51 protein-coding genes, 1 tRNA gene and 1 pseudogene (1 of these 53 only partly in view) are annotated in these 56,673 nt (G+C 72.1%); 28 read left to right on the plus strand and 25 right to left on the minus strand.

What is annotated here, in order from left to right; genetic code table 11:
- Positions 1-91: 91 nt before the first annotated feature.
- Positions 92-445, minus strand: coding sequence for an SsgA family sporulation/cell division regulator (locus tag ACIQAC_RS37730; protein ID WP_402199605.1), 354 nt, complete (start codon positions 443-445; stop codon positions 92-94).
- Positions 446-617: 172 nt separating this feature from the next.
- On the opposite strand from ACIQAC_RS37730, the gene ACIQAC_RS37735 reads away from it, so the two are divergent.
- From ACIQAC_RS37735 to ACIQAC_RS37750, 4 genes are all read left to right on the plus strand, one after another.
- Positions 618-1,673, plus strand: coding sequence for an energy-coupling factor ABC transporter permease (locus tag ACIQAC_RS37735; protein ID WP_402199608.1), 1,056 nt, complete (start codon positions 618-620; stop codon positions 1,671-1,673).
- Positions 1,674-1,680: 7 nt separating this feature from the next.
- Positions 1,681-2,442 carry a cobalt ECF transporter T component CbiQ gene (cbiQ, locus tag ACIQAC_RS37740; protein WP_402199610.1) on the plus strand — a complete coding sequence of 254 codons (762 nt, stop codon included), beginning with the start codon at positions 1,681-1,683 and terminating at the stop codon, positions 2,440-2,442.
- Positions 2,430-3,188, plus strand: a complete 759-nt coding sequence (locus ACIQAC_RS37745) for an energy-coupling factor ABC transporter ATP-binding protein (RefSeq protein ID WP_402199613.1) — start codon at positions 2,430-2,432, stop codon at positions 3,186-3,188. Before cbiQ ends, ACIQAC_RS37745 begins: the two co-directional genes overlap by 13 nt.
- Before the next feature lie 397 nt (positions 3,189-3,585).
- A complete protein-coding gene (locus ACIQAC_RS37750) occupies positions 3,586-4,755 on the plus strand; it encodes a serine hydrolase domain-containing protein (RefSeq protein WP_402199615.1) in 1,170 nt (389 codons plus the stop codon).
- A 200-nt stretch (positions 4,756-4,955) separates the two neighbouring features.
- Here the strand turns inward: ACIQAC_RS37750 and ACIQAC_RS37755 are convergent, their stop codons facing one another.
- Positions 4,956-5,894 (minus strand): ACP S-malonyltransferase, encoded by a 939-nt coding sequence (locus ACIQAC_RS37755; RefSeq protein WP_402199618.1) that lies wholly within the window; start codon positions 5,892-5,894, stop codon positions 4,956-4,958.
- A gap of 198 nt (positions 5,895-6,092) precedes the next feature.
- Between ACIQAC_RS37755 and ACIQAC_RS37760 the strand changes: the two genes are divergently transcribed.
- The 11 genes from ACIQAC_RS37760 to ACIQAC_RS37810 all read left to right on the plus strand — a co-directional run bounded on the left by ACIQAC_RS37760 (position 6,093) and on the right by ACIQAC_RS37810 (position 18,431).
- Entirely contained in the window at positions 6,093-7,730 is a 1,638-nt protein-coding gene (locus ACIQAC_RS37760) for an acyl-CoA carboxylase subunit beta (protein WP_402199621.1), read from the plus strand.
- Positions 7,727-7,975: an acyl-CoA carboxylase epsilon subunit gene (locus ACIQAC_RS37765; RefSeq protein ID WP_402199624.1), complete on the plus strand. Its 249-nt coding sequence runs from the start codon at positions 7,727-7,729 to the stop codon at positions 7,973-7,975. The genes ACIQAC_RS37760 and ACIQAC_RS37765 overlap by 4 nt, the downstream gene beginning before the upstream one ends.
- Positions 7,976-8,088: 113 nt before the next feature.
- Positions 8,089-9,138 carry an AfsA-related hotdog domain-containing protein gene (locus tag ACIQAC_RS37770; protein WP_402199627.1) on the plus strand — a complete coding sequence of 350 codons (1,050 nt, stop codon included), beginning with the start codon at positions 8,089-8,091 and terminating at the stop codon, positions 9,136-9,138.
- The gene (locus ACIQAC_RS37775; RefSeq protein WP_402199629.1) at positions 9,135-10,169 is read left to right on the plus strand and encodes a 3-oxoacyl-ACP synthase; all 1,035 of its coding nucleotides are present in this window, start codon (positions 9,135-9,137) and stop codon (positions 10,167-10,169) included. Before ACIQAC_RS37770 ends, ACIQAC_RS37775 begins: the two co-directional genes overlap by 4 nt.
- A gap of 76 nt (positions 10,170-10,245) precedes the next feature.
- On the plus strand, positions 10,246-11,898 hold the full coding sequence (locus tag ACIQAC_RS37780; protein ID WP_402199632.1) for an FAD-dependent monooxygenase: 1,653 nt from the start codon (positions 10,246-10,248) through the stop codon (positions 11,896-11,898).
- Positions 11,895-12,908: a beta-ketoacyl-ACP synthase III gene (locus ACIQAC_RS37785; protein ID WP_402199635.1), complete on the plus strand. Its 1,014-nt coding sequence runs from the start codon at positions 11,895-11,897 to the stop codon at positions 12,906-12,908. Before ACIQAC_RS37780 ends, ACIQAC_RS37785 begins: the two co-directional genes overlap by 4 nt.
- A gap of 149 nt (positions 12,909-13,057) precedes the next feature.
- The gene (locus tag ACIQAC_RS37790) at positions 13,058-13,321 is read left to right on the plus strand and encodes an acyl carrier protein (protein ID WP_402199638.1); all 264 of its coding nucleotides are present in this window, start codon (positions 13,058-13,060) and stop codon (positions 13,319-13,321) included.
- Complete coding sequence (locus ACIQAC_RS37795; RefSeq protein ID WP_402199640.1) at positions 13,318-14,559, plus strand: beta-ketoacyl-[acyl-carrier-protein] synthase family protein; 1,242 nt, start codon at positions 13,318-13,320, stop codon at positions 14,557-14,559. The genes ACIQAC_RS37790 and ACIQAC_RS37795 overlap by 4 nt, the downstream gene beginning before the upstream one ends.
- 71 nt (positions 14,560-14,630) lie before the next feature.
- Positions 14,631-15,596 (plus strand): aldo/keto reductase, encoded by a 966-nt coding sequence (locus ACIQAC_RS37800; protein ID WP_402199643.1) that lies wholly within the window; start codon positions 14,631-14,633, stop codon positions 15,594-15,596.
- A 259-nt stretch (positions 15,597-15,855) separates the two neighbouring features.
- Positions 15,856-17,613, plus strand: coding sequence for a 3-hydroxyacyl-CoA dehydrogenase family protein (locus ACIQAC_RS37805; protein WP_402199646.1), 1,758 nt, complete (start codon positions 15,856-15,858; stop codon positions 17,611-17,613).
- Positions 17,614-17,687: 74 nt separating this feature from the next.
- Positions 17,688-18,431, plus strand: a complete 744-nt coding sequence (locus tag ACIQAC_RS37810; protein WP_402199649.1) for an HAD family hydrolase — start codon at positions 17,688-17,690, stop codon at positions 18,429-18,431.
- Here the strand turns inward: ACIQAC_RS37810 and ACIQAC_RS37815 are convergent.
- Positions 18,391-19,320, minus strand: coding sequence for a ScbA/BarX family gamma-butyrolactone biosynthesis protein (locus tag ACIQAC_RS37815; protein WP_402199651.1), 930 nt, complete (start codon positions 19,318-19,320; stop codon positions 18,391-18,393). The genes ACIQAC_RS37810 and ACIQAC_RS37815 overlap by 41 nt on opposite strands.
- A 117-nt stretch (positions 19,321-19,437) precedes the next feature.
- Between ACIQAC_RS37815 and ACIQAC_RS37820 the strand changes: the two genes are divergently transcribed.
- Together ACIQAC_RS37820 and ACIQAC_RS37825 are read left to right on the plus strand one after the other, a co-directional pair.
- Positions 19,438-20,127, plus strand: a complete 690-nt coding sequence (locus ACIQAC_RS37820; RefSeq protein WP_402199654.1) for a ScbR family autoregulator-binding transcription factor — start codon at positions 19,438-19,440, stop codon at positions 20,125-20,127.
- Positions 20,120-20,824 carry an HAD family hydrolase gene (locus tag ACIQAC_RS37825; protein ID WP_402199657.1) on the plus strand — a complete coding sequence of 235 codons (705 nt, stop codon included), beginning with the start codon at positions 20,120-20,122 and terminating at the stop codon, positions 20,822-20,824. The genes ACIQAC_RS37820 and ACIQAC_RS37825 overlap by 8 nt, the downstream gene beginning before the upstream one ends.
- A gap of 227 nt (positions 20,825-21,051) precedes the next feature.
- Here ACIQAC_RS37825 and ACIQAC_RS37830 read toward each other — a convergent pair whose 3' ends face one another.
- Complete coding sequence (locus tag ACIQAC_RS37830; protein ID WP_402199659.1) at positions 21,052-21,822, minus strand: SDR family NAD(P)-dependent oxidoreductase; 771 nt, start codon at positions 21,820-21,822, stop codon at positions 21,052-21,054.
- Positions 21,823-21,999: 177 nt separating this feature from the next.
- Between ACIQAC_RS37830 and ACIQAC_RS37835 the strand changes: the two genes are divergently transcribed.
- From ACIQAC_RS37835 to ACIQAC_RS37845, 3 genes are all read left to right on the plus strand, one after another.
- Positions 22,000-22,632 carry a TetR family transcriptional regulator gene (locus tag ACIQAC_RS37835; RefSeq protein ID WP_402199662.1) on the plus strand — a complete coding sequence of 211 codons (633 nt, stop codon included), beginning with the start codon at positions 22,000-22,002 and terminating at the stop codon, positions 22,630-22,632.
- 288 nt (positions 22,633-22,920) lie between these two features.
- Positions 22,921-24,102 carry an IS701 family transposase gene (locus ACIQAC_RS37840; protein ID WP_402199664.1) on the plus strand — a complete coding sequence of 394 codons (1,182 nt, stop codon included), beginning with the start codon at positions 22,921-22,923 and terminating at the stop codon, positions 24,100-24,102.
- 135 nt (positions 24,103-24,237) lie between these two features.
- Positions 24,238-25,044, plus strand: coding sequence for a BTAD domain-containing putative transcriptional regulator (locus tag ACIQAC_RS37845; RefSeq protein WP_402199667.1), 807 nt, complete (start codon positions 24,238-24,240; stop codon positions 25,042-25,044).
- 185 nt (positions 25,045-25,229) lie between these two features.
- On the opposite strand, the gene ACIQAC_RS37850 is transcribed toward ACIQAC_RS37845, so the two are convergent.
- Positions 25,230-26,183 carry a LysR family transcriptional regulator gene (locus ACIQAC_RS37850; protein WP_402199670.1) on the minus strand — a complete coding sequence of 318 codons (954 nt, stop codon included), beginning with the start codon at positions 26,181-26,183 and terminating at the stop codon, positions 25,230-25,232.
- Positions 26,184-26,366: 183 nt separating this feature from the next.
- Between ACIQAC_RS37850 and ACIQAC_RS37855 the strand changes: the two genes are divergently transcribed.
- A complete protein-coding gene (locus tag ACIQAC_RS37855) occupies positions 26,367-27,845 on the plus strand; it encodes an MFS transporter (protein WP_402199673.1) in 1,479 nt (492 codons plus the stop codon).
- Between the two features lie 215 nt (positions 27,846-28,060).
- Entirely contained in the window at positions 28,061-28,906 is an 846-nt protein-coding gene (locus ACIQAC_RS37860; RefSeq protein ID WP_402199675.1) for an MBL fold metallo-hydrolase, read from the plus strand.
- A gap of 60 nt (positions 28,907-28,966) precedes the next feature.
- On the opposite strand, the gene ACIQAC_RS37865 is transcribed toward ACIQAC_RS37860, so the two are convergent.
- Positions 28,967-29,812, minus strand: coding sequence for an EamA family transporter (locus tag ACIQAC_RS37865; RefSeq protein WP_402199678.1), 846 nt, complete (start codon positions 29,810-29,812; stop codon positions 28,967-28,969).
- Positions 29,809-30,306: a YbaK/EbsC family protein gene (locus tag ACIQAC_RS37870; RefSeq protein WP_402199680.1), complete on the minus strand. Its 498-nt coding sequence runs from the start codon at positions 30,304-30,306 to the stop codon at positions 29,809-29,811. The genes ACIQAC_RS37865 and ACIQAC_RS37870 overlap by 4 nt, the downstream gene beginning before the upstream one ends.
- Before the next feature lie 97 nt (positions 30,307-30,403).
- On the opposite strand from ACIQAC_RS37870, the gene ACIQAC_RS37875 reads away from it, so the two are divergent.
- On the plus strand, positions 30,404-30,907 hold the full coding sequence (locus tag ACIQAC_RS37875; protein WP_402199683.1) for a hypothetical protein: 504 nt from the start codon (positions 30,404-30,406) through the stop codon (positions 30,905-30,907).
- Between the two features lie 265 nt (positions 30,908-31,172).
- On the opposite strand, the gene ACIQAC_RS37880 is transcribed toward ACIQAC_RS37875, so the two are convergent.
- The 4 genes from ACIQAC_RS37880 to ACIQAC_RS37895 all read right to left on the minus strand — a co-directional run bounded on the left by ACIQAC_RS37880 (position 31,173) and on the right by ACIQAC_RS37895 (position 35,354).
- A complete protein-coding gene (locus ACIQAC_RS37880) occupies positions 31,173-31,715 on the minus strand; it encodes a hypothetical protein (RefSeq protein ID WP_402199686.1) in 543 nt (180 codons plus the stop codon).
- 59 nt (positions 31,716-31,774) lie between these two features.
- Entirely contained in the window at positions 31,775-32,185 is a 411-nt protein-coding gene (locus tag ACIQAC_RS37885) for a DUF6281 family protein (protein ID WP_402199688.1), read from the minus strand.
- A gap of 201 nt (positions 32,186-32,386) precedes the next feature.
- Positions 32,387-34,624, minus strand: a complete 2,238-nt coding sequence (locus ACIQAC_RS37890) for an MMPL family transporter (protein ID WP_402199691.1) — start codon at positions 34,622-34,624, stop codon at positions 32,387-32,389.
- Positions 34,625-34,751: 127 nt separating this feature from the next.
- Positions 34,752-35,354 carry a TetR/AcrR family transcriptional regulator gene (locus ACIQAC_RS37895; protein WP_402199693.1) on the minus strand — a complete coding sequence of 201 codons (603 nt, stop codon included), beginning with the start codon at positions 35,352-35,354 and terminating at the stop codon, positions 34,752-34,754.
- Between the two features lie 201 nt (positions 35,355-35,555).
- Here ACIQAC_RS37895 and ACIQAC_RS37900 point away from each other — a divergent pair, with 201 nt between their 5' ends.
- On the plus strand, positions 35,556-38,834 hold the full coding sequence (locus tag ACIQAC_RS37900) for a S41 family peptidase (protein ID WP_402199696.1): 3,279 nt from the start codon (positions 35,556-35,558) through the stop codon (positions 38,832-38,834).
- 373 nt (positions 38,835-39,207) lie between these two features.
- Here the strand turns inward: ACIQAC_RS37900 and ACIQAC_RS37905 are convergent, their stop codons facing one another.
- The 5 genes from ACIQAC_RS37905 to ACIQAC_RS37925 all read right to left on the minus strand — a co-directional run bounded on the left by ACIQAC_RS37905 (position 39,208) and on the right by ACIQAC_RS37925 (position 44,251).
- The gene (locus ACIQAC_RS37905; protein WP_402199699.1) at positions 39,208-40,422 is read right to left on the minus strand and encodes a sulfotransferase family protein; all 1,215 of its coding nucleotides are present in this window, start codon (positions 40,420-40,422) and stop codon (positions 39,208-39,210) included.
- A 93-nt stretch (positions 40,423-40,515) separates the two neighbouring features.
- Entirely contained in the window at positions 40,516-40,794 is a 279-nt protein-coding gene (locus ACIQAC_RS37910; protein ID WP_402199702.1) for a hypothetical protein, read from the minus strand.
- 99 nt (positions 40,795-40,893) lie between these two features.
- Entirely contained in the window at positions 40,894-41,784 is an 891-nt protein-coding gene (locus ACIQAC_RS37915) for an SDR family oxidoreductase (protein WP_402199704.1), read from the minus strand.
- Entirely contained in the window at positions 41,781-42,707 is a 927-nt protein-coding gene (locus ACIQAC_RS37920; protein ID WP_402199706.1) for an alpha/beta fold hydrolase, read from the minus strand. Before ACIQAC_RS37920 ends, ACIQAC_RS37915 begins: the two co-directional genes overlap by 4 nt.
- Positions 42,704-44,251 carry a flavin-containing monooxygenase gene (locus ACIQAC_RS37925; protein ID WP_402199709.1) on the minus strand — a complete coding sequence of 516 codons (1,548 nt, stop codon included), beginning with the start codon at positions 44,249-44,251 and terminating at the stop codon, positions 42,704-42,706. The genes ACIQAC_RS37920 and ACIQAC_RS37925 overlap by 4 nt, the downstream gene beginning before the upstream one ends.
- A gap of 187 nt (positions 44,252-44,438) precedes the next feature.
- On the opposite strand from ACIQAC_RS37925, the gene ACIQAC_RS37930 reads away from it, so the two are divergent.
- Positions 44,439-45,053 carry a MerR family transcriptional regulator gene (locus ACIQAC_RS37930; RefSeq protein ID WP_402199860.1) on the plus strand — a complete coding sequence of 205 codons (615 nt, stop codon included), beginning with the start codon at positions 44,439-44,441 and terminating at the stop codon, positions 45,051-45,053.
- A gap of 63 nt (positions 45,054-45,116) precedes the next feature.
- Here the strand turns inward: ACIQAC_RS37930 and ACIQAC_RS37935 are convergent, their stop codons facing one another.
- Entirely contained in the window at positions 45,117-45,917 is an 801-nt protein-coding gene (locus ACIQAC_RS37935) for an exodeoxyribonuclease III (protein ID WP_402199711.1), read from the minus strand.
- Positions 45,918-45,988: 71 nt separating this feature from the next.
- On the opposite strand from ACIQAC_RS37935, the gene ACIQAC_RS37940 reads away from it, so the two are divergent.
- Positions 45,989-46,465 carry a GNAT family N-acetyltransferase gene (locus ACIQAC_RS37940; protein ID WP_402199714.1) on the plus strand — a complete coding sequence of 159 codons (477 nt, stop codon included), beginning with the start codon at positions 45,989-45,991 and terminating at the stop codon, positions 46,463-46,465.
- A 53-nt stretch (positions 46,466-46,518) separates the two neighbouring features.
- Here ACIQAC_RS37940 and ACIQAC_RS37945 read toward each other — a convergent pair.
- From ACIQAC_RS37945 to galU, 7 genes and pseudogenes are all read right to left on the minus strand, one after another.
- A tRNA-Ala gene (locus ACIQAC_RS37945) sits at positions 46,519-46,592 on the minus strand.
- A 144-nt stretch (positions 46,593-46,736) separates the two neighbouring features.
- Positions 46,737-48,029 (minus strand): gephyrin-like molybdotransferase receptor GlpR, encoded by a 1,293-nt coding sequence (gene glpR, locus ACIQAC_RS37950; protein ID WP_402199717.1) that lies wholly within the window; start codon positions 48,027-48,029, stop codon positions 46,737-46,739.
- 364 nt (positions 48,030-48,393) lie between these two features.
- Positions 48,394-49,017, minus strand: a pseudogene (locus ACIQAC_RS37955) (GNAT family N-acetyltransferase); the annotation flags it as partial.
- Complete coding sequence (locus ACIQAC_RS37960; RefSeq protein WP_402199862.1) at positions 49,014-49,616, minus strand: molybdenum cofactor synthesis domain-containing protein; 603 nt, start codon at positions 49,614-49,616, stop codon at positions 49,014-49,016. The gene ACIQAC_RS37960 and the pseudogene ACIQAC_RS37955, both read right to left, overlap by 4 nt.
- A 14-nt stretch (positions 49,617-49,630) precedes the next feature.
- Positions 49,631-50,110 (minus strand): cyclic pyranopterin monophosphate synthase MoaC, encoded by a 480-nt coding sequence (gene moaC, locus ACIQAC_RS37965; RefSeq protein ID WP_402199719.1) that lies wholly within the window; start codon positions 50,108-50,110, stop codon positions 49,631-49,633.
- A gap of 82 nt (positions 50,111-50,192) precedes the next feature.
- A complete protein-coding gene (gene glp, locus ACIQAC_RS37970) occupies positions 50,193-51,515 on the minus strand; it encodes a gephyrin-like molybdotransferase Glp (protein WP_402199722.1) in 1,323 nt (440 codons plus the stop codon).
- Between the two features lie 4 nt (positions 51,516-51,519).
- The gene (galU, locus tag ACIQAC_RS37975; RefSeq protein WP_402199725.1) at positions 51,520-52,422 is read right to left on the minus strand and encodes a UTP--glucose-1-phosphate uridylyltransferase GalU; all 903 of its coding nucleotides are present in this window, start codon (positions 52,420-52,422) and stop codon (positions 51,520-51,522) included.
- A 132-nt stretch (positions 52,423-52,554) separates the two neighbouring features.
- Between galU and ACIQAC_RS37980 the strand changes: the two genes are divergently transcribed.
- On the plus strand, positions 52,555-53,136 hold the full coding sequence (locus ACIQAC_RS37980) for a 5-formyltetrahydrofolate cyclo-ligase (protein WP_402199728.1): 582 nt from the start codon (positions 52,555-52,557) through the stop codon (positions 53,134-53,136).
- 82 nt (positions 53,137-53,218) lie between these two features.
- Here ACIQAC_RS37980 and ACIQAC_RS37985 read toward each other — a convergent pair whose 3' ends face one another.
- Positions 53,219-56,074: a penicillin acylase family protein gene (locus tag ACIQAC_RS37985; RefSeq protein ID WP_402199731.1), complete on the minus strand. Its 2,856-nt coding sequence runs from the start codon at positions 56,072-56,074 to the stop codon at positions 53,219-53,221.
- Positions 56,075-56,316: 242 nt separating this feature from the next.
- On the opposite strand from ACIQAC_RS37985, the gene ACIQAC_RS37990 reads away from it, so the two are divergent.
- Positions 56,317-56,673: the 5' end (the start) of a potassium/proton antiporter gene (locus ACIQAC_RS37990; RefSeq protein WP_402199863.1), read on the plus strand. 1,221 nt of this gene lie beyond the right edge of the window; only the first 357 of its 1,578 coding nucleotides appear in the window; the start codon lies at positions 56,317-56,319; the stop codon falls past the right edge of the window.

A 56,673-nucleotide genomic window follows, 5' to 3' on the forward strand; every position in this document is an offset into this window, starting at 1 on the left:
CCGACCCCAAGCCCTACCTCTGGACCAAGACCGCAGACGAGATCCTTGAACGCCTCGCCTCTTATCTGAACAGAATTCCCGACTCAGAAGACTAGCGCGCCACCGGCTGCTCCGCCGCCAGATACGTGCGGCGGAGGAAGCGCATCAGGGTCTTCGCGTCGAACTGCACCACCGAGACACCCTGCGCCGAGTGGAACTCGACGACCGCCTGGACCCTTCCGCAGGGCCACACCCGGACCTCTTCCGTGCCCACGGGGGCGCGCAGCCCCTGTTCGAGCAGGGTGCGGGAGAACGTCCACTCGTGGGGGCCGGGCAGACCGATCCGCACGGATCGTGGGTCGGCCTCCGGGTCGTAGCGGAGCACCACGGGGACGACGTCGCTCGCCTCGGGAAGGTCCGTGTCGGTGACGATGTGGGCTCGTGCGTACTGTTCGACTACAGACATCGTGCGGCCCCTTACCCAGCGTGACCTGTGCGGAAGCTGTGGATCCGCTCCCACTCCAATGTCGCACACTTTCCCGGTTGCGCTCCCGGGCACCCTCCGTACACGCATACGAGACGTTCCCGATACCAGGACGCTCTTGCACAGCGTTCGCATCAAGCCACATCATCGAACCGTGCATGTACCTGACGGATTCATCGATGCCCCCACCTCCGCGGTGGCCGGAGTCGTCGCGGCGGGCGCCGTGGCGGTGAGCCTGCGCGGCGCGCGCAGGGAACTCGACGAGCGCACCGCGCCGCTCGCCGGACTCGTCGCGGCGTTCATCTTCGCCGTGCAGATGCTGAACTTCCCGGTCGCGGCCGGGACCAGCGGACATCTGCTGGGCGGGGCGCTGGCGGCGATACTCGTCGGCCCCTACACGGCCGTGCTGTGCATATCCGTCGTCCTGCTGATGCAGGGCATCCTCTTCGCCGACGGCGGTCTGACCGCGCTCGGCGTCAACATCACCGACATGGCGATCGTCGGTGTCGTCGTCGCCTACGCCGTCTTCCGCGGTCTGGTCAAGGTGCTGCCGAACGGCCGCCGTACGGTGACGGCCGCCTCCTTCGTCGCCGCGCTGATCTCGGTGCCGGCCGCCGCGCTCGCCTTCACCGCGCTGTACGCGGTCGGCGGCACCACCGACGTCTCCCTCGCCAAGGTCACCACCGCGATGGTCGGTGTGCACATCCTCATCGGCATCGGCGAGGCCGCGATCACCGCCCTCACGGTCGGCGCCGTGATCGCGGTACGGCCGGATCTCGTCTACGGCGCCCGCGATCTGCGCCGCCCGCTGAAGCTGCGGGTCGGCGGGGAACTGGTGGACGCGCCGGCCGCCGAGCCCGTGCCCGTCGCCGCCCGTACCTCGCACCGCGCGGTGTGGCTCAGCGGCCTCGCCGCCTCCCTCGTGCTGGCCGGTGTGGTCAGCTTCTACGCCTCCGCGAGCCCCGACGGCCTGGAGAAGGTCGCCCAGGACAAGGGGTTCATCGACTCCGCCGAGGAGCACACCAACGCCGACTCGCCACTCGCCGACTACGGCGTCAAGGACGTCGACAACGCCCGGCTGTCCGGCGGTCTCGCGGGCGTCATCGGCGTCACCGCCACGATCGTCGCGGGCAGCGGGATCTTCTGGGCGGTGCGCCGGCGCCGCAGCGACGACACCTCGCCGTCGTCGACCACCGTAGAGAACGTCTGACCCGCGGATGGGTGCCGGGCACGCGCACAGGCTCTACCGGCACGGGCACTCGCCCGTGCACCGGCTGCCCCCGCACACCAAGCTCGCCGCCACCTTCGGCTTCGTGATCGTCGTGGTCTCCACACCGCGCGAGGCGATGTGGGCGTTCGGGCTGTACGCGGTGCTGCTGGCGGGTGTCGCCGCCCTCGCGCGCGTGCCCGCCGGGTTCCTGCTGAAGCGGCTGCTCATCGAGGTGCCGTTCGTGGCGTTCGCGGTACTGCTGCCGTTCGTGGCGGAGGGCGAGCGCACCGAGGTGCTCGGTATGTCGCTGAGCGTCAACGGACTGTGGGGCGCCTGGAACGTGCTCGCGAAGGGCACGCTCGGCGTAGCCGCGTCCGTACTCCTCGCCTCCACGACGGAACTGCGCGAACTGCTCCTGGGCCTCCAGCGGTTGAAGCTCCCCCCGCTGCTCGTGCAGATCGCGTCCTTCATGATCCGCTACGGCGATGTCATCACGGACGAGATGCGGCGGATGCGGATCGCGCGGGAGTCGCGCGGCTTCGAGGCGCGTGGTGTGCGCCAGTGGGGCGTCCTCGCCAAGTCGGCGGGCGCGTTGTTCATCCGCTCCTACGAGCGCGGCGAGCGCGTCCATCTGGCCATGATCAGCCGGGGGTACGCCGGTGCCATGCCGGTGATCGACGAGGTGACCGCGTCCCGGGCGCAGTGGTCGTACGCGCTGACCCTCCCGTTCGCCGCGCTGGTGGTCTGTCTGCTGGGATGGGTGCTGTGACGGAAGCTTCTCTGGAGGTCTCGGGCCTCGCGTTCGCCTATCCAGACGGACACCAGGCCCTGTTCGGCGTGGACTTCCGTGTGCTGCGCGGCGAGCGCGTGGCACTGCTCGGGCCGAACGGCGCCGGCAAGACCACGCTCGTCCTGCACCTCAACGGCATCCTCGACGGTGGCGCCGGCACGGTGACCGTGGCCGGGCTGCCGGTCGGGCGCAAGCACATGGCCGAGATCCGGCGCAAGGTCGGCATCGTCTTCCAGGACCCGGACGACCAGCTCTTTATGCCGACCGTGCGGGAGGACGTCGCGTTCGGGCCGGCGGCGGCCGGGATCAAGGGCGCGGAGCTGGAGGCCCGGGTGGACCGGGCGCTCGGGCAGGTGGGTATGGCGGAGTTCAGGGACCGGCCGCCGCACCATCTCTCGTTCGGCCAGCGCCGCCGGGTGGCGGTCGCCACGGTGCTGGCGATGGAGCCGGAGATTCTTGTCCTGGACGAGCCGTCCTCCAACCTCGATCCCGCGTCGCGGCGTGAACTGGCCGACATTCTGCGGTCGTTGGACGTCACCGTGCTGATGGTCACGCACGATCTGCCGTACGCCCTGGAGCTGTGTCCGCGGGCGCTGATCCTCAGCGAGGGGGTGATCGCGGCGGACGGGCCGACGGGCGACCTCCTCGCGGACGACACCCTGATGCGGGCCCATCGCCTTGAACTCCCCTTCGGCTTCGACCCCCGCGCGGTCGGAAGCGCGTGAGCCTGCGGGCACGTCGTGCCCCTTGGGGGTGACGGCCGTCGGGCGGGCGCGGCACCGTCGTGCCCCTTCGCGCAGTTCCCCGCGCCCCTGAGGTGGGCACTCCGACCCCGGCCGAGCTGGCACCGCACCCGGACGACGGCCGGTCGTTCCAGGGGCGCGAGGAACCGCGCGAAAGGGCCCCACCAGGCCGCACCCGAACGACGACCGGTCGTACCAGGGGCGCGGGGAACTGCGCGAACGGGCCCCACCGGGCCGCACCCGGACGACGGCCGGTCGTTTCAGGGGCGCGGGGAACTGTGCGAAGGGGTCCCACCGGGCCGCACCCGGAGTGGAATCCCGGGGAAGTTCGCGGTGTTACCGCCAGTGCAGAGGCCCACCACCGAAACGGAGTGCTGTCGTGGACATACAGGGCACGGTCGCCCACGGCTTCGAACCGGTCCAAAACGCGTTCGCGAAGAACTTCGAGACCCTCGGCGACCGCGGCGCGGCCGTCACCGTCTACCGCGACGGACACCGCGTAGTAGACCTCTGGGCCGGCACACGGGACGTAGACGGCACCGAGCCCTGGGACCACGGCACAGCCCAGATCGTGCGCTCGGCCACCAAGGGCGTCGCCGCCGCCGTACTCCTCCTGCTGCACCAGCGCGGCGAGCTGGACCTGGACGCACCGGTCGGCGAGTGGTGGCCGGAGTACAAGGCCGCCGGCAAGGAACGCACCACCGTCTGGCACCTGCTCGCGCACCGCGCCGGCGTACCCGCCCTCGACCGGCCGCTCACGCCCGAGCAGGCCGCCGACCTCGCGTTCGCCGCGCGGGCCGTGGCGGCGCAGGCGCCGGTGTGGGAGCCGGGCACGGACCACGGCTACCACGCGCAGACGTACAGCTGGCTGACGGCGGAGCTCGTGCGCCGGGTCACCGGACGGTCCGTCGGCGAGTGGATCGCCACCGAGATCGCCGGTCCCGTGAACGCCGACTTCTGGCTCGGGCTGCCGCCCGCCGAGGCCGCGCGCGTGGGGCGGGTCGGCCGGATCGACCCGCCGGAGTCCGGCGCCGGGGGGCTGCGGGCCCGGCCGAAGCGTGCCGTGTCCGAGGCCTACGCCGATCCCGGGTCGCTCACCCGGCGTGCCTTCGGCGCGATCACGCCGGCGCCGGACGAGAACGACGCCGGGTACCGTGCCGCCGTCCTTCCCGCCTCCAACGGGATCGCCACCGCGGACGGGCTGGCGCGGGTGTACGCGTCGCTGATCGGGGAGGTGGACGGTGGGGTGCGGCTGTTCACGCCGGAGACGGTGGAGCTGGCTCGGGGGGAGCGGTCGGCGGGGGCGGATCGGGTGCTGGTGATCGGTACGCGGTTCGGGCTCGGTTACATGCTGGACGGGAGTGCGTCGCCGTTGCTCTCGCGTGCGTCGTTCGGGCATCCGGGGCGTGGCGGTGCGCTGGGCTTCGCCGATCCCGAGTCGGGGGTCGCCTTCGGCTATGTCACGAACGGTTTCCGAAAGAGCGTGACGGCGGACCCGCGGGCGCAGGCCCTTGTCAGGGCGGTACGGACGTCCATCGCCGCCGCCTGAAATCGCCGTACCACCCGCGCAGTTCCCCGCGCCCCTGGAGGCAACGGCCGCCGGTCGGGTGCGGCAGCGTCGTGGCCGCTCGCGCAGTTCCCCGCGCCCCTAAAAGCCTCCCGACGACCCCGCGTAGCCGCGTAGCTGCGGGCAATCGTGTTGGCGCGGTGGCACCCCGTTGGTGCCGGGCCGCGCCAATGCCCCCGGGGCTAGTGCGGGGCCGGTACTCGGGATGTTGACGGGACCGTGGGGAGGGTGCGTTTGGTGAGGGCTGTGAGGGTCGTGCCGGGGCCCAGGTCCAGGAAGGCCGTGGCGTCGAGGTCCTCGTGCAGGACATGCAGGGTGTCCACCCAGCGGACCCGGCCAACCAGTTGGCGGGCGCAGAGCTCACGCCAGCGACTGCCGCCGTAGTGGACGGCGGCGTCGACGTTCGCGACGACCGGCAGCGCGCCCGCCCGGAAGTCCACCAGTTCAAGCGCCCGCCGCAACGCCGCACCGGCCGCCTCCATGTACGGCGTGTGGCAGGCCGCGCCGACCGGCAAGACGCTGTAGCGCAGACCGGCGTCCGCCACCCGCACCCCGGCAGACTCCACTGCCGACCGGCTCCCCGCGATCACCGTCTGCCGCGGGCTGTTGTGGTTGGCCACCCACAGGTCGGCGCCCTCCGCGCGAGCGGACTCCACCAGCTCCGCGACCTGGTCGATCCCGCCGCCCATGACGGCGGCCATCGCCCCGGGCCGCTGCCGCGCCACCGCGGCCATCGCCCGGCCCCGCTCGCCGACCAGCCAGCCACCGTCGGCGACCGACAACACCCCGGCGGCCACCAGCGCCGAGTACTCGCCGAGGCTGTGTCCGGCGACGGCGACCACATGGGTCTCCGGGTCGAGCCGGCGGAACTCCGACCAGGCCAGCAGGGACGCGGTGAACACCGAGATCTGCGCGTGGTCGGTGCGCGACAGGGTCTCCTGGTCGGCGGAGAGCAGCAGTTCGGCGACGTCGAAGCCGGACGCCCGGGACACGGACTCGACGAGTTCCCAGGACGGGGTGTCCCGCCACGGCTCGCCCATGCCGGGCCGCTGCACCCCCTGACCGGGGAACAGAGCGGCGTACCGCGACTCGGCGGTGGACCCGTGAACCTGCGCAACCATGATCTTCCCTCTCGGTGTGTCCGATGACGGCCGGGAATATCGTCCGGGGGGTCCGCTCAAGTCCCGGATCGGTTTTCACTCAAGCCGCGCAAAAGGAATCGGCGGCTTTTTCCCGCCTTGAGTCAGGCATTGTCCGGCACCCCGAATCCTGCTGATGGGCGGCCCGTTCGAGAGGACGTCCGGATGGGAGGACCAGGCATGACCACCGTGGTCGAGAAACCGGAGAAGGAGAGAACACCGGCGGAGAGTCCGGTGCCGTTCGCCGAGCCGGAGCCCGCGCGTCCCGACACCGTGCACGCCCGCGTCGAGGAGCTGCGCCGGCTGCGGGCCGAGGTCCGGTCGGGGCCCGGCGTGCGGGCCACCGAGGCGCAGCACGCGAAGGGCAAGCTCACCGCCCGCGAACGCGTCGAACTCCTCCTCGACGAGGGGTCGTTCACCGAACTGGAGCCGCTGCGCCGGCACCGCGCGACCGGCTTCGGCCTGGAGCAGCGCCGCCCGCACACGGACGGTGTGATCACCGGCTGGGGCACGGTCGACGGCCGCCAGGTCTTCGTCTACGCGCACGACTTCCGCATCTTCGGCGGCGCGCTCGGCGAGTCCCACGCGGCGAAGATCCACAAGCTGATGGATCTGGCGGAGGCGTCCGGCGCTCCGCTGGTCAGTCTGTGCGACGGGGCGGGCGCCCGCATCCAGGAGGGGGTGACCGCGCTCGCCGGGTACGGCGGCATCTTCAGCCGCAACGCCCGCTCCTCGGGGGTCATCCCGCAGATCAGCGTGATCCTCGGCCCGTGCGCGGGCGGCGCCGCCTACTCCCCCGCCCTGACCGACTTCACCTTCATGGTGCGGGGCGTGGCACAGATGTTCATCACCGGCCCGGACGTCGTGCAGGCGGTCACCGGCGAGCGGGTGAGCATGGACGAGCTCGGCGGCGCCGACGTGCACGCGTCGGTGTCGGGGGTCGCGGCGTTCGCGTACGACGACGAGGCGGGGTGCCTGGAGGACGTACGGCATCTGCTGTCGTACCTGCCCTCCAACAACCGGCAGGCGCCGCCCGCGGTGGCCGCCGACGATCCGGCGGACCGGCGTACCGACCGGCTGTCCGACCTGGTCCCGGCGGACCCGGCGCGCGGCTACGACGTACGGGAGGTCATCGAGGAGATCGTCGACGACGGCGAGTACTTCGAGGTGCAGCCGACCTGGGCGGCCAACGTGGTGTGCGCGCTGACCCGGATCGACGGGCACGTGGTGGGTGTGGTCGCCAACCAGCCGATCGCGAGCGCCGGGGTGCTCGACATCAGGGCGAGCGAGAAGGCGGCGCGGTTCGTGTCGCTGTGCGACGCCTTCAACATCCCGCTGGTCACCATGCTGGACGTGCCGGGGTTCCTGCCCGGCGTCGAGCAGGAGCACGGCGGCATCATCCGGCACGGCGCCAAGCTGCTGTACGCCTACTGCAACGCCACCGTCCCGCGGATCCAGCTGATCCTGCGCAAGGCGTACGGCGGTGCCTACATCGTCATGGACTCCCGCTCGGTCGGGGCGGACCTGTCGTTCGCCTGGCCCACCAACGAGGTCGCGGTGATGGGCGCGGAGGGCGCCGCCAACGTCATCTTCCGGCGCCGGATCGCCGCCGCGGACGATCCGCCGGCGATGCGGGCGCGGATGGTCAAGGAGTACAAGGCCGAGCTGATGCACCCGTACTACGCGGCGGAACGCGGTCTGGTGGACGACGTGATCGAGCCGGGTGAGACCCGTGCCGTGCTGGCCCGTTCGCTCGCCATGCTGCGCACCAAGCACCGGGCGCTGCCGCAGCGCAAGCACGGGATCACCCCGCTGTGAGCGGGCCCGGGAACACCGCCCCGCTCCCGGCCGACGTGCTGCGCGAGGCCGCCTTCCGTGTGGTGCGCGGCGAGCCCAGCCCCGACGAACTGGCCGCGCTGGTCGCCGTACTGACGGCCGTACGGGCGCGCGCGGCGGCGGCCGGGCCTGCCGCCGAGCCGGCCGTGCCCCGGGCGACCTGGGACCGCGCCCAGAACGGCTATCACGGTCCGCTCGCGTGGACCGGCCGGCCGCCCGCTCCTTGAGTTCGCTTTTAGCCGGCGATTGGCGACCCGCCTCGACAATGAAAGTACGTGAAATCACGTGAGGGGAAAGGGAATTCCGCTCCGTCTCACGCCGTATCAGGAGGACGAAAGAGATGACCCGCGCCGAACAGAAGTCCTGCCTTCCGGGCGCCGCGAACCTTGAATTCATGCGCACCGTGGACCGTTCTCTCCTGCACCGCTGGGCGCTGTCCGAGGTGTTTCTCACGGACGCCCGCAAGACCGGTGAGGAGGAGTATCTCGCCGCCGCCCAACTCCCCCCGCTGCACGCCTACTACACCGGCCACACCTCGCGGCTCGGCAGCCCCGACCCGATGCTGCTCCTGGAGTGCTGCCGGCAGGCGGAGACCTACGGCGGCCACGAGTACGCCGGGGTCTCGCGCAGCAGCAAGTTCCTGCTGCGGTCCTGGTCGATGGAGCTGCCCGGCCTGCTCACGATCCCGCGGCAGGAGCGCCCCGGCGAGCTGCGGATCTCCGTGCGCACCACCAACCGCCGCGGCACCCCGGGCGACGTACGCCGGCTGACGTTCGGCATCGACATGAAGCTCGCCCAGCGCTGCCTCGGCTTCGTCCGCATGGACGTCGGCTACATCCCGTCCGAGGTCTACGAGACGGTCCGCCTCCAGGGCCGCGGCCGGCCGCTGGTGCCGTTCCAGGACCTGAAGCGCGAGACGGCCTACGTCGATCCGCACCTGGTCGGCCGCAGCGACCCGGCCAACGTGGTGCTCGCCTCCGCGACCGTGGGCAGCGACAACGCCTCCGCGACCGTGCGGGTCCCGCTGGACAACCGCAGCATGTTCGACCACGGCCAGGACCACGTGCCCGGCATGGTCCTCATGGAGGCCGCCCGCCAGCTCTGCCTGCTCGGCGTCTCCGACCTGTGGGGCGCCTCGGTCAGCCGCAGCACGGTCGCCGGCTTCGAGTTCTCCTTCACCCGGTACGCCGAGCTGGACGCCCCGGTGTCGGTCCACATCCGCAAGACCGAGCCGTACACGCACGAGGACAACCTCAGTCTGATGCTGCCGGACCTGCGGACCTTCCACATCGACTTCGAGCAGGACGGTGACGTCATCGCCTCCGGCCAGATGCACACCACGACCGCGTCGACCGGCGTTCCGCTGCTCGACGGCGAGGAGTGCGCGTGAACACCGCCGAGATCTGGCTCGCGCCCGCCGAGTGGCTGCCGCCGACCGCCGAGAAGACGGCGGACGCGCTGGCCGCCGGCCGGGTGACCGCCAACGAGGCGGACGCGATGGGCTACGAGCAACTGCCCGTCTCCGCCGGCCTGTCGGCCCCGCAGATGGCGGTGCGCGCGGCACGCGGCGCCCTGTCCCTGGCCGGTGTCGCCGCCCGTGACCTCTCCGCCGTCCTGCACGCCTGGACCTACTACCAGGGCCACGACTTCTGGTCCCCCGCGCACTTCGTGGCCGCCGAGACCGGCGCCCGCGAGGCCGTCCCGACCGGGATCCAGCAGATGTGCAACGGCGCCGGGGCCGCCCTGCGTCTCGCCGCGCACCAGCTCGCCGCGGACCCCGGCGGCGCCCCCGTCCTCGTGACCACCGCCGACCGCTTCGCACCGCCGGGCTTCGACCGGTGGGGCGGTGACTACGGCGTCTGGTACGGCGACGGCGCCACCGCGGCCGTCGTCGGCGCCGGCCCCGTCCCGGAGGGCGCGCTGGCCCTGCGCGCCCTGCACACCCGGGCGGTGCCCGAGCTGGAGAGCGCCCACCGTGACGTGGGGGTCTTCCACGACGTACCGCACGAGGGCGGCGCCGCCGTGCAGGTCCGGCGCACCAAGAAGGCGTACTTCACCGACCACGGCAAGGCGCCCTTCCTGGACCGGCTGCGGCGGGAGACCTCGGCCGTACTGGCCGCGGCGCTGGACGAGGCGGGCTTCGGGCCGGTCGGGCCGCGGCTGAGCGCGGTCCTGCTGCCGCGGCTCGGCCGGGCCACCGCGCGGGACGTGTACGGGCCCGCCGTCGCCGAGGTCACGGACGCGCCGCAGGTCGACCTGGGCGAGCGCACCGGCCATCTGGGCGCCGGCGACCTGCTGTCCAACCTGACCGCGCTGGCCGCCGGGTCCGGGCCGCACCGGCTCGAACGCGGGCAGTACGCCGCGGTGCTGAGCGCCGGCGCCGGATTCACCTGGACCGCGGTCGTCGTCCAGCGGACCTGAACCGCCCCGCCTCTCCCGACCCCCACCTCGTCCCGTTCTCACCTCGTCCCGTTCTCACCCCTTGAAAGGCACTGTCATGACGATTCCTCCGCGCGAGGGCCCCGGTGAGCGGCGTCCCGTCCTCGTCGTGGGCGCCGGTCCCGTGGGGCTCGTGCTGGCCACCGAACTGCTCGCGCAGGGCGTCCCGGTCCGGCTCGTCGACCACGCGGCCGCCGGCCCCGTCCAGCACTCCCGGGCCAGCGTCGTCTGGCCGCGCAGCCTCGAACTCCTCGGCCGTATCGGCGTCTCCGAGCCGCTGATCGAGCTGGGCAACCGGCTGGACTCGGTGGAGTACTACTCCGACAAGCGGCCGCTCGGCGCCATCGAGATGAGCCGGCTCACCGACACCCCCTATCCCTTCGGTGTGGTCGTCCCGCAGGACACCACCGAGGAGGTGATCCGCACCCGGCTGGCCGCGTACGGCGGCGAGATCGAGTTCGGCTCGCTCACCGGGCTCGACACCTCGGGCCCCCGGCCGGTCGCCGAGCTGACGCGGGCCGACGGCACCACCGAGACCGTCGAGGCCGACTGGGTGGTCGGCGCGGACGGCGCGCACAGCGCGGTGCGCCGCTTCGCCGGGATCGAGTTCCTCGGCTCCGGCAACGACGTGCTCTTCGCGATCGGCGACGGACCGGTGGCCGGCGACATGGACCCGCACGCACTGGTCTACGGCTACTCCCGCTCGGGTGCGCTCGGCATCGCGCCGTTCGGCGGCGGCCAGTTCCGGCTCGCCATCAGCGTGCCGGACTGGCAGGGGGAGCAGGGGCCGCCGCCGGAGCTGTTCCAGAAGTTCGTCGACGAGCGTTCCCCGCGGCCCGGGATGGTCGGGGAGCTGGCCTGGTCGACCATCTTCCGCGCCCGGCGCCGGGTGGCCGAGACCATGCGCGCGGGCCGGGTCTTCCTCGCGGGCGACGCCGCCCATGTGTTCAGCGCGGCCGGCGCGCAGGGCATGAACACCGGCATCCAGGACGCGGTCAACCTCGCCTGGAAGCTGGCCGGAGTGGTGAACGGCGTTTTCGAGCCGGGCATCCTCGACACCTACGACACCGACCGCCACCTCGCCGCCGAACGCATCGTGCTGACCACGGCGAAGCAGACCAGCTGGGGCCTGTTCAAGCGGCGCCACGAACTCGCCCTGCGCGACGGCGCCGTACGCCTCGCCCACCGGACCGGCGTGCTCCAGCGCTTCGGCGCCCCGCTGATGGCCCAGCACGACGTCAGCTACCGGCCCGCCGAGACGCTGCGCGACACCCTGCCCGGACTGACCCGCAGGGTCCGCGTCGGCGACCGGCTCCCCCTCTTCGCCGCGCACGGCACACCCCAGCCGGGCGCCGAACGCTGGCCCTCGATCGACCCGGCCCGGCTGACGCTGCTGCTGTGGGCGGGCGAACGGCAGGACGCCGGGTGGGTCACCGCCCGCGACGCGGTGACCGCCGCCGCGCCCGCCGGGGTGCCGGTACGGGACATCTCCGCCTGGCCCGGCTTCACCCCGCTGCTGGGCACGGCGCCCAAGGCGGTGCTGGTCCGCCCGGACGGCCATGTCGCGGCCCTCGTCGCGCCCGAACCGGCCGGTGTGCGTACGGCGTTGCGGCGGGCGGGCAGCACGTTCCGCGCGGGGCGCGCCCGGCTCACGGCCGTCGTCTCCTCGCACGAGGACGCGCCGCACACCACCGAGGAGCTGGTCTCATGAGCCGCGCCGCGGTCCTGTGCGGCCTGGGCGGCGCGCTGCCCACGACGGCCGTCTCCAACGAGGAGCTGGCCGGACAGCTCGACACCTCCGACCAGTGGATCCGGACCCGTACCGGAATCCGGTCCCGGCATGTCGTCGCGCCCGGCGAGGCCACCTCCGATCTCGCGGTGGCGGCCGGTGCGGACGCCCTCGCCTCGGCCCGGCGTACGGCCCCGGTGGCCGACGTGGACCTGGTCGTGCTGGCGACCAGCACCCCCGACCGGCCCTGCCCGGCGACCGCGCCGGACGTCGCCCACCGGCTGGGGCTCGGCCCGGTGCCCGCCTTCGACGTGGCCGCCGTGTGCACGGGGTTCGTGTACGCCCTGGCCACCGCGTCCTCGATGATCACCGCGGGGGTCTCGGAGCGGGCCCTGGTGATCGGCGCGGACACCTTCTCCACGATCCTCGACCCGGTCGACCGCACCACCCGGGCCATCTTCGGCGACGGAGCCGGAGCCGTGGTGCTGCGGGCCGGCGAGGCGGACGAGCCGGGTGCGCTGCTCGGTTTCGACCTGGGCAGCGACGGCTCGGGCGCCGACCTGATCACCGTACGGGCCGGCGGCTCCCGGCAGCGCTCCACGGGCGGACCGGCGGACGCCGGGGACCACTTCTTCACCATGGACGGCCGCCCGGTGTTCACCCAGGCCGTGCTGAACATGAGCCGCTCCTCGCAGGAGCTGATGGAGCGGGTCGGGTGGACGCCGGCCGATCTCGACAAGGTCGTGGCGCACCAGGCCAACATCCGCATCCTGCACGCCGTGGGTGAGCAACTCGGCCTGGAGGAGAAGCAGATCGTGGCCAACCTCGACCGGGTCGGCAACACGGTGGCCGCCTCGATCCCGCTCGCCCTGCGGGACGCCGCCGCCGACGGCGAGCTGCTGCCGGGCCACCGGGTCGTCCTCACCGGCTTCGGCGGCGGCCTCACCTGGGGCTCGGCGGCGCTGGTCTGGCCGGACCTGGCCGCCGGGTGACCGCCCCCGCCGCCCTCACCGGCCCCACTGACCTCACCGAACCCACTGACCTCACCGAACCCGCCGTTCAACGCGGCACGGCGACCACGAAGAACAACAACAAAAGCAACACCAATCCGACAAGCAGGATCCTCGAAAGGAACCCCATCATGAGCGCTCCCGTCATCGCGGCCCAGGAGTCCATCAAGCACCGCGTCTCCGCCCTGATCAGCGAGAAGTTCGGCCTCGACGAGGCGGAACTGCTGTCCGGCGTCACCTTCGACGAGCTGGAGATCGACTCCCTCATCCTCGTCGAGCTGAGCCTGATCCTGCGCAAGGAGATGGGCATCGTCCTGGTCGAGGGCGAGCTCAAGTCGTCCTTCACCCTCGACGAGGCCGTCTCCGTGATCCGCGCGAAGGCGGACCAGGCATGAGCGGCGTCGCCCGGGGCCGCGGCGTCGCGGTCACCGGCATGGGCCTCGTCACCCCGGCCGGCATAGGTGTGGAGGAGAACTGGCGGCGCGTCCTGTCGGGTGTGTCCGCCGCGGCCACCGACCCGGAGCTCAAGGGCGAGAAGGTCGACATCTCGTGCCGGGTCCCCGGCTTCGACCCGACGGCCGAACTGGGCCGGCGTACGGCCTGGCGGCTCGACCGCTTCACCCAGCTCGCCGTGGTGAGTGCCCGGCAGGCGGTCGCCGACTCCGGTCTGGACACCGGGTCCTGGGACTGCACCCGGGTCGGTGTGGTCATCGGCAACTCCCTGGGCGGCGCGGCCACCCTGGAGAAGCAGCTGCGCACCTACTCCGAGGGCACCCCCGAGGACGTGTCGGCGCTGATGATCCCCATGAGCATGGTCAACATGGTCGCCGGTTACGTCGCCATGGACCTGCGTATCCACGGACCCAGTCTGGTCACGGCGACCGCGTGCGCGTCGGGGGCGTCCGCGATCGGTACGGCCCGCGAATGGCTGCTGTCCGGGCTGTGCGACGTGGTCCTGGCCGGCGGCACCGAGTCGGCGATCAGCCCCGGCACACTCAACGGCCTGTCCCGGATGGGCGCGTTGTCGGGCCGGGTCGACGATCCGGCGGCGGCGTCGCGTCCGTTCGCGGCGGACCGGGACGGCTTCGTGGCCGGCGAGGGCGCGGCGATCCTCGTACTGGAACGCTGCGAGGACGCCACCGCCCGCGGGGTCCGGCGCTACGCGGACATCGCCGGGTTCTCCGCCACGTCCGACGCGCACCACGCCACCGCCCCGCATCCGCAGGGCGAGGGCCTGGCCCGTGCCCTGCACGCCGCGATGGCGGACGCGGGGGTGCTGCCCGGCGAGGTCGAGCACGTCAACGCGCACGGCACCTCCACGCCGATGAACGACCTCACGGAGGCCCGCGCCCTGCACTCGGTGCTCGGCGACAGCGCGGCGATCACCTCCACGAAGGGCGTCACGGGACACACCCTGGCCGCGGCGGGGGCGGTCGAGGCGGCGTACACGGCACTCGCCCTCTACCACGGGGCCGTGCCGCCCACCGCCAACGTCGAGTCCCTCGACCCGTCGATCGACGTCGACATCGACGTCGTCACGGGGGCGGCCCGGCAGCGGCGGATGAGCGTCGCGGCGAGTACGTCCCTGGGGTTCGGGGGGCACAACGCGGCGCTGGTCCTCACGGCGGCGTGACGGGGAGGGGGTGGGGTGTGACGCCCACCCCCTCTTTCCGCTCAAGGCATCGACTTCTGAAGGGAGTTCACATGACTGCGCGTCGTCTCGGTCCGACCGGGCCGGCCGTTCACCCCGTTGGCCTCGGGTGCATGGGAATGAGCTGGGGGTACGCCGAGTCCCAGCGCGACGACACCGTGTCGGTGGAGGTGATCCGGCGGGCCCTCGACGCCGGGCCGCTCCTGCTGGACACCGCCGACGCCTACGGCAGCGGCCACAACGAGACCCTCGTCGGCCGCGCCCTCGCCGGGCGCCGCGGTGACGCCGTCGTCGCGACCAAGACCGGCATCGTGGTGGACGACCTCGCGACCCGCACGCTGAGCCGGAACGGTTCCCCGGAGCACATCCGGCGCTCGGCGGACGCCTCACTGCGGCGACTCGGCGTCGAGGCCATCGACCTGTACTACCTCCACCGGGTCGACCCCGCCGTACCGCTGGAGGAGTCCTGGGGTGCGCTGGCCGAACTGGTGCGGGCGGGCAAGGTGCGGCGGCTCGGGCTGTCCGAGGTGACGCGGGAGCAGGCGGACGCCGCGCATCTTGTCCATCCGGTGTCCGCGGTGCAGTCCGAACTGTCGCTGTGGACGCGGGAGCCGCTCGATCCGGGGACCGGGATGGTCGGGTGGTGTGCGGAGCGGGGCGCCGCGTTCGTGCCGTTCGCTCCGCTGGGGCGGGGGTTTCTGACCGGGCGGTACGAGGGGCCCGGGGACTTCGAGGCCGGGGACTTCCGGGCCGCCAACCCGCGGTTCAGGGGGGAGGCGTTCACGGCGAACCTGCGGATTGTGCGGGCGGTGGAGGAGGTGGCGGTGCGGCACGGGGTGACTGCGGCGCAGGTCGCGCTGGCGTGGGTGTTGGCCCAGGGGGACCACGTGATCCCCATCCCCGGCACGAAGCAGCTCCGCTACCTGCGGGACAACCTGTCCGCGCCGGACCTGACCCTGACCCCGGCCGACCTGACCACCCTCTCCACGATCCCGCCGGCAACGGGCAACCGCTACTGACCTCCGGTCGCCGTCCGGGTGCGGGCCGGTGGGGGCTGATCGCGCAGTTCCCCGCGCCCCTCAAAGCCAAAACCCGCACAGCCGCGGGCAATCGTGCCGCAGGGCGGCACGGGTGGGCGCGGCGGCACCCCGTCGCGCCGGGCTGCGCGAACGCCCCGCAGGGCCACCCCCACCAGCCGCAACTCGCCGCGCCGCGGGCTGCGCGACGCCCCCGGTCGACAGGACAACACCGGCATCCTCGACAACGTAGGAGTACAGCATGTCCGAACCGCACGCCCCGCAGGGAACCGTCGCCGTCGTCGGCCTGGGCCGCACCGGCCTCGCCCTCGCCCGCCACCTCACCACCGCGGGCCTCACCGTCATCGGCGTCGACAACGACCCCGCCGCGATCATCCGTGCCCTACAGCTCAGCCCACCCCACCGCCCCCGCACCCTCACCCGCTTCCCCACCGGCATCGCCAAGGCCGACCTGGTCATCGAGGCCGTCCCGGAACCCCCCTCCCTCAAACGCCTCGCCCTCGCCGAGATCCGCCGGCACCGCCGCCCCGGCACCCCCGTCCTCACCACCGCCCTGACCACCCCCCTCCCCGATCTGGAGGACGCCGCCGGCCCCGACCTCCTCGCCCTGCGCCTCCTCACCACGGACACCCTCGACGCGGTGGAGCTGGCCCGCGCCCCCGGCGCCGCGGACACCGCCGCCAAGCGTGCGGAAGAGATCCTCTCGACCGCCGGCATCACCGTGCACCACGTCGCCGACCGCCCCGGCTCCCTCGCCCCCGGCCTCCTCTTCGGCCTGCTCAACCGCGCCGCGTGGATGGTCCACGACGGCTACGCCACCGCCGACGCCGTCGACACCGCCGTACGGCTCGGCTGCGGCTGGAGCAAGGGACCGCTGGCCCTGCTGGACACGATCGGCCTGGACACCGCGCGGGACGTGCTCTCCCGCCTCGGCGACACGGACGCCGGCGGCCACGCGGCCCCGGCCCCGGTCTTCGACGAGTTGATCGCCCAGGGGGCCCTCGGCCGCACCACCGGCCACGGCTTCCACCACTACGACGGTGACGGCGAGCCGCGCCGTCAGGTACTGCCGACCGCCCCGCCCGGCTGCCGGGTCGCCGTCGTCGGCTCCGGCACCATGGCCACGGGCATCGCGGAGGCGTTTGTGCGCGGCGGCTTCCACACCACCCTGCTGGCCCGGACCGAGGAGAAGGCGGAGGAGGCCGGGGAGCGGGTGCGCTTCGCCACGCAGACCACGGCCCCGGACCAGGACCAGGACCCCGACCAGGACCCGGACGAGGCGCTCCGGCGGGCCGGGTTCACCGCCACCGCCGACCGCTCCGTACTGGCCACCGTGGACATCGTCGTCGAGGCCGTCGTCGAGGACCTGGACGTCAAGCGGGCGCTCTTCGCCGAGCTGGGCGAGGTGTGCGCGCCGAGCACGCTGCTGGCCACCTCCACCTCCAGCCTCCCGGTGGCCGCCTGCACCGAACCCGCCGGGCGCCCCGCCGACGTACTCGGTCTGCACTTCTTCAACCCGGCGCCGGTGATGAGGCTGGTGGAGCTGGTCCCGGTGGACGGCACCAGCGAGCACACCCTGGCCAGGGCCCGCGCGGTGGCCGAACGGCTCGGCAAGGAGACCGTGCAGTGCGGCGACCGGGCCGGTTTCATCGTCAACGCGCTCCTCTTCCCGTATCTGAACCAGGCGTTGGAGCTGCTCGACGCCGACGCGACGACACCCGCCGCGCTGGACGCGGCCGCGCGGAGCGTGGGCCGTCAGCCGCTCGGGCCGGTACGGCTGCTCGACACCGTCGGCACGGACGTGGCCCTCGCGGTGCAGCGCCGGCTGCACACCGACCCGCGCTGCCGGGCGCCCGAACCGGCCGCGCTGCTGGAGCGGTTGGTGGCCGCGGGCCATCTCGGCCGCAAGACACCCGGCAAGGGCACCCGCACCTATCTGACCGCCCGCGCCAAGGCGACGGCGGTCACCCCGCCGGCCCAGGTGCCGGCCACCGTCTGACTCCCCTTCTCCCTCCGATCCCCTTCTCCCCCGATCCCTTTCCCTCCCGATCCCCGCAAGGAAGGCACCTGCCCATGTCCGCTTCCCCGGGAGCCCCGAACACCCCCGTCGAGATCGCCTTCTTCGACGTCGACGAGACGCTGATCACCGTCAAGAGCATGTTCCGGTTCCTCGACTTCCACTACCGCGAGCGCGGTCTGCCGCCGTCCGCCTACCAGGAGGCCGCGGGCACCCTGCGGCGCCGGTCGGCGGAGGGCGTCTCGCGCCTGGTGACCAACCGCGAGTACTACCGGCTGTACGCCGGCCGCCCGCGCGGCGAGCTGTTCGCGCACGGCCGGGACTGGTTCGACGTCGAACTCGCCGCCGGGACGCTGCTGCACGCGCCGGTGGTGTCCGCCCTGCGCCGGCATCAGGCGCAGGGCGCGCGGATCGTGCTGGTGTCGGGCTCGTTCCGGCCATGTCTGGAGCCGGTCGCGGAGCTGCTCGGCGCCGACGAGATCCTGTGCAGCGAGCCGGAGTACGTGGCCGGTCACTGCACGGGCCGGGTGGCGCGCCCGGTGATCGGGGTGGAGAAGGGCCGGCTGGCGCGCACGCTGATGCGGCGGCGCGCGGTGTCCTCGGCGCGCGCCGCCGCGTATGCGGACCATGCCTCCGACCTCGAACTGCTGCGTTCCGTCGGGCACCCGTTCGCCGTGGGCGACGACATGGTGCTCGGTGCCCATGTGGCCCGGGTGGGCGGCGGCACGCTGCCGGGGGTCGGTCAGGGTGGGGCGGTCGTCAGCCGACGGGCGCCTTGGCCACCGACACCAGTGCGGTGAAGCACAGGTTGTCGTCCTGATGGGCCGTCACCAGGAGCCGGGCGCGGCCGAGTTGGTCGTCGGGCAGCAGCTGGGCGTCGACCCGGCAGGGCGAGTCCAGCTCGACGTACCGGTGGAAGATCGTCTCCATGGCCTCGGCGACGCCCGCCCGGGGGTGCCGGATGGTGCGCGCGGCCTGCTTGGCCGCTTCGAGCAGCAGGATGCCGGGCGCGTGGTCGCCGGGGTGGTCGAAGTACATCGGGTGGTGGGTGTCTATCCGCAGCAGCCAGCGGTCGCGGGCGTCGGTGGGTGAGAGCACCGCGTCGCGGAACTCCTCGCTGGCGCCGGAGACGGGCGGCGGCAGCGGGCGACTGCGGGCCAGTTCCAGCATCCGGTGCGCGTCGCCGTACGGGCCGCGCAGCCGCTGGTAGATGGCGGGCGGCTGGATGTGGAAGCGGGTGTGGGCGGTGGCCAGCTGCTCTCCGTCGCGCAGCACGGTGATGTCCAGGGACAGCCCGGAGACCCGGCCGCGGCGGCGGACCACGTCGTGGCAGCGGACGTGCAGTTCGGGCCGGCCGCCGGTGCCGCCCTCGCGCAGGGCCGGCAGGTTCAGCGCGTACCGGTACTCCTCCCAGAGCAGCCGGTGGCCGAACGGGATGTCGTAGCCGGCGTGGGCCAGCAGCGGAAACGTCTGGCGAATCGTTTCGGTGATCAGGACGGCGTCGTCCTGGCGGCTGTGGCCGGTGGCCACGACGCCACTGGTGTCCGTCCAGTCCGCGGCGACGAGGAACTCGTCCTCGCCCAGGCGCTCAAGGCCCGACAGCAGTACCTGGTCGGCGTGTTGTTTGTGGACGAGGTCCTTGGTGACCCTGGCCGGACTCGATGCCGCAGGCGTGACCATCTCGCTCATAAGTACTTCCCCCTGTGTACTAGCGCTGAAAAGCGCTGCCCCCGCGCGCTGGCGGAGCCGCGCTACAGCAAGTAACATAGAGGACGTTCTTTTTTTTGTCGAGACCGGGGCGCAGCCATGGCACCAGCGAAGCAGGAGCGCGTACTCAAGCAGGAACGCGCCATCCAGACCCGAGAGCAGCTGTTGAGGGCTGCCGCGGAGGTGTTTGACGAGTACGGCTACGCGGGCGCCGGGATCAACAAGATCCTCCAGCGTGCGGGGGTGACCGCGGGGGCTCTTTACTTCCATTTCAAGAACAAGCAGAACCTCGCGGTGGAGGTGATGAACGCCCAGCGCGACACGATCGAGCCACATGTGCCCACCACGGGCCTCCAGCGGCTGGTGGACATCACCCTCATCTGGTCCCACTCGCTCCAGGCCGACCCCGTGCTGCGCGCGGGCGTCCGGCTCACCGGTGAACAGGCGAGTTTCGGCCTCCAGGACTCCACGCCGTACGCGGTGTGGGCCCGCAGTTTCGAGGAGTGCCTGGAGGCGGCGCGCGACCAGGGCGAGCTGCGTGAGCACGTCCGGATCGACGAGCTGGCCCAGTTCGTCGTCGGCGCGTGTACCGGTATGCAGGAGTACGCGCAGGTCGTCTCCAAGCGGGCCGACCTGCCGGCGCGTACGGCGAGCATGTGGCGTCTGCTGCTGCCCGGGGTCGCCACCGAGGCGGCGCTCGACAGGATCGAGAACGGCGAGGAACGCGCCCTGTCCCTGTGGACGACCGTGAGCGCGCCCGACCAGGGAGGGGAACCCGACCATGACTGACCGCCTGCGGCGACTGCGGCTGGCCGCCGTCAACATCGACGGTGTCCTGCTCAACGACACCTTCAGCCCGCTCATCCACCAGTTCGTCACCCGCCGCGGCGGGGTCTACTCGGCCGACGTCGAACGCGGTGTCTTCTCCCAGCGCCAGGTCGACGCCGGGCTCGCCATGGCTGCGGCGGTTCCCGCGGAGCTGACCGGGGAGGAGGCGCTGGCGGCGTACTTCGCGGAGCGTGCGGAGTATCTGGCCGATCATCCCGTGGAGGTCATGCCGGGGGCGCGGGCCCTGCTGGAGCGGCTGCGGGCGGCCGGGCTCGACGTGATCTGCTACGGCGGTCTGGCGAAGTCCCACTTCGACGAGCATCTGGGGGCGCTGGCGGGGCTGTTCACCGCGCCGGGGTACCTCTGCACGAACGACGTCCGTCCGGGGCTGCGGGAGATCACGGCGCACTTCGGGCTGCGGCACGGGGAGGTGCTGTTCGTCGACGACGTGGCGCGGGTGGGGGAGGCTGCGGCGGCGCTGGGGGCGCCCTTCATCGGGCACCCGAGCCACTTCGAGCACAGCCATCAGGCGCGCCTGATGCGGGAGGCGGGGGTCCGTCATATCGTCTCCGACCTGTCGGAGATAGACGCGGGGCTGTTGCACGCGCTGGACAGGGAGGCGGCGAGGTCCGCACCCCTGGCAACTGCCGCCCAGTAGTGCCCCTGCGGGTAGTCGTGCGAGTGCGGGTGAGTGGGGGCTGATCGCGCAGTTCCCCGCGCCCCTGAAAGCACAAACCCGCGTAGCCGCGGGCATGCGTGCCGCCTGGGGCGGCACGGGTGGGCGCGGCGGCACCCCGCAAGCGCCGGGTTGCGCAACGCCCCCCGCGCCGGCCCGCACCGGCGGTACCCGGCCGACGCCGGGCGGCACAGCGCACCACACCCGCGTCACACCGCCAGCGTGCCGCCCTCGACGGGGACCGTCGCGCCGGTGACGAACGACGATGCCGGGCTGCACAGCCACAACGCCGCCCGAGCCACCTCCACCGGCTCAGCGAATCGTTTCTGTATCGCGCGGGCGAAGAACGTGTCCGCCATCCCCGGCGCCCCCGCCACCACCGCCTCCATCATCTCGGTCATCGTGCTCCCGACCGCCAACGCGTTCACACGGATGTTCCGGTCCCCGTACGACGCCGCCGCCGCCTTCGTCAGCCCGATCACCGCGTGCTTCGCGGCGACGTACGGCGCCCCCACCCCCGTGGCGACCAGCCCGGCGACACTCGCCGTGTTGACGATCGTCCCGCCCCCGCAGGCCAGCATGGCCCGGATCTGGTGCCGCATCCCGTTCCACACCCCCCGCACGTTCACGTCCATCACGGCGTCGTAGTCGTCGTCCGCCATCTCGTGCAGATCGCGCCCGAGCACCGCCAGCCCGGCGTTGTTGAACGCCGCGTCCAGCCGCCCGAAGCGCTCCACCGCCGTCTCCACGACCCGCGCCATGTCCGCGCCGCGCCGCACGTCCCCGGTCACCGCGACCGCGTGCCCCCCGCCGGCCTCGATCTCCTTCACCACGGCGTCGAGCTGCTCCTGGCGCCGGGCGGTGACCACCACCCGCGCCCCGTGCTCGGCGAAGAGCCGCGCCGCCGCCGCGCCGATGCCCGACGAGGCCCCCGTGATCATGACTACCCGGCCGTCCATCTCGCACAGTTGATCGATCATGCGGGCAGCCAAGCAGCCGAACGGCGGACCGTCAGCCACTCTCGGGCACCTTTACCGGCCAACCTGCCAAGAACGTCCTCAACTGCTCGTTCTCCCGATCTCTTGGGTAATTCTTGACCTAGGCTGGATGCCGTTCGGGACGTCCCGCGGCACGCGGGAACAGCCGACGGAGAGGGTGTGCGAACTCAGGTGGCGAAGCAGGAGAGGGCGGAGCAGACCCGGCAGCGGCTCATCGAGGCGGCGGCCGCCGAGTTCGCCGAGCGGGGTTACGCCGGCACCTCCCTGCACGGGATCGTGCGATCGGCCGGGGTCACCATGGGCGCGCTGACCTTCCACTTCCGCAGCAAGTCGGCCGTGGCGGACGCCGTGCACGAGGCCGGCGTCGCCGCCACCCGTGCCCTGGTCCACGACCCGGCCCCCGCACGGGGTCTACAGGGCGTCCTGGACACCGTCCTCGCACTGGCCGACGCACTGCGCACCACACAGAGCATCCGGGCCGCGGCCCGCCTCACCCGCGAGGGCCACACAACAGGACCGGGCTGGTACGACTCCTGGGCGCCCGGACTGCGTACGGCACTGGAGCGGTCCTGGAGCGGTGAACGGCCGGACGGGCTCACCCCGTCGACCGCGGGCTCGCTCCTCTTCCACGTCCTGCTCGGTGTGGAGGCGGCCGCCGCCGCGCCGGACGCCGTGCGCACGGTCACCGGCGACGGACCGGAGAAGAGCCTCGCGCACGCGCTGACGGCGTTCGGCACACTTCTCGCCACGGCGGGCAGTGCACCGGCCGTGGCGCCGGGCACCCTGAACTGACCCACCTCCCCCTTTGCGGAAGTCCGTGTTCCGGCGCAACTCCCGTCACTGAACGCACCGTTCCGCACACCCGCCGTACGACTTCACCGGACGCGCGGGCCGCCATCACACCCCGCTCCAGGAGATTTCCGTACGGAATCCGGCCACGCCCCGGCCGATCCCGCCGCAGTTCAGACCCCCTGGACACCCTCCCGCCCTCGACTCCTCACTCCGGCCGCCCCGCCGACCACGCTAGAAACATAGAGAATGTTCTCTATACTTCTGGCGACAGGAGAGAGGAGCACGCCCATGCACGCGGCCAAGGACAACGTCTGCGTCCTCGACGCACCGGCCCCCGTCTCGCCGGGCCTCGCCTCACCGAGCCTCGCCTCACCGGACCTCGCCTCACCGGCCCAACGGCTCTTCGCCCATCTGCCCCGGGCCGACCAACGACGCTGGGCCGGCGTGTATCTGAAGGGGCTGCTGAGCGCCGAGGGCAAGAAGACGCTGCGGCGGATGGCCGCGTCGGTGACGTCGTCGCCGACGGCGGCCCAGTCGCTCCAGCAGTTCGTCAACGACAGCGCCTGGCGCTGGCGGCCGGTCCGCGCCGAACTCGCCCGCTGGGCCGGTGAGATCACCGCCCCGCACGCCTGGACGCTCGCGCCGGTCGTCATCCCCAAGCGGGGCGAACTGTCCGTCGGCGTCCACCGGCGCTTCGAGCCGGTCTCGGGACGTACCGTCAACTGCCAGCTCGCGATAGGGGCGTTCCTCTCCGGCGACCGCGGAGACCTCTCCGTGGACTGGGAGTTGTACCTGCCGAGGCGCTGGACCGAGGACGAGCGGCTGCGGCACCAGGCCCGTGTCCCCGACGGCACCCGGCACACCTCGGCCGCCGCGCTGTGTCTCGCCCTCGCCGACCGGCTGGCGCGGATCACCCCACGGATGCCGCCGGTCGTGGTCCACACCGAGGGGCATCTGGACGCCGGGACGGTCATCGAGGGGCTCACGGCACGCGGCCTGGACTGGATCGTGGCCGTGCCCGACACCTTCCCGCTCTCCCCCGACACGACGACCCTGCCCAGGTCCACGGAGACGGAACCGGCACGCAGGCTCCTGCGCCGCCACCCCACCCCGGGCCGGACCCGTTTCACCCTCACACGCGTGACCCTGCCGTCCCCCGCGGGCCCCCGCCCGGCCCTCCTGGCCGGCCCCGGAACCCCCGCCCACGACCGGCCCACCCGGACCTGGCTGACCAGCCTTCCCCCCGCCCGGCAGGGTCAGGCCCTCGCGCTCATCGGCTCCGCCGAGGACTCCCGGATCGGCGTCGCCGAGGCGGAGTCGGGGCTGTACGACTTCGCCGGCCGCTCCTATCCGGGCTGGCACCGGCACGCCACGCTGGTCTCGGTCGCCGCGGCCCACCGCGCCCTCGGCCACGAGGTCTGCCCGCCCCTCGGCGCCGACGTTCCGACGACCACCCCGGGCACCGGCTGACGACCGCCGCCCAACGGCCCGTCCTCCCCCCACACAGCACCACAGGAGACCCGCATCGAGGCGGGATTCCTCCTGATCTGTTCACCGCACACCGCCCGCTGTGCCGGACGGTGACGCCCACTTTGAGGAGGGGCTGTGGAGTTCCGTGTTCTTGGACCGATCGACGTCCGTGTGCAGGGGCGTGACGTCACCCCCAGCGCACCCAAGCAGCGGCAGGTGCTCGCCCTGCTCGTGGCGCGGGCCAACCACCGTGTGTCGGTGCCCGCGCTGCTGAACGAGGTGTGGGACGGCGAGCCGCCGCGCACCGCGACGACCGCCCTCCAGACGTACATAGGGGCGATACGCAAGGCGCTGGCCACCGCGTCCGGCACCGGCGCCCGCGAGATCGCGGACCACCGCCTGGTCACCGACGGCAATGGCTACGTACTGCGGCTGGCGGACGACGAATGGGACCGGCCGCGCTTCGAGAGCCTGGTCCTGGAGGCCCGTGGCCTGCTGGAACGGCGTGAGGCGCACACCGCGGGCGAGGTGCTCGGCAGGGCGCTGGCGATGTGGCGCGGCGCGCCCTTCTGCAACGTCCGGCACGGCAGCCGGCTGACCGCGCAGGCGCGGGTGCTGAACGAGGCGCATCTGGCGGCCTGCGAGGCGCGTATCGACGCGCTGCTGCTGTGCCGGCGCTTCCAGGAGGCGATCGGTGCGGCCGTCGCGCTGGTCGGCGACCACCCGTACCACGAGAACGTGCACGCCCAGTTGATGCGGGCGCTGTACGCCTCGGGGCGCCGGGCGGCGGCGCTGGAGGTCTACCAGTCGCTGCGCCGCCGGATGACGGACGATCTCGGCATCCCCCCGTCCCCGTCCACCACGACCCTGCACCACGTCATGCTCCAGGACAGCCCGGACCAGACCTACCTCGCAGCCGCAGGAGCCGGCACCCTCCTCTAACACCCCCTCACCAGGGACGCGAGAACCCACAACAACGGGAGAGCCACCCCCCTCAGGGCCGCGGGGAACTACGCGACACCCCACGACGACGCGAGGACCACCCCCACACACCAGCCCACCACCCCCCTCAGGGGCGCGGGGAACTGCGCGACAAGCCACGACGACGGGAAAGCCACCCCCTCGCATCAACCCGGCAGACGCCCACGGTCGTCCCCGCCCCAGAGACTCTCCACGGCCCGCGACGCCCCACCCGCATCCCGCACCACCCCCATGGCCACCCGCACAAACTCCCGCAACCGCGAAGTCTCGTGCCCGGTACGCCAGATGAACGCGTACTCGATCGGCACCGCGTCCGAGAACGGCCGGAAGACCAGCCCGGGCCGGCTGTAGTAGTGCGCCCCCGCGGCCGCCACCGGAGTCACCCCCTTCCCGGCGAGCACGAGCGACAACGCGTCCTCCCAGTGCGTGATCGCCTGCCCGTGCGGAATGGGCCGCCCCGACGGCGTCTGCCGCGGGAAGTGATGGTCCAGCCAGTGCGCCGGCGCGTTCCCGGCGACCGTGAGCAGCGTCGCCTCCGCGAGGTCCTCCACACTCACCGCGTCCCGCCGCGCGAACGGATGCGCCGACGACATCAGCAACACCCTCGGCTGCGAGACGAGCACCGGACCCAGCGTCAGATCCGGCTCCGCCACGGGCGGTTCGGTGACCTGGAGCTCCACCTCACCGGCGCGCAGCGGACCGTACGGGTCGGAGATCTGCACCTGCCGAATCTGTACGTCCACCCCCGGATGCCGGCGCCCGAACACCTCGGCGACGCTGTGCAGCAGATGCCCCGTGAACGCACCCGAGAAGCCGATGCGCAGCGCGCCCGTGATACCCCGGCCCGCCGCCATCGCCTTCGCGACGGCCTCCTCGATCCCCCGCCACGCGGGCGCAAGATCGTCCCTGAGCTGCTCCCCGATGGGCGTGAGCACCACATGCCGGCTGGTGCGCTCGAAGAGCCTGGCGCCGATCCGGCGCTCCAGCCGCGCGATGGTCTGGCTGACCCGGCTCTGCGACACCCCCACCCGCTCGGCGGTCCGGCCGAAGTGCAGTTCCTCGGCGAGGGTCAGGAAAATCTCGATCTCCTGGCGTTCCACGACCCGATCCCCCTGCCTCTCGTCTCCGCCGCTCGCGGCAGCTCACAACCGCTCACGGCCGCTCACAGCCGTGACCTTGAACGATGAGCCCGGCGAATCGATCGTTGCACAGATCGTTCTTGTTGCGCAGGGCCCCCGAAACAAGGCTGGTGCATGCCACACGGATCGTATGGAAGGACCCTCATGGCTGTCACCGAATCCTCACCGCCCGACACCACACTCACGGGTGCCGCAAGTGCACCCGCCGCCGCTCCGGTCACCGACGGGGCGGTCTTCGCCCCCCGCGAGTGGCTGGTCCTGATCACCCTGTGCTGCGCGACGTTCATGTGCGGCCTGGACTTCTCCATCGTCACGGTCGCCCTGCCGGAGATCGGCAGCGGCCTCGGCTTCTCCTCCGCCGGCACGCTCCAGTGGGTGGCCACGGCCAGCCTGCTGCCGTCGGCGAGCCTGCTGCCGCTGTTCGCCCGGGTCGCCGACCTGATCGGCCGCAAGCGGCTGTTCACGATCGGCGTCGCCGTCTTCACCCTGTTCTCCGTCGGCGCCGCCTTCGCGAACAGCCCCGGTGTGCTGATCGCCACCCGGATCGGCCAGGGCACGGCCGCCGCGATGATCGCCCCGTCCGCCATCGCCCTGATGACCGGCTACTTCGCCGAGGGCCCCAAGCGCGCCCGCGCGCTCGGTCTGAACGGTGCCGTCATGTCGCTGGGCTTTGTGCTCGGCGCGCTCGGCGGCGGTGTCATCACCAGCGGCTTCAGCTGGCGCTGGACGATGGTCGCGCTGTGCGTGATGGGTGTCGTGGCGCTGGCCGGGGCGCTGGCCCTGCCGTCGATCCGCGAGTCCGGTGCCGCGAAGCGGATGGACATCCCGGGCGCGATCCTGGCCACGCTGGGCCTGTTCGGCCTGGTCTACGGCATCTCCACCGGCGGCGACGAGGGCTGGACCCGTCCGGCCTCGCTCGGCCCGATCGTCGGCGGTGTGCTGCTCCTGGTCGCGTTCCTGCTGGTCGAGCGGCGTCACCCGGAGCCGCTGGTGCCGCTGTCGGTGCTGAACCGTCCGACCGTGAAGTGGTCGGGGCTGTTCGGTGTCATCACGTTCGGCATGTGCGCCGGTACGACCGTGCTGCTGAGCCTGTACATGCAGGACGTGCTCGGTTTCACCGCCCTTCAGGCCGGTCTGAGCTACCTCGGTGAGGGCGCGGCCGCGATGCTCGGTGGTCTGTACGTGGCGAAGCTGCTGACCCGCTTCGGCGGTGTGCGGGTGCTGACGGCGGGCCTGCTGATCCAGGGCGTCGGTACGGTCGCGATGTTCACCCTGCCGGTGAGCGTCAACCTCACCGCGCTGCTGGTCACTTCGTCGGTGATGGGCCTCGGCCACGTCTTCAGCGTGGTCTCCTTCATCACCGTGATGACCTCGGGCGTCTCCGAGGAGGACCAGGGTGTGGTGGGCGGCCTCTCCCAGCTGCCGCAGTACGTGGCCGCGATCGGCGTCTCCGGCCTCAGCGCGATCGCCGCTGCCCGCACGAACGCCCTTGCGGGCAGCGGGGACGCGACCGTCGCGGACACCCTGGGCGGCCTGCACGCCGGCATGGTCACCGCCGGAATCGTCGCCCTGGCCGGCGGCCTCCTGGTAGGGGCAGTACTCCGCAAGCGCAACCCGGCGTAGGCGCCACCGTGGTGCCCGTCCCGTGCCGTCCCTCGTGCCGACCGCCTCTGCGGGCAGTCGTGCCGCGGGGGCGGCACGGGTGGGCGCAGCAGCATCCGTCGCGCCGGGTCGCGCAGTTCCCCCGCGCTCCTGGAGAGCCTCGCGACACACGCGCCTCAGAGACAACCGACGCAACCGTGCAGGGGCGCCACCGAAGCCGCCCGCAAGGAGAACCCGTGACGGACGACAACCGCCTGCGCAGACCCTCCGCGGTGTGCTCCCTCCACCTGGGCGACCTCAAGGTCAGCTACGTCCCCGACGGGGCCATGCTCCTCAAGCCCACCGGCCTCCTCCCCACCACCGCGGCCACGGACTGGACCACCCACGCGACCCACCTGAACGACACCCACCGCCTCGTGGCCAACACCGGCGGCCTCCTGGTCGAACACGGCCCCCGCGCCCTCCTCATCGACGCCGGCTTCGGCCCCCGCGCCGTACCGGAGGACCCCGCCCACCCGCACCGGGGCGCGATGCACGGCGGCGCGCTCCCCGGCAGCCTGGCCCTGCTGGGCCGCTCCCCGGCGGACATCGAGACGGTCGCCTTCACCCATCTGCACCCCGACCACATCGGCTGGGCCCTCGCGGACCCGCCCCTCTTCACCCGCGCGACCTACCTCGTCCCGAAGGCGGAATGGGACACCCGGGAACACACGACCGCGCCCCTGGAGCACCGCACGGAGCTCGTCCTCCCCGGCGACGAGATCTTCCCGGGAGTCCACGCGCTGGCCCTCCCCGGCCACACCGCGGGCCACACGGGCTTCGTGATCGCCTCCCGGGGCACCCGCCTCCTGGCCTTCGGCGACGCCCTGCTCTCCCCGCTCCAGGTGAGCCACCCCGAGTGGTCCGCGGTGGTGGACGAGGACCCGTACCAGTCGGAACGCCACCGCCGCCGTCTGATCACCGAACTGCTCGAACCGAACACCCTCGGCTTCGGCATCCACTTCGCGGACGTGGTCTTCGGACAGGTCCTCCGGGACGGCAGTTCCGCCGCCTGGCACCCGATCGGCGCCCGCGCCCTCTGACGCAGACAATCCCGCCCGGACAAGGGTCCGCCACTGGACCCCCGCGGGCCGACACCCCACTCACCCCGACCGCAGCATCAACCCGATCCCCACCACCAGCAGCCCCGCCGCGGCCACCCTCGGCAGCCCGAACCGCTCCTTGAAGACCACGGCCCCGATCGCCGCGCCCACGATGATCGACGACTCTCGCAGCGCGGCGATCGGCGCGAGTTCGGCCTTGGTCTGGGCCCACAGGACAAGGGCGTACGCGGCGACGGACATCGCGGCGCCGAGCAGGCCGATACGGGCGAACGGCCGCAGCAGGCCGGGGAGTTCGCCGCGCAGACGGTACAGGGCGTACGCCGGGATCACCGCGCCCTGGACCGCCATCAGCCAGGCGATGTAGGCGAGCGGGGAGCCGGATGCGCGTACGCCGATGCCGTCGACGACGGTGTACACGGCGATGGTCAGACCGGTCGCGAGGGCCGCGCCGATCGCGGGCCAGTTGGGGCGTCGCCCGCGCAGCCCCCACAGCGCGACGCCGGTCAGTCCGGCGCAGGACAGCACGATTCCGGCCGCGGCCCAGCCGTCCGGCACCTCGTGGGCGAAGACGGCGGCGATCACGGTGACGAGCAGGGGCGCGGTGCCGCGGGCGATCGGGTAGGCCTGCCCGAAGTCGCCCAGCCGGAACGACTGCATCAGCAGCGCGTAGTAGGCGATGTGGATGGCGGACGAGGCGAGGAGGTACGGCCACGCGCCCGCCGCCGGGAACCCGGTGAACGGCACGGCCGCGAGCCCGATGAGCAGCCCGCCGCCGGAGATGAGGGTGAAGCCGACGAGTTTGTCGGTGATGCGGTGGGCGATGGCGTTCCAGCCGGCGTGGGTGACCGCGGCCGTCAGGACGGCCGTCGCGACCAGCGGCGTCACGCGGTCAGCTCGCGCACGTCGACGAGCGTGGCGCCCGCGTGTGCGATCAACTCCTTCGGCTCCATGGGGAACACGGCATGCGGATCGCCCGCGGCGGCCCACACCACGTCGTGCGCGAGCAGCGACCGGTCGGCGAGCACCCGCGTCCTCGTCCGGTGCCCGAAGGGCGGTACGCCGCCGATGGCGTACCCGGTCGTCTCGCGTACGACGTCGGCCTTGGCGCGGGTGACCCGCTCGACGCCGAGTTCCTGCCGGACCCGTTCCACGTCCACGCGGGACGCGCCATCCATCAGTACCAGTACCGGTACGCCGTCCGCGGCGAAGATCAGTGACTTGCAGATCTGGCTCAGCTCGCACCCGATCGCGGCGGCGGCCTCGGCGGCGGTCCGGGTGGCGTCCGGGAAGCGGCGGATCCGGGCGTTGAGCCCACCCAGACCCAGCTCGGCGAGGGCCTCGGCGAAACGGGGGTGTGCTGCGGACTCCGAAGTGGTCATGGACGGCACGCTAGCGGTGCGTGTACGGCGCACGCGAACGGCTTTCAGGGGCCCGCCCCATCTACCCCTCACAGCACGGCTGTTGGACCATCGGCCCATGACACAGCAGCAGACCCCGGCGGTCGCCTACCTCGAAGCCCTCCGTGAGCGCCTGACGGCCGACGGCTGCGCGGTGACGTCCGACACCTGGGCCGGGCAACGGGTCCTCGTCGGCAGCCGCGCCGACCGCAAGGCCCGCTGGATGGGCACCAAGGTCAAACTGTTCGTGTACGCCGCCGCCGTGCCCGCGCTCGACGTGCCGGCGATCGGCGAGTTCAGCGTCTGGGCCATGACCCGCGCGAAGGCCGACCGGGGTGGCCTGCCCGGCGCGCGCAACGCGGCGATGGTGCTGGCCGCACTGGTCAGTGAGAACGTCGACCCCGCCGCCGCGCAGTGGGCCGCGCAGGACGCCAGGACCGTGGACACGACGGTGGTGGGCCGCCCGATCACGGTCGAGACGGGCCCGCAGTCCGTCCGTACGACCATGTACCGGGGCAGGGTCATGTGGGGCGGCATGTTCACGGGCCACGTCCTGGAGAAGGCGGCGCGGTACTTCCCGTAGGGGTAGGTCAGTTGTGCACGTGCGCGACGAATTCGCCCCAGGCGGCGACCAGGTCCCGCGACTGAACCCGGTGGAGCCGGACGCCGAGTCGGGCCGGGGTCTGGTGATCGTGGACGCGCTGGCGGACCGCTGGGGCGTGGCGCCGGGACCGTGCCCTCGGAAGACGGTGTGGGCGGAGGTGGACGTCAGCCCGCGAGGAGCGGAACCGCCGTGGCGGAATCCTCGCCGCCGGGGCCGGTGACGGGCCGGACCCCGGGCGCCGGTCTCAGTCCGAGCAGCCGGTCGGCGATCCGTCCGCCGTGGCGGAAAGAGCCACCGAGTAGCCCGCTCCGGAGCCGAACTCGGGTCCTGGCTCCGGCTCTTGGGCCTTCAGGTCCTCGGCCGTGAGGAACCGGACGTTCAGCGTCGACGTCCCCTCCCCGGTGGCGGGTGTGAAGCAGAGACCCGCCGACCGGTCGGTGCGGGACAGCTTCCAGCCGGCGGGACCCGCCACGGCCCGGTAGTGGTCGAGCAGGTCGCCCTTGTCACCCGGGAACACATAGGTCCGCTCGGCGTACAGCCACGCCTCACCGCTGTCCTGCCAGCAGCCGGCGTCCGCCTTCTCGAAGCCGTCGGGCACGGTGGCCCCGGGCGGGCGGGAGTCGAGGACGCCGTCCGACCGCAGCGCGTCGACCCGGCCCCCGGTGCCGTCGCAGCCGGACTCGTCGGCGGCGTCCAGGAGGGTCCGGCAGCCGCCGAGCGCCCCGACCGCCAGCGCGGCCGCGAGCAGAACACGGACGCAACGGCCGGTTCCCGTACGAGATATCAAGCCGGACTCCCTGAGTGACGTACGGCGAAAGGCGCAGTCACCCTACCGGCCACCCGGCATCAGGAACCACGGATCAGTTCTTTGATCTCGGGCAGCTCCGTCGCGGAATCGACGTTGACGTAGATGACGTCGTCGGCCGACCGCTCCACCGCGATGGCGACACCGGGATCCACCCCCTTGATCTCGTACGCGGTGGTCGGGGTCGGTGCCGTCTCACCGTCACTGTCGTCGCCCGGAGTGTCGTCGCACGGCGGAAGAGAGGCGGCACCGAGCCTCTCCCCGAGCGCGAACCCCTTGGCCTCCGTCCCCACGTACCTGCTGTTCCCGTACTCGACCAGGGCCGCACACGACGCGGACGCCTCTCCGCCGCCACCGTCGGGTGCCGCACAGCCGACGCACACCGTGACCCCGGCCGCCACCAGCAACGCCCACGCCGGTCGGCTCCGGACGGGCAAGAGCGTGCCTCTCATCGGCGTATCTCCTTCTGCATCGGATGCTCGGTCATATGAGCTCCGACGCCGGGCACGCCGTGTTCGTTCGAACAGCCCGCGGTCGCGCTGCCGCCGGGCACAAGGAAGCCGGTGAGGGCAGCCCCGTCCCCACGGAACCCTCACCGGCTGGTCTTGTTGTCGGACCCGGTACGCCGGACCCGGTGTGTCAGACCCGGTACGTCAGGCGCGTACCAGTTCCTTCTTCTCGTCGGGGTCGGCGTCCTTCTGGGCGTCGATGTGGGCGCGCAGCCCCTCGCCCTCGACGTCGACGTTGGGCAGGGCGCGGTCCAGCCACTTCGGCAGCCACCAGGCCTTCTTGCCGAGCAGGGCGAGTACGGCCGGGACCAGGGCCATCCGCACCACGAACGCGTCGAAGAAGACGGCGATCGCGAGGCCGAAGCCGATCATCTTGACCATCGCCTCGGAGGAGCCGATGAAGCCGGAGAAGACGGCCATCATGATGATCGCGGCGGCGGTGACGACGCGGGCACCGTGCTTGAAGCCCGTGACGACGGCCTGGCTGGGCTTCTCGCCGTGGACGAACGCCTCCCGCATCCGGGTCACGAGGAAGACCTCATAGTCCATCGCGAGACCGAAGACCACACCGACCATGAAGATCGGCATCATCGACATGACCGGTCCGGTCTCCTCGACGCCGAGGACGCCCGCGAACCAGCCCCACTGGAAGACCGCGACGACGGCGCCGAGCGCGGCGAGCACGCTGAGCAGGAAGCCGAGGGCCGCCTTGAGCGGGACGAGGATCGAGCGGAAGACGGCGATCAGGAGGAGGAAGGCCAGGCCGACCACGAGCGCCAGGTACGGGACCAGCGCGTCGTTCATCTTCTGCGAGAAGTCGATGTTCATCGCGGTGGCGCCGGTGACGTAGATGTCGGCGTCCGTGTCGGCCTTGATGCTGCCGCCCGCGTCACGGATGGAGTGGACGAGGTCCTCGGTCTGGGTGGACGAGGGCTTGGAGTCCGGGACGACGGTGATGGTGTAGGTGTCGCCGGCCTTGTTGGGCGCCGGCGGGGCCACGCTGACCACACCCGGCATGTCCTTGATCTCCTCGGAGACCAGGTTGGCCGCACCCTCCGGGTCGGCGCTGGACTTGGCGTCCGTGACGACCATCAGGGGACCGTTGAAGCCGGGGCCGAAGCCGTCGGAGAGCAGGTCGTAGGCGCGCCGCTGGGTCGTGGACGTCGGCTGCGAACCGTCGTCGGGCAGGCCCAGTTCGAGCGAGGCGACCGGTACGGCGGCGGCGCCGAGGCCGAGGACGCCGAGCAGCAGTACGGCGACGGGCCGGCGGACGACGAAGCTCGCCCAGCGGGTGCCCATGTTCGGCTTGGCCTCGGTGTCCGTACCGGCACTGTCCTGCTGCTTGCGCCGGCCCAGCAGCTTGGACTTGGCGCCCGCGGGCTGGATCCTGCGGCCCGCGTACCCGAGCAGCGCCGGGATCATGGTGAGGGCGATCAGTACGGCGATGACGACCGTGCCGGCCGCGGCGAAGCCCATCTTGGTCAGCATCGGGATGTTGACCACGGCGAGGCCGGCGAGGGCGATGACGACGGTGAGGCCCGCGAAGACCACCGCGGATCCGGCGGTGCCGACGGCCCGTCCGACGGCTTCCTCGCGTTCGCGGCCCTCGGCGAGTTCGGCCCGGTACCGGGAGACGATGAACAGCGCGTAGTCGATGCCGACCGCGAGGCCGATCATCATGGCCAGCGTGGAGGTGGTGGAGCCGAGGTCGAGGGTGTTGGCGAGGGCGGTGATGACGGAGACACCGATACCGACGCCGATGATCGCCGTCAGCAGCGGCAGTCCGGCCGCGACCAGCGAGCCCAGGGTGATGACGAGGACGACCGCGGCGATGCCGATGCCGATGATCTCCCCGGCGCCGGTCTCCGGTACGGCCTGGAGCGCGTCACCGCCGATCTCGACGGTCAGCCCGGAGTCGCGCGCGGTCTCGGCGGCGTGCTCCAGGGCCTCCTTGGAGGAGTCCTTGAGTTCCATGCCGGAGACGTCGTAGGTCACCGAGGTGTATGCGACCGAGCCGTCCTTGCTGACCGCGTTGGTCTTGAAGGGGTCGGTGACGCTCGCGACCTCGGAGCCGTCGGACAGCTCCTGGACCGTCTTGTCGACGACGGCCTTGTTGTCGGCGTCGGACATCTTCTCGCCCGCGGGGGCCTTGAAGACGACACGGCCGGTCGCTCCGTCGGCACTGGTGCCGGGGAAGCGCTCGTCCAGCAGGTCGAAGGCCTTCTGGGCCTCCGTGCCGGGTATCGAGAAGGAGGAGGAGCCCGCCGCGGGGGCGGTGGCGGCGCCGGCGCCGGCGAGTGCCAGCAGGGCCACCCAGAGGAGGGCGACAAGATGCCGTCGCCTGAAGGCGAGCCGGCCGAGTTTGTAGAGGAACGTGGCCACGAGGGCGTACTCCCGGTCAGGTCGTGGGGTCTTTCGGGGCAGGGTTGACCAACCCTGGCGGCATCGCAGGGGTGATCGGCCCGACGACGTGAGCGGTGACGTCAGGTGGGCTGTCTGAGAGGGGAGCTCAGGTGGTGGAGGTGACGCCCAGTGCGGGGAGCACCACGGCGTCCATGTACGAGATGAGGAAGTCACGCGTGGGTGGCAGATCGTCGAGCAGCGTCCGCGTGGCGAACGCGCCGATGATCATGTGCGGCATGTACTTCCGGGCCGGGTTGTCCGCGGGGATCTCGCCGCGGTCGACCGCACGCTGGAGCACCCGCTGCATCGCCGCCATCTCCGGCTCGATGAGCAGTTCCCGGAAGGCGCGCAGCAGGTCGGGATTGCTGTGCATGGCGATGGCCATACCGCGCATCAGCGCCGCGTTCTGCTCCATGGTGCAGTCGTCCTCGCGCGCCATCATGGCGTGCAGGTCGCCGCGCAGGGAGCCGGTGTCGGCACTGTGGTCGCCGCCGGGCTTGTTGTGCCGGATGGCGTGTGCCACCAGCTCGGCCTTGCCGCCCCACTGGCGGTAGAGCGTGGCCTTGCTGGAGCGGGTGCGGGTGGCCACGGCGTCCATGGTGAGGGAGTCGTAGCCGACTTCCCGGAGCAGATTGAGCACGGCCTCGTACAGCTCGGCCTCGCGCTCGGGCGTGAGGCGACTGCGACGCACCGTTGCGACCTCAGTCATGTCCCTCGCCTTCCTCTCTCTGCTCGCCTTCGAACGACACGGTTTCGTACACGAATGAATATAGCGTGAGAGCAAGCGAAACGAAACCGTTTCGTACGTGGGCTGTGTCACCTCTGTCGGGCCTGGATAAAGAAATGGCAAACCCGGTGGGGCTCACATGTACGAGTTGCCCGGGTCCATCCCCCGGAAAAACATGGGGAGGTGAGCTATCTGCGCATGCCCCATCTCCACGGCGACCTGCTGTGCTTCGTGGCCGAGGACGACCTCTGGCTGGCCCCCCTCACCGCGGCGGGCGACGGCGGGGGCCGCGCCTGGCGCCTCACCGTCGACCGCACGAAGACCGCCCACCCCCGCTTCTCCCCCGACGGCGGCCATCTCGCGTACACGAGCTGGCGCAGCCTGGTGCCCGAGATCCACCGGGTGCCGGTGGCCGGCGGCGAGGCGCGGCAGCTGACGTACTGGGGCAGCGCCGACACCCGGGTCTGCGGCTGGACCCCGGACGGCGAGATCCTCGCCGTCGCCTCGCACGGCGAGCCCTTCTCCTACTTCACCTGGGCCTACAAGGTCCGCCCCGACGGCGACCCGGGCCGCAAGCTCCCCTGGGGCCCGGTCTCCGACATCCAGGTCGCCGACCTCGCCGGCGAACGGCAGTCCCTGCTCCTGACCGGCACCCCGCCGCACGAACCCGCCGCCTGGAAGCGCTACCGGGGCGGCGCCACCGGCCGCCTCTGGCTGCACGGCCGCCGGCTCCTGGAGCATGTCGACGGTCATCTCTCCTCCCCGCTCTTCGTCGGCGACCGGATCGCGTTCCTCTCCGACCACGAGGGCGTCGGCAACCTCTACTCCTGCGCCCACGACGGCTCCGGGCTGCGCCGCCACACCGACCACGACGCCTTCTACGCCCGCAACGCGTCGAGCGACGGCACACGGGTGGTGTACCAGTGCGCGGGCGACCTGTGGCTCGTGGACGATCTCTCCGCCGACTCCGTGCCGCGCCGCCTCGACGTACGGCTCGGCGGGCCGCGCGCGGGCCGGCGGCCCTACCAGGTGCCCGCCGCGCAGCACGTGGACGGTCTCTCCGTCGACGAGACCGGCCGGGCCGGCGCGGTCGTGGTACGCGGCAGCCTGTACTGGCTGACCCACCGCGACGGACCCGCCCGCACCATCACCGACACCCCGGGCGTCCGCGTCCGGCTCCCCGAGATGCTCGGCTCGGGCGGCCAGGTCGCCTACGTCACCGACGCCGAGGGCGCGGACGCCGTCGAGATCGCCTACCTGCCGCGCGCGAGCGGCGACCGCCCACCCCGGCGGCTCGCCGCGGGCGATCTGGGCCGGGTCCTGGAGCTGGTCTCCGACCCGCAGGGCGAACGCCTCGCCCTCGCCTCGCACAACGGCCGGCTGCTGCTGATCGACGCGAGCGAGGGCTCCAACGGCGAGGTGACCGAGCTGATCCACTCGCTCAACGGGCCGGTCCGGGACCTCGCCTTCTCACCGGACGGATCATGGCTGACCTGGTCGCACCCGGGCATCGGCCGCTCGCTGCGGCAGATCAAACTGGCCCGGATCAAGGACCGGCTCGTCGTCGACGTCACCAACGGCCGCTTCGAGGACGAGAACCCGGTCTTCACCCGCGACGGCCGCTATCTGGCGTTCCTGTCCTGGCGCGGCTTCGACCCGGTCTACGACGTGCACACCGGCGACCTCTCCTTCCCGCTCGGCTGCCGCCCCTACCTCGTCCCGCTCTCCTCGGCGACCCCGTCCCCCTTCGCCCTGTCGCCGGACGGCCGCCCGGCGGCGGGCGGCCTGGACCCGGTGGAGGACGACGAACCGACGGACGGCGAGGGTACGGGGACGGGCGCGGGCACCGGTCCGGTGACCGTGGAGACGGAGGGCCTGGAGAGCCGGGTGACCCCGTTCCCGGTGGCGGCCTCCAAGTACTCGGCGCTGTACCCGGTCGCGGGCGGCGGGCTGGTCTGGCTGCGCTGGCCGATCTCCGGCGCGCTCGGCGAGACCTTCGCCAACCCGGACGACACATCGGGCCGGCCCACCCTGGAGTACTTCCACATCACCAAGGCGAAGAAGTCCGAACTCGTCCAGCATCTCGACTGGTTCGCGGTCAGCGGCGACGGCTCGCGGCTCGTCGTGGTCGACGAGGACGAGCTGCGGGCGATCCCCTCGACGGAGGTGGGCGACTCCGACTCCACCACCTGGATCGACCTGCGCCGCATCCTGCACGAGGTGGACCCCGGCGCCGAGTGGCGCCAGTCCTACGCCGAGGCCGGCCGGCTGACCCGCGACTACTTCTGGGACCCCGGGATGTGCGGCATCGACTGGGACGCGATCCTCGACCAGTACCGCCCGCTCGTCGACCGGGTCGCCTCCCCCGACGAGTTCGCCGACCTCCTGCGTGAGGTCCTCGGCGAACTGGGCACCTCCCACGCCTACGTCAGCGCCGCCCGCCGCAACGAGGGCCCGCCCCACTACCAGCGCCGCCAGGGCCTGCTCGGCGCCAACTTCGTCTGCCGGGACGGCGCCTGGGTCGTCAGGCGGATCCTGCCCGGCGAGTCCTCCGACTCCAAGGCCCGCTCCCCGCTCGCCGGCACCGGCATCCGCGAGGGCGCCGTACTGACCCATGTCGACGGCCGCCCGGTGGACCCGCTCACCGGCCCCTACCCGCTGCTGGCGGGCGCAGGCGGTACGACGGTGGAGCTGACCTTCACCCCGGCGGAGGGCGAGGCCGGCCGCTCCCGCCGGGTCGCCGTCGTCCCGCTCCTCGACGAACGCCCCCTGCGCTACCAGGACTGGGTGGCCAAACGCCGGGAGGTGGTACGGGAGTTGAGCGGCGGGCGCTGCGGCTATCTGCACATCCCCGACATGGGCGGCTCGGGCTGGGCCCAGTTCAACCGCGACCTGCGCAGGGAGGTGTCCCGCCCGGCCCTCCTCGTCGACGTACGCGGCAACGCGGGCGGCAACATCAGCGAACTCGTCGTCGAGAAGCTGACCCGCACGATCCTGGGCTGGGACCTGACCCGCGACGCCCAGCCGGTGTCCTACGCCTCCAACGCCCCCCGGGGCCCGGTGGTGGCGCTCGCCGACGAGGCCACGTCCTCCGACGGCGACATGATCACGGCCGCCTTCAAACTCCTCAACCTGGGGCCGGTGGTCGGCCAGCGCACCTGGGGCGGGGTGGTCGGCATGACCGGCCGCCACCGCCTGGGCGACGGCACGGTCATCACGGTGCCGATGAACGCGGCCTGGTTCGACGCGTACGGCTGGAGCGTCGAGAACCGGGGTGTCGTCCCGGACCTGGAGGTCCTGCGCACCCCGCTGGACTGGGCGGAGGGCCGCCACGCCCAGCTGGACGACGCGGTACGGGTGGCGCTGGAGCTGCTGAAGTCGGCGCCGGCGGCGACCCCGCCGGACTACAGCGAGGTCCCCGACCGGTCGAGACCGAAACTGCCGGCGCGGAAGAGGGAGTAGCGGTGTACGCGGCCGACGCCTCCCAGTATCTCCCGGTGCCGGGCGCCGGATACCGGCCGGGCGCCGGGCGCCGGATGCCGGATGCCGCGTGCCGGATGCCCGATGCCCGATGCCGGGCGCCGCGTGCCGGGCGCCGGGTGGCGGGCGCCGGGCGCCGGGTGCCGGATGCCGGATGCCGCGTGGCGGGCGCCGGACGCCGGGCGCCGGGCGCCGGATGCCGGGCGCCGCGTGCCGGATGCCCGATGCCCGATGCCGGGCGCCGCGTGCCGGGCGCCGGGTGGCGGGCGCCGGGCGCCGCGTGCCGCGTGCCGGGTGCCGGTTGCCGGTTGCCGGTTGCCGGTTGCCGGGTGCCGGGATGATTCGGCGGTGGGCGCTACGGCCGGTCGACCTCGGCGCGCAAGGTGTTGTAGTCGGCGAACACCGACTCGACGTGCTCGCGCGTCAGCCCGTACCGGGCCAGGTCGTAGGTGTGGCGGACGCTGCCGCGCGGACGCGCGACGACGCCGGGCAGCCGGGCCGCCTCCGCGTCGGTCCAGTCCGCGCCGATCGCCTCGTACAGCTTGGGGGCGCCGGTCTCCGGGGCGGTGCCGAGCCACGAGTAGGGCACGTCCACGATCGCGTCCGCGGGCATCGCGGCCCGCGCGCGCAGCGCCCGCGTCATGCTCTCGCCGAGCAGCCGCAGCCAGTCCTCGCCGATGGCGTGCGGATCGCGCGGGCTGACACTGACGGCCATGCCGGTCTCCACGAGGCTACAGAACGAGGCGACGGCGGTGACCGGGTCGCGGTGCGTCCACACCAGGGTGGCGTCGGGGAACACCGCGCGCAGGGCGTCCAGTTGGCCGAGGTGCATGGGCGACTTCAGCATCCAGCGGCGGCGGGGCCGGCCGTACTGGAGGAGCTGGAAGATCTGCTTGAGATAGCGGTAGTCGGGGCCGAAGTCGTGCGCGAGATGCCAGTCGCGGTACGCGGGGATCCGGGCCTGCGACAGCGGCTGGGTCGCGTGCGGCAGCGCCCAGGTGTCCTCCTCCGGGCCCTCCGCGAGGACGGGGTGGATGTCCCGGAAACGCGGGATCAGGAGGTTGACGATGCGCTCGGTGGCGCGCGCGGCCATCAGCGCCCTGCGCCGCTCGCCCGGTGTCGGTTCCGGGCCGGGGGCCATCAGCTCCCACATGCGCGGACATCGGTGCCGCTCCGAGAGCGCCAGCACGGCGTGGGTGAGGGTGGTGGCCGTACGGGGCAGTCCGACGACGAACACCGGCCGCTCGACGGGCTCGTCGGCGATCTCCGGTATCTCGGCGAACAGCCGCCGCACCCGGGCCCGGTTGGCGAGATGCCGCTTCACATGCCCCTGGGCCTGCTGCCAGCCGAACGGTGTCAGCGCGGGCTCCGCGGCCCACTCCCGCAGCAGGAACCGGAACCCGTCGAGGAACTCCTCGTCCCCGCCGCCGACTTCACCCCCCGCGGTGCGGGCCACCATGCGGTCGAAGACCCGGTCCGGATCCCGCCGCGAACCGAACGCGGGCCGCGCGGCGGCATTGGCGAGCACCCGGGCCAACGGCGGCCGGGGTTCGGCGAGTTGAGAAGACACGGCGGACGACCCTTCTGAGGTACGGGAACGACGGCGTGGGGCGCCCCGAGTCCCGGGGCACCCCACGCCATCCAACCTCAGCCGGTCCGACGTCTAGACGTCGTGGTCCCGGTCGAGCCGCTCGTCCTGCTCCGGGCGGCCACGCTCGGGCATCGGGTGCCCCTCGTGGCGCCGCCCGCGCTCCTCCCGCACGGGGTCACCCTCACGCCGCCCCCGCTCCTCCCGCATGGGATCGCCCTCAGGACGCCCGCGCTCGGGCCGGCCCTCACGCTCGGCACCGCGTTCCTCGGGCGACCGGCCCTTGGCCTCGTCCATCCTGTTCTTCGCCTGCTGCTGGATCTGCTCGGCCCGGTCCTGGAACTTGTCCTTCATGCCCATGTGGTTTCACTCCCGTAGTGGGTGGGTGAGGGATGTGGCCCCGAGGGGGGGCCTCCACCAGGCAAACACGAGCGGACAGGGCACGCATTTTGATCAGTGACGTTCGGTAGCCACCGCCCTGGCCACCTCGTCCGCGGTCCCGCCGGCCCCCACCAGCCCACCGGTCATCCCCGCCGTCCGGGGCGCGAACCGCCGCATCTCCCGCTGGCCGACGGCCCCGATCACCCCCGGCAGACACCCCCGTACCCCCTGCATCCCGCGCAGCCACCACTGCGCGTACACATGGCTGCTGCGCCGCTCGATGCCGGCGACGATCCGGTCCACCGCGGGCCCCAGCGGATACGTCTTGTTGGCCGGCCACGGCAGACGCTGCCGCAACTCCCGCATCACGTCGTCCTGGTCGGCCCCCCGCACCATGTCGGTGTCCGTCCACGACAGATAGGCGACGCCCACCTTCACACCCTGGTGCCCGACTTCGGCACGCAGACAGTGGGCGTACGCCTCCACACCCGACTTGGACGCGCAGTACGCCGTCATCATCGGCGCCGGTGTCATCGCCGCGAGCGAGGCGACCTGGAGGAGGTAGCCCCGGCTCTCGGTCAGCACCGGCAGGAACGCCCGCGCGGTGACGGCCGATCCGATGAGGTTGACCTCTATGACCCGCCGCCACGCGTCCGCGTCGGAGCCGGCGAACGGCCCGCCCGCGGCGACCCCCGCGTTGGCGACGACGATGTCCACCTTCCCGAACCGCTCCTTGACCTCCGCCGCCACCTTCGCCATCGACGTGTGGTCGGTGACGTCGGCGTACCAGTGCCCGCTCTCGCCGTGCAGCCGGTCCGCGACCTCCTTGAGGACGTCCGGCTCCAGGCCGACCAGCGCCACCGTGGCACCGCGCGCCGACAGCTTGCGCGCGAGGAGTTCGCCGACGCCCCGCGCCGCCCCGGTGACGACCGCGACCTGCCCCTGAAGACTGACCCTGCTCATGCGCTCTCCTCGGCGTGTGCGGTACGGACATGGGTGGCCGCGAGTGCGCGGATCCTCGCGGTGACCAGCTGTGGTGCCTCGATCGGTGTCATGTGGCCGAGCCCCGTCAGCTCGGTGAGTCCCACGCACTGGGGCAGCGCAGCGGCCAGCCCACGCGCGTGCACCGGGGGCGTGAGCCGGTCGCCCGTGCCGACGACGACCGCCGTCGGCACCCGCAACCGCCGTACGCCGGCGTCGAGATCGATCCCGGCCAGGACGTGCGACCAGGCGACCCTGGCACGGCGCGGACTGGCGGTCACGATCCGCGCCCACGCCTCCACCATCTGCGGACTCGAACCGGCGCCCATGGTCGCGTACTTGACCACCGCGCGCGTCACGGGCGTGACCGGACCGAGCGGGGCGCGCGAGCCGAGCACCCGCCGGGTCAGCGCCGTACGCAGCCGTCCCGGCCGCATCGGCAGCACCGTCGACTCGGCCACCAGCCGCGCGCTGCCGGTACTGCACAGCAGCACGGCCGCCGTGTGCTCCCGGAACCCGGCCCGTCCGGCCGCCGCCAGCACCGTCATGCCGCCCATCGAGTGCCCGACGACCACCGCCCGCTCCCCCGGCGCGAGGGCCGTGGCCAGTACCGCCTCCAGATCGTCGGCGAGGGTCTCCGCGCTGTACCCGGGGTGGGCGGGACTGCGGCCGTGGCCGCGCTGGTCGTAGGCGACGACCCGGTGGTCGGCGGCGAGGGCGCGGATCTGCGCGGCCCAGACGGCGGTCGAGCAGGTCCAGCCGTGTACGAGGACGACCGCGGGCGCGCCTTCGGGACCGTGCAGTTCGACGTGCAGCCGGGCGCCGTCGGCGGAGACGGCGGTCAGTTCCCGCTCGGGCACGGGCGGCGCGTAGGGACCGGCGACGGTCCGGGTCAGCCGGCTCACGCGGGCACCTCCACCGGGGCGTGGGCGGGCGGGTCGGCGAGCGCGCCGGGCGCCCGCAGCACCATGTACTCGTTCATGTCCACGTGCCGTGTCGCCCGCCGGAACTCCGTCGTCGTCCCCGGCCAGACCGTCGTGTTGCTGCCCCTCGCGTCCAGGTACCAGCTCGTGCAGCCGCCGGTGTTCCACACCGTGCGCCGCATCCGCTCCTGCACCCGCCGGTTCCAGGCGCCGACGGCGCTCGGGCGGGCGTCCAGCGCGACCCGGCCGCCCAGCACGTCCAGCCGCCGCATGTAGTCGGCCAGGTAGTTCAGATGGGACTCGATCATCAGGATCATCGAGGAGTTGCCGAGGCCGGTGTTGGGCCCGATGACGGACATCCAGTTGGGGAACCCGGCCGCCGAGGCGCCGCGCAGCGCCTCCATGCCGCCCTTCCAGGCCTCGGCCAGGCTCCGCCCGTCGGCGCCGATCACCCGCTCGGCGATCGGCACGTCGGTGACATGGAACCCCGTACCGAACACGATCGCGTCGACCTCGGTCTCCGTGCCGTCCGCGGCGACGACGGTCGAGCCGCGCACCTCGCTCAGGCCACTGGCGACCACGTCCACATTGCGGCGGGCGAGCGCCGGGTAGTACTCGCTGGACAGCAGGATCCGCTTGCAGCCGATGCGGTAGTCCGGGGTGAGCTTGGCGCGCAGCGCCGGGTCCTTGATGGCGCGGCCCATGTTCCGCAGGGCGAACCGCTCGACGAAGCCCAGCTCCTCGGGGCGCTTGGTGAACGCCTGGACCTGCAACTCCCGGATCCCCCACAGCACTCCGCGCCGGACCTGTCCGGTGAGGGGCAGCGTGCGGTGCAGCCAGCGTTCGGGACCGCTGATCGGCCGGTCGGTGCGTGGCAGCACCCACGGCGGCGTCCGCTGGAACAGCACCAGCTTCGCCACCTCGGGCTGGATCGCCGGCACGATCTGGATCGCGGAGGCGCCCGTGCCGACCATGGCGACGCGCTTGCCGCGCAGGTCGTAGTCGTGGTCCCAGCGCGCGGAGTGGAAGACCTTGCCGGGGAAGGAGTCGAGCCCCGGGATGTCGGGCACCTTGGGGTCGGACAGCGGGCCGGTGGCGGAGACGACGACATCGGCGGTGAGGGTGCCGGTGCTGGTCTCGACGACCCAGCGCAGGCCGTCCCCGTCCCAGCTCATCCTTGTCACCTCGGTGTTGAACCGCAGGTGCGGCCGGAGCCGGAACACGTCGGCGACCCGCTCCAGATAGGCGCGGATGTGCTCCTGCCCGGAGAAGGTGCGCGGCCAGTCGGGGTGGGGCGCGAAGGAGAAGGAGTAGAGGTGGGAGGGCACGTCACAGGCGCACCCCGGATAACTGTTGTCGCGCCAGGTGCCGCCGACGCTGCCGGCCCGTTCCAGGACCACGAAGTCGGTGATCCCCTCGCGGCGCAGCCGTACGGCCGCCCCGAGCCCGCCGAAGCCGGACCCGATCACGGCGACCCGCACATGCTCGCGACGCCCGTGTTCCTGGTGCTGGGTGCGCTTGGCCATCCCGTCGCCTCCACACATCGCCGTCGACTCTGCCAGTGAACACTGGCGCAATTGGGAGAGTAGAGGAGAGCCGTACTGACCGGTAGGGGTCCGGGCGAGGAAAGTTACCGACGGTACGACTTAGGGTGCGGAGGTGACTGAGAACGGTGCGGACGTGCGCGAGGACGCGGAGAAGCCCGAGTACCGCATGGCGGAGCTGGCCCGGCTGGCCGGCATCACGGTGCGCACCCTGCGCTTCTACCGCGAACGCAAGCTGATCCCGCCGCCCCGCCGCGAGGGCCGTATCGCCTGGTACGACGACCACCACCTGGCCCGGCTGCGGACCATCGCGGCGCTGCTGGAGCGCGGCCACACACTGAACGGCATCGCCGAACTCGCCGAGGCCTTCGACCACGGCCGTGACGTCGCCGACCTGCTGGGCGTCACCCCGACCGAGGAGACCCCGGTCCGCCTCACCCCCGAGGAACTCGCCGACGCCTTCGCCGGCCAGGCCACCCCCGAGAACCTCGCCGCCGCGCTGGACCTCGGCTACCTCGGCACCGACGGCGACGAGATCGTGCACATCAGCCGCCGGCTGCTCGACGTCTCCGCCGCGCTGGTCCGCGAGGGCATCCCGCTCTCCGAGGTGCTGGGGGCGGGCCGGCTCGTCCGCGAGCACGCCGACGCGCTGGCGGACCTCTTCATCACGCTGATCCTGCGCCACTCCCCGGAGGAGGACCTCACCCGGCTGCGCCCCCTGGCGAAGAGCGTGGTGGAGGCGGAACTCTCCCTGGCGATGGACCGCCGCCTCCAGCGCCCCTAGGGCGTGTTTCGAAAGTCCCGTCGTCCGCCCGGAGCTCGGCAGGCGGGACTTTCGAAACACGCCCTAGGCGTAGACCACGGTGACGGGCGCGTGGTCGGACCACCGCTCGCCGTGCGTCGCCGCCCGCTCCACCAGCCCCTTGACCGCGCGCTCCGCGAGCCCGGGGGTGGCGACGTGGTAGTCGATGCGCCAGCCGGTGTCGTTGTCGAAGGCCCGCCCCCGGTACGACCACCAGGAGTACGGCCCCTCCACGTCCGGATGCAGCGCCCGTACGACGTCGACGTAACCGCCGGCCGCCGCGTCGAACACGGTCGTGAGCCACTCCCGTTCTTCAGGGAGGAACCCGGAGTTCTTCGTGTTGCCGCGCCAGTTCTTCAGGTCGGCCGGCTGGTGGGCGATGTTCCAGTCGCCGCAGACCAGGACCTCGCGCCCGTCGGCGGCGGCCCGCTCGCGCAGCTCCTTGAGGTGGCTGAGGAACTCGTCCATGAACCGGACCTTCTCGTCCTGCCGCTCGGTGCCCACGTCCCCGGACGGCAGATAGAGGGAGGCGACGGTGATGCCGGGCAGATCGGCCTCGACGTACCGCCCGCTGGTGTCGAACTCGGCCGACCCGAACCCGATCCGCACCCGGTCCGGCTCACGCCGGGTGTACAGCGAGACCCCCGCGCGCCCCTTCGCCGCCGCCGGAGCGTGCACCACATGCCAGCCCTCCGGCGCACGCACGTGCTCGGGCAGCTGCCCGGCCTCCGCGCGCACCTCCTGGAGACACACCACATCGGCTTCGGTGCAGGCGAGCCACTCCACAAAGCCCTTCTTCGCGGCGGCACGCAGCCCGTTCACATTCACAGAGGTCACAGTGAGCACGGCGGCACGATACCGGCACACTGGAGGGCGACCCGTTCACCACCCGCATGAATCGATATACAGTGATCAGCATGAACATACGCCGCCTACCGTTCGACCACCCCGACGCCGTCAAGCTCAACGACGAGGTCCAGGCCGAATACCACGAGCGCTACGGCGACGGCGGCGACGCCACCGTCCTGTCCCCCACGGACTTCCGGCCGCCCGGCGGCGCCTATCTCATCGTCTACGACGAGTCGGACCGCCCGGTCGCCACCGGCGGCTGGCGCAGCCAGGACCAGAACGGCGAGGGCAACGAGGACGGCGACGCCGAGCTCAAGCGCATGTACGTGGTCCGCGACATGCGCGGCCGCGGCCTCGCCCGGCGGATCCTCACCGCCCTGGAGGACGACGCCCGCGCGGCGGGCCGGACCCGGATGGTCCTGGAGACCGGCACCGAACAGCCGGAAGCCGTCGCCCTGTACACCTCCAGCGGCTACGAGCCGTGCGGCAAGTTCGGCTACTACCGCTTCCACGAGTCGAGCCTCTGCTTCGCCAAGCGGCTGTGACAACACGAAGAATCCCGCCCGATCAACCGATCGGACGGGATTCTCGTGTGCGGTGGACCTGTGGGGATTTGAACCCCAGACCCCCTCGATGCGAACGAGGTGCGCTACCAGACTGCGCCACAGGCCCTTGCAACGAGTGAAACCTTAGCACCCCGATCGGTGTGCTTGGAAATCCGTTCCGGGCGGGGCCGTGGGGCGAGCGTCACAGGTGGGAGGGGTCGCGCCCGGCGGGGTGCCCGTCCGGCGGACCCGGCCGACATGGCGTCCGGGCCTACTCGTTGGCGGCGCGGGGCCGCTCGCCGTCCTCGTACTGGTCGAAGAGCGGGGTCCGTCCGCGCTCCCGTGCCCGTCGCGCCGAGGCGGCCCGGCGGGCGTCGCTGCGTACGTCCTCGTCCTCCCCGGAGTCGGCGTCGTCGGCCTGCTCGTCGTGGTGGCCGGCGGCGTGCGACTCGGGTTCCTGCTCCTGCGGGACGGAGCTGGACCGGGCCGAGCTCCAGGTGTCCGGGGCGCCGAGGTCGACGTCCGCGGTGGCCCGCGGCGCTACCGGCGCGGTCACATACGTCGGCAGCGGCACGGGGACCGGGTCCCAGCTGTCGCCCCTGCCGGGTCCGCGCTGGCGCTCACGCTGCTGGTCGACCCACTCCGCGTGGTCGGTCTGCTCCACCAGGGCACGGCGGTCGGCGGCGAGCGCCGAGAGGCCCGGGTCCGTCTCCGGCTCGGGTCCCTCGTCCGGATCGTCGCTGTCGAGGGTGGTGGCGGAGGCGGGCCGGCGCGGCTGGCGCCCGCGCTCCCGCAGCCGCTGCGCGGCGACCTCGGCCCGGCGTCGGTCCATCTGGAAGGCGAACCGCCGGCGCTCCTGGCTGCGCAGGTACGCGATGTAGACGCTGAGCATCACGGCGGGCACACCGGGCGCCCAGAGGAAGGCGAGCCCGCCGACGGCCGCGACGATCGCGCCGAGCGTGAAGGCGAGGAAGAGCATCATCGTCGTACGCCGTCGGCGTGCGAGCACCTTCGAGCGCTGGGCGCGCGCGGCGGCCGCCTCCGACCCCGGTGTGCGCTGGGCTCGCGCCGCCCGCTTGGCGGCGGGCGCGGCGGACCGCTCGCGCGTGGGCGCGGGCACGGAGGGGGAGTTGGGCGTGGGCGCCCGGCCGGACCGGGGTGCGTGGTCGGACCTCGGGGCGGGCGCGGGTGCGGGTACGTGGTCGGACTGGGGCGCCGGCGAGTCCGCGTGGACGCGCGCCGCTCGTGCGCTCTCGGCGCCCGGGGTCCGTACCGCCGCCCGTGCCTGGGGACGTGCCGGAGGCATGGCGAAGGCCCGGACGTCCACCGAGTTGGTGACGCTCGGGTCGGCGGCGGGCTCCCCCTCGTCGGCGGAGCGCGCCTCCAGGTCCTTGGCGTACCGGCGCTCCATGCCCGCCCGTCCGGACAGCAGCCGGATGGCGGTGCTGAAGCGTTCCGTCGGACGGGCCTCGTTCAGCTCGTCCTGCCTACGGAGCCACATCGGCACCAAGTAGGCGGCCCAGGCCCCGACAATGACTGCGTAGATGAGGCCGCTGCTGCTCACGCCTCACACGGTAGAGGGGTTTGCGTGAGGCCATCCGCCAATTGGGCCGGTGTGTCGCACGATCTGGCTGATATTTCGAACTTTTTTTGTGACCGATGCGATCAGCAGGCCACGCGGGCCGCGAATTTAATGCCCTGAGGCGATCCTGGACCGATCAATTTCGAACACTTATTCAATTTCCGGGTTACTGGGGATTCCCGGGGGTGTTCTGCCGGTCCCAGGGCGCACTCTGCTGGTTTCGCGCCGTACTCGACTGGTTCGTCGTTGCGCTCGACTGGTTCGTCGTTGCGCTCGACTGGTTCGTCGTTGCGCTCGACTGGTTCGTCGTTGCGCTCGACTGGTTCGTCGTTGTGCTCGACTGGTTCCTCGCCGCGTCCTCCGAGCGGGACCGCCGCCAGCGGGCGAGCAGGCCCTCCGGGACTTCTTCCGCGGTGAGCGCGAAGACGAGATGGTCGCGCCAGGCGCCGTCGATGTGGAGATAACGGGGCCGCAGGCCCTCCTCGCGGAATCCGAGTTTCTCCACGACCCGCCGGCTCGGTCCGTTCTCGGGGCGAATGCACACCTCGATCCGGTGCAGACCAACGGCCCGGAAACAGTGGTCGACGACCAGCGCCACCGAGGTCGGCATGACACCCCGGCCGGCCACGGACTGGTCGACCCAGTAGCCGACGTGCCCGGAACACATCGAGCCCCAGGTGATCCCGGCGACCGTCAACTGCCCGACGAGGCGCCCCTGGTACTCGATGACGAAGGGCAGCATCCGGCCCGCGTTCGCCTCGGCACGCAGGTGCCGCACCATCTGCCGGTAGGTCGGCCGGTGCGCGATCGGCCCACCCGGTGCGGGCGGCGGAATGGTCGCCTCCCAGGGCCGCAGCCAGTCGCGGTTGCGCCGGTTCACCTCGCGCCAGACCCGCTGGTCGCGCAGCTTTATCGGCCGGAGGACGATGTCGCCGTCGACCAGCACGACCGGCCAGGTTGGGCTGTTCAGCTGGCACCCCCAGGGCGTCTGGAACGATCACCGGCGTGCGCGGGACCGCCGGCCGGGGTGGGGTGACCCGCGGAGGGTCCGTGGTCGCCAGCGGGTCCCGTCGCCTGCGGATCGCCGGCCGGCCTGGTGTGGTCGCCGCCGCGGATCTGGTCCACCGCGTGCGTCAGCAGTGGTTCCAGGACGGCCAGTCCGTCCTTCACCCCGCCGGTGGAGCCGGGCAGATTGACGATCAGCGTGCCGCGGGCGACCCCGGCCAGGCCCCGCGAGAGCACGGCCGTCGGCACCTTGTCGCGGCCGAACGCGCGGATCGCCTCCGCGATCCCCGGCACCTCGATGTCGAGCACCGCGCGGGTGGCCTCCGGCGTGCGGTCCGTGGGCGAGATCCCGGTGCCGCCGGTGGTGACGACGACGTCGTAACCGGCGTCGACACCCGCGCGCAGGGCCGCCTCCACGGGGTCGCCGTCCGGCACGACCTGCGGGCCGTCCACGGCGAAGCCGAAGCGCCGAAGGCCCTCGGCGATCAGCGGGCCGCCCCGGTCCTCGTAGACACCGGCCGCGGCGCGGTTGGAGGCGGTGACGACCAGCGCGCGGTAGGCCACCGTGTCCGGGGCGTTCACGGCCGGCTCCAGTCGCCGGACTTCCCGCCCGTCTTCTCCTCCACCCGAACGTCCGTGATGACCGCTCCCTTGTCGACCGCCTTGACCATGTCGATCACGGTGAGCGCGGCGACGGAGACCGCGGTGAGGGCCTCCATCTCGACACCCGTGCGGTCCGTCGTGCGCACCGTGGCGGTGATCTCCACGGCGTCGTCCGCGACCGACAGATCCAGTTTCACACCCGAGACCGACAACGGGTGGCACAGCGGGATCAGATCCGGGGTGCGTTTGGCGCCCATGATGCCCGCGATCCGCGCGGTGGCCAGCGCGTCGCCCTTGGGCACGCCCTCCCCGCGCAGCAGCTCGACGACCCGGGGCGACACGAGGACGCGCCCGCTCGCGCGCGCGGTGCGCGCTGTCACGTCCTTCTCGGAGACGTCGACCATGCGGGCGGCGCCCGCGTCGTCGATGTGGGTCAGGCGGTCCTGCGTGCTCACGTGTGGCGCTCCCGGTCCGGGCCCGTCGCGGTGCGGCGCACGGGCCTGTTGTGCGCGACACGGTACCCCCAATCCGAGGAGGTCAGCCGAGCAGGACCACCTCGACCTCGGCACCCGGCTCGACGCTCTCGACGTCCTCAGGAACGACGATCAGCGCGTCGGCGTGCGCGAGCGCCGCGACGAGGTGCGAGCCGGCGCCGCCGACCGGTGTGACGGTCCCGTCCGCGTACCGGGCGCGCAGGAACTGCCGGCGGCCTTCGGGCGAGGTCAGCGCCTTGTCGGCGACGAGCCTCGCGCGCGTGCGCGGCCGGTGGACGTCGTCGAGCCCCATCAGCGTGCGGATCGCGGGCCGCACGAACAGCTCGAACGAGACGTACGACGACACCGGGTTGCCGGGGAGGGCAAGCAGCGGGGTGTGCTCGGGGCCGATGGAGCCGAAGCCCTGTGGCTTGCCGGGCTGCATGGCGAGCTTGCGGAACTCGATGCCGCTGCCCGCCTGGTCCTCGTCGCCGACGTACGACAGGGCTTCCTTGACGACGTCGTACGCGCCGACGCTCACACCGCCCGTGGTGACCATCAGGTCGGCGCGGACCAGCTGGTCCTCGATGGTGGTGCGCAGCGTCTCGGCGTCGTCGGCGACGGCCCCCACGCGGTAGGCGATGGCGCCGGCGTCGCGGGCCGCGGCGGTGAGGGCGAAGCTGTTGGAGTCGTAGATCTGGCCGGCGGCGAGCTGCTCGTCGGGCTGGACGAGCTCGCTGCCGGTCGACATCACGACCACGCGCGGGCGCGGCCGCACCCGTACCGTGCCGCGGCCGATCGCGGCGAGCAGCCCGATCTGCGGCGGGCCGAGGATCGTGCCGGCCTCCAGCGCGCGGTCGCCCGCCTTCACGTCGCTGCCCTTCGCGCGTACGTGCGCGCGTGCCTGCGCCGACCGGTAGACCTGCACCTGTCCGGCGGCGCCTTCGGGGGCCAGGCTGCGCGCCCGCATCCCGGTGACCGGGCCCTCGCCCAGGCCGCCGTCGGTCCACTCGACGGGGACGACTGCCTCCGCGCCGGGCGGCAGCGGGGCGCCGGTCATGATGCGGGCGGCCTGGCCGGGGCCGACCCGGACCAGGTCGGACTGGCCCGCCGCGACGTCCCCGACGACCTCCAGGGCGGCCGGGAACTCCTCGCTCGCGCCGGCGACGTCCGCGACCCGCACCGCGTACCCGTCCATCGAGCTGTTGTCGAAGGGCGGCAGGGACACCGGCACCGTGACGTCCTCGACCAGGACGCAGCCCTGCGCGTCGAGGAGCTGGAGCTCGATGGGGTCCAGCGGGCGAACGGTCGCGAGGATGTCCTCCAGGTGTTCGTCCACCGACCAGAGGTGTTCCTGCCCGGCGGTGCGGGGCGCGGCGGTGCTCAAGTGCCTACATCTCCTCGGTGACGTAACTGCGAAGCCAGGTCCGGAAGTCCGGGCCCAGGTCTTCACGTTCGCACGCGAGTCTGACAATGGCACGCAGGTAGTCGCCGCGGTCGCCGGTGTCATAGCGGCGGCCCTTGAAGACGACGCCGTGCACCGGGCCGCCGACCTTCTCGTCCTGGGAGAGCTGCTGGAGCGCGTCGGTGAGCTGGATCTCGCCGCCGCGGCCCGGCTCGGTCTTGCGCAGTATGTCGAAGATCGCCGGGTCGAGGACGTAGCGGCCGATGATGGCGTAGTTCGACGGGGCGTCGGCCGCGGCCGGCTTCTCGACCAGGTCGTGCACCTTGACGACGTCGCCGTCGTCGGTGGGGTCCACGGCGGCGCAGCCGTAGAGGTGGATCTGCTCGGGCGCGACCTCCATGAGCGCGACGACGCTGCCGCCGTACTGCTCCTGCACCTCGACCATCCGCTTGAGCAGCGGGTCCCGCGGGTCGATCAGGTCGTCGCCGAGGAGGACGGCGAAGGGCTCGTGGCCGACGTGCGGGGCGGCGCACAGGACGGCGTGGCCGAGACCCCGGGGGTCGCCCTGGCGCACGTAGTGCATGGTCGCGAGGTCGCTGGACTCCTGCACCTTGGCGAGCCGCGCGGCGTCGCCCTTCTTCTGAAGGGCGGACTCCAGCTCGTAGTTGCGGTCGAAGTGGTCCTCGAGGGGGCGCTTGTTGCGGCCCGTGATCATGAGGACGTCATCGAGGCCCGCCGACACGGCCTCCTCGACCACGTACTGGATCGCAGGCTTGTCCACAACAGGCAGCATCTCCTTGGGAGTGGCCTTGGTGGCCGGCAGGAACCGGGTGCCGAGACCTGCTGCGGGAATGACAGCCTTGCTGATCCTGGGGTGCGACTGAGTCATGCCCGCAACCTTATCCGGTGCCTTTGAGGGGAATCTGGGCCGCCGGTTGGTTGGCTCTCATATGAGCGCAATGGAACGGTACGGGAGCGACGAGTGAGCCACATCGGACGTGGAGCCGACACTGACAAGCGAATGTTGCGGCGAGGATTCCTCGCGGTGAGAGGGAGGTTGACGGCGGATGTCGTCCGGGACTCCGGGCGGGCGCTGGCCGCGCGGGCGCTGGAACTGCCCGAGCTGACGCACGCGCGCACGGTGGCGGCGTACGTCTCCGTGGACAACGAGCCCGGCACGATCGCGCTCCTGGACGCGCTGCGCGCGCGGGGCGTGCGGGTGCTGCTCCCCGCCCTGCTGCCGGACAACGACCTGGACTGGGGCGCGTACGCCGGTGAGGGCTCCCTCGCGCGTGTCCAACACGGCGGGAGGATGGCGCTCTTCGAGCCGGCCGGCGAGCGGCTCGGCCCGGACGCCGTGACGGCGGCGGACGTGGTGCTGCTGCCGGGGCTCGCCGTCGACGCGCGCGGGATGCGGCTGGGGCGCGGCGGTGGGTCGTACGACCGGGTGCTCGCCCGGCTGGAGCGCGCGGGCGCCCAACCCGCGCTGGTGGTGCTGCTGTACGACGCGGAGGTCGTGGCGGAGGTCCCCGTGGAGGCGCACGACCGTCCGGTGGACGCGGTGGTGACGCCGTCGGGCGTACGGCACTTCAGGACCGCCTGACCCGCCCCCAAGAAGTGGCCGTTGGTCGAAAGGGCCCTCCACGCGCGCGTGGAGGGCCCTTTCGACGTCTGCCGTCAGCGGTTCACGGCTTCAGTACGAGGGTGTCGCTGGTGCTCTTCTCCACGGCGTCCGCGGTGAACGACCAGTCGAGGAGTTCCCCGTCGGCCCACTTGTCCGTCTGGTCGGTGTAGTGGGCACTGTAGGCGTGCCCCGAGGCGCCGGTGAGGTTGATCCACTTCGACTTGTCGAGGTCGTCGAGGTTGACCACCATGCGCATGGACGGCACCCAGACGACGCCGTAGCCGCCGGCCGCGTTCCAGCCGGTCGCGTTGACCGCGGCCTCGCCGCCGCCGAGCTTCCAGGGGCCCCGGTTGAGCATGTACTGGACGTAGGAGGGGCCCTCGATGCCGAGCGTCTGGTTCTTCAGGAACAGGCGGTGCAGCCGGCCCCAGCTCCAGCTGTCGACGTCCTTGCCGAGCTTGGCGGTCAGCTCCCAGCGGGCGTCGATCATGGCGCGCTTGAACAGCTCGTCGCGGTTGGTCGCCGCGGGGCGGTTGACGCCGGACTCGGGTGTGGACCACCAGTCGCTGTCCGGGTCGTCCATGAGGTTGCGCACGACCTCGAACCAGCGGTCGCCGCCGTCCGGCTGTGCCATGTCGGCGTCGCGCTTTCCGCACTCGCGCACCTTGGTGTCGTCGTCGACGGGCCCGGTGTTCTCGGCCGGGTCGACCCACAGGCACTGGCCCTTGACCCGCAGCTCCTTGGGCAGCTTGTTGCCGAAGGCGAGCTTGAGGATGTTGCGCCAGACCGAGTTGAAGTAGGCGGCGGCCGCGGAGTCGGCGTCCTGGGTGTAGTCCCAGCCCTCCAGCATCTTCTGGGCCTCGCGGACGTCCTTGTCGCCGACGTCGATCTTCAGCAGCGCGGGCACGAGCAGCCGGGCGATCTCACTGCTGTTGTCCAGCTGCATCTGCCGCATGTCGTCCGTGGAGATCTTGCCGCCGCCCTTGATCTTCGACTCGATCAGGTCGGTGATCCGCTGGCTGCGGGTGCCGTAGCCCCAGTCCGTGGTGAGGGTGTACGGGTACTTGTCCTCGTCCACGACGGCCTGGTTCGCGGTGACGATGTAGCCGCGGTCGGGGTCGTACTCGTAGGGCAGTTCGTCCTGGTCGATGAAGCCGGTCCAGGTGTACTTGGCGTCCCAGCCCGGCGAGGGGATGGAGCCGTCGACGCCCTTCGCGCGCGTGGGGATCTTCCCGGGCAGCGTGTAGCCGATGTGGTTCTCGGTGTCGGCGTAGATCAGGTTCTGGGACGGCACGTCGAACTTGGTGGCCGCCGCGCGGAACTCCTCCCAGTCGGTCGCCTTGTCGATCTCGAAGACGGCGTCCATGGAGGTGCCGGGGTCGAGGGCGGTCCAGCGCAGGGAGATGCCGTAGCCGTCGCCGCGGTCGGGCGCGGAGGTGTCGACGGTGGCCTTCTTGCCGACCTGGACGAGCTCGTCGTTGCGGTCGGAGAGCAGGGGGCCGTTGTTGGTCTCGCGGACGACGATCGTCTTGGAGGTGCCGCCGGCGACCTTGATGGTCTCCTTGCGGGTGGTGAAGGGCTTCACCTTGCCGTCGTACAGGTAGCCGTCGCCGGTGAGCTTCTCCAGGTAGAGGTCGGTGACGTCGACGCCGGAGTTGGTCATGCCCCAGGAGATGCTCTGGTTGTGGCCGATGATCACGCCGGGCATACCCGCGAAGGTGTAGCCGCTGACGTCGTACTGGCAGGTGCTGGAAACCTTCCGGCAGTGCAGGCCCATCTGGTACCAGACGGACGGCAGTGAGGCCGACAGGTGCGGGTCGTTGGCCAGCAGCGGCTTTCCGCTGATGGTGTGCTCGCCGCCGACGACCCAGGAGTTCGAGCCGATGCCGTCGCCGTTGACGCCGACGGCGTCCGGGACGGTCTCCATGACGTTCATGAGGCCCGTGAGCTGGGACTGGAGGTCGGAGGAGTCGGCGGAGACGCCGGTGCCCGTGCCGGTCCCTGTACCGGTCCCTGTGCCTGTGCCTGTGCCTGTGCCCGTCCCGGGGTCCGTGCCAGTGCCGGTGCCGGGGTCCGTGCCGGTCCCGGTGCCCGTACCCGTGCCGGTGTCGTCCGTGCTGCCGCCGTCGCCGCCGTCGAACGTCTGGGTGAGCTCGTCGTACTGGCCCTCCTGGACGATCGCCTGGTTGCGGTCGTACGGGTACTGCGGGTACAGCTCGGCGATCTGCTGCGGGCCCAGACGGCTGGTCATCAGGGCGCGGTCGACCTCGTCCTGCATGTTGCCGCGCAGGTCCCACGCCATCGCCTTCAGCCACGCGACGGAGTCGACCGGGGTCCACTCCTGGGGCTTGTAGTCGTTGACGAACCCGAGAGCCGCGTACTCCAGGGAGATGTCCTTGCCGTCCTTGCCCTTGAGGTAGGCGTTGACTCCCTTGGCGTAAGCCTGGAGGTACTTCTTGGTGGAGTCCGACAGCGTGTTGTCGTACTCCTCCTTCGCGATCCGGTCCCAGCCCAGGGTGCGCAGGAACTCGTCGTTGTCGACCTGGCCCTTGCCGAACATCTCCGACAGCCGGCCGGAGGTCAGATGGCGGCGCACGTCCATCTCGTAGAACCGGTCCTGCGCCTGCACATAGCCCTGCGCCATGAACAGGTCCTCGTCGGACGAGGCGTAGATCTGCGGGATGCCGTAGCCGTCGCGCTTGACGTCCACCGGGCCCGACAGGCCCTCCAGCGTGATCGAACCCGTCGTCTGCGGGAAGGACGCGCGGACGGTGCTGATGGTCCAGTACGCCCCGTACGCGAGGCCTCCGACAATCGCCAGCACAAGTACCAGTACGACAATGCGGGCTCTGCGTCCCTTTTTCCTGCCGGACTTGCCGGGCTTCTGACCCGTTGTGGCGGTGGTGTTGGGGGGCATCGCTGTCCTTGCTGTCCTCACGCGAGCGGCAGGGCGGGTTGTGCTTTTGACTGAGCGCTGGAGCAACCATAGGCGCAGGGCCTGTGGGCACTTGACGCGGAGTGGGGAACGAGCGCGCACGGGCGTTCGATCTTGTCCGGGCCAGCGTCAAGAAATCGTCAAGAGTTAGGTAAGGTAACGAAGTAGTTGGACACGTGGTTCCGTGTGCCGTGTCCGATGTACGTGTTCTGCTCACGCGCGTGGTGCGCACGTGGGGCCAGGGAAGGGAACGGCCGCTGACTGTCCACGACCTCAACGAACTCCTGCTCGTCTGCTCGCTCGTCCTGCTCGTCGCCGTCGCAGCGGTCCGGATCTCCTCGCGCAGCGGGCTCCCCAGCCTGCTCGTGTACCTGGGCATCGGCGTCGCGATGGGCCAGGACGGCGTCGGCGACATCCACTTCAACAACGCCGAGCTGACCCAGGTCATCGGGTACGCGGCCCTGGTCGTGATCCTGGCCGAGGGCGGGCTCGGCACGAAGTGGAAGGAGATCAAACCGGCGCTGCCGGCCGCGTCCGCGCTGGCGCTGGCGGGCGTCGCGGCGAGCGTCGGAGTCACCGCG

The sequence above is a fragment of the Streptomyces sp. NPDC088387 genome (assembly GCF_044753385.1).
Taxonomy (GTDB): domain Bacteria; phylum Actinomycetota; class Actinomycetes; order Streptomycetales; family Streptomycetaceae; genus Streptomyces.

What these genes read in the sequence shown, in the direction of transcription:
- ACIQAC_RS37730 (WP_402199605.1), bottom strand. Translation starts at nt 445, where the DNA reads ATGTCTGTAGTCGAACAGTACGCACGAGCCCACATCGTCACCGACACG.
- cbiQ (WP_402199610.1), top strand. Translation starts at nt 1,681, where the DNA reads ATGGGTGCCGGGCACGCGCACAGGCTCTACCGGCACGGGCACTCGCCC.
- ACIQAC_RS37745 (WP_402199613.1), top strand. Translation starts at nt 2,430, where the DNA reads ATGGGTGCTGTGACGGAAGCTTCTCTGGAGGTCTCGGGCCTCGCGTTC.
- ACIQAC_RS37755 (WP_402199618.1), bottom strand. Translation starts at nt 5,894, where the DNA reads ATGGTTGCGCAGGTTCACGGGTCCACCGCCGAGTCGCGGTACGCCGCT.
- ACIQAC_RS37760 (WP_402199621.1), top strand. Translation starts at nt 6,093, where the DNA reads ATGACCACCGTGGTCGAGAAACCGGAGAAGGAGAGAACACCGGCGGAG.
- ACIQAC_RS37770 (WP_402199627.1), top strand. Translation starts at nt 8,089, where the DNA reads ATGACCCGCGCCGAACAGAAGTCCTGCCTTCCGGGCGCCGCGAACCTT.
- ACIQAC_RS37780 (WP_402199632.1), top strand. Translation starts at nt 10,246, where the DNA reads ATGACGATTCCTCCGCGCGAGGGCCCCGGTGAGCGGCGTCCCGTCCTC.
- ACIQAC_RS37785 (WP_402199635.1), top strand. Translation starts at nt 11,895, where the DNA reads ATGAGCCGCGCCGCGGTCCTGTGCGGCCTGGGCGGCGCGCTGCCCACG.
- ACIQAC_RS37790 (WP_402199638.1), top strand. Translation starts at nt 13,058, where the DNA reads ATGAGCGCTCCCGTCATCGCGGCCCAGGAGTCCATCAAGCACCGCGTC.
- ACIQAC_RS37795 (WP_402199640.1), top strand. Translation starts at nt 13,318, where the DNA reads ATGAGCGGCGTCGCCCGGGGCCGCGGCGTCGCGGTCACCGGCATGGGC.
- ACIQAC_RS37800 (WP_402199643.1), top strand. Translation starts at nt 14,631, where the DNA reads ATGACTGCGCGTCGTCTCGGTCCGACCGGGCCGGCCGTTCACCCCGTT.
- ACIQAC_RS37805 (WP_402199646.1), top strand. Translation starts at nt 15,856, where the DNA reads ATGTCCGAACCGCACGCCCCGCAGGGAACCGTCGCCGTCGTCGGCCTG.
- ACIQAC_RS37810 (WP_402199649.1), top strand. Translation starts at nt 17,688, where the DNA reads ATGTCCGCTTCCCCGGGAGCCCCGAACACCCCCGTCGAGATCGCCTTC.
- ACIQAC_RS37815 (WP_402199651.1), bottom strand. Translation starts at nt 19,320, where the DNA reads ATGAGCGAGATGGTCACGCCTGCGGCATCGAGTCCGGCCAGGGTCACC.
- ACIQAC_RS37820 (WP_402199654.1), top strand. Translation starts at nt 19,438, where the DNA reads ATGGCACCAGCGAAGCAGGAGCGCGTACTCAAGCAGGAACGCGCCATC.
- ACIQAC_RS37825 (WP_402199657.1), top strand. Translation starts at nt 20,120, where the DNA reads ATGACTGACCGCCTGCGGCGACTGCGGCTGGCCGCCGTCAACATCGAC.
- ACIQAC_RS37830 (WP_402199659.1), bottom strand. Translation starts at nt 21,822, where the DNA reads ATGATCGATCAACTGTGCGAGATGGACGGCCGGGTAGTCATGATCACG.
- ACIQAC_RS37840 (WP_402199664.1), top strand. Translation starts at nt 22,921, where the DNA reads ATGCACGCGGCCAAGGACAACGTCTGCGTCCTCGACGCACCGGCCCCC.
- ACIQAC_RS37855 (WP_402199673.1), top strand. Translation starts at nt 26,367, where the DNA reads ATGGCTGTCACCGAATCCTCACCGCCCGACACCACACTCACGGGTGCC.
- ACIQAC_RS37870 (WP_402199680.1), bottom strand. Translation starts at nt 30,306, where the DNA reads ATGACCACTTCGGAGTCCGCAGCACACCCCCGTTTCGCCGAGGCCCTC.
- ACIQAC_RS37875 (WP_402199683.1), top strand. Translation starts at nt 30,404, where the DNA reads ATGACACAGCAGCAGACCCCGGCGGTCGCCTACCTCGAAGCCCTCCGT.
- ACIQAC_RS37885 (WP_402199688.1), bottom strand. Translation starts at nt 32,185, where the DNA reads ATGAGAGGCACGCTCTTGCCCGTCCGGAGCCGACCGGCGTGGGCGTTG.
- ACIQAC_RS37895 (WP_402199693.1), bottom strand. Translation starts at nt 35,354, where the DNA reads ATGACTGAGGTCGCAACGGTGCGTCGCAGTCGCCTCACGCCCGAGCGC.
- ACIQAC_RS37910 (WP_402199702.1), bottom strand. Translation starts at nt 40,794, where the DNA reads ATGAAGGACAAGTTCCAGGACCGGGCCGAGCAGATCCAGCAGCAGGCG.
- ACIQAC_RS37915 (WP_402199704.1), bottom strand. Translation starts at nt 41,784, where the DNA reads ATGAGCAGGGTCAGTCTTCAGGGGCAGGTCGCGGTCGTCACCGGGGCG.
- ACIQAC_RS37925 (WP_402199709.1), bottom strand. Translation starts at nt 44,251, where the DNA reads ATGGCCAAGCGCACCCAGCACCAGGAACACGGGCGTCGCGAGCATGTG.
- ACIQAC_RS37930 (WP_402199860.1), top strand. Translation starts at nt 44,439, where the DNA reads ATGGCGGAGCTGGCCCGGCTGGCCGGCATCACGGTGCGCACCCTGCGC.
- ACIQAC_RS37940 (WP_402199714.1), top strand. Translation starts at nt 45,989, where the DNA reads ATGAACATACGCCGCCTACCGTTCGACCACCCCGACGCCGTCAAGCTC.
- galU (WP_402199725.1), bottom strand. Translation starts at nt 52,422, where the DNA reads ATGACTCAGTCGCACCCCAGGATCAGCAAGGCTGTCATTCCCGCAGCA.
- ACIQAC_RS37980 (WP_402199728.1), top strand. Translation starts at nt 52,555, where the DNA reads ATGTTGCGGCGAGGATTCCTCGCGGTGAGAGGGAGGTTGACGGCGGAT.
- ACIQAC_RS37985 (WP_402199731.1), bottom strand. Translation starts at nt 56,074, where the DNA reads ATGCCCCCCAACACCACCGCCACAACGGGTCAGAAGCCCGGCAAGTCC.